The sequence below is a fragment of the uncultured Williamsia sp. genome, assembly GCF_947494875.1.
GTDB lineage: Bacteria > Actinomycetota > Actinomycetes > Mycobacteriales > Mycobacteriaceae > Williamsia_A.
This window is the reverse complement of record NZ_CANLWM010000011.1, coordinates 1-55,243: the sequence shown is the minus strand read 5'-3', so window position 1 is coordinate 55,243 and position 55,243 is coordinate 1. Positions and strand designations below refer to the sequence as shown.

The 55,243-nt window shown below is 68.0% G+C and carries 65 protein-coding genes (1 of these 65 cut by a window edge); 38 read left to right on the top strand and 27 right to left on the bottom strand.

Annotated elements, in window-relative coordinates; genetic code table 11:
• From Q1A98_RS22075 to Q1A98_RS22045, 7 genes are all read left to right on the top strand, one after another.
• A protein-coding gene (locus Q1A98_RS22075) for a hypothetical protein (RefSeq protein WP_299577543.1) crosses the window boundary here: on the top strand, positions 1-115 show its 3' end. 122 nt of this gene lie to the left of the window's left edge; 115 of the gene's 237 nt are visible here — the last part of the coding sequence; the start codon falls outside the window, past its left edge; its stop codon occupies positions 113-115.
• Positions 116-542: 427 nt separating this feature from the next.
• Positions 543-716 carry a hypothetical protein gene (locus Q1A98_RS22070; protein WP_299577541.1) on the top strand — a complete coding sequence of 58 codons (174 nt, stop codon included), beginning with the start codon at positions 543-545 and terminating at the stop codon, positions 714-716.
• 12 nt (positions 717-728) lie between these two features.
• Complete coding sequence (locus Q1A98_RS22065) at positions 729-1,097, top strand: hypothetical protein (protein WP_299577539.1); 369 nt, start codon at positions 729-731, stop codon at positions 1,095-1,097.
• 114 nt (positions 1,098-1,211) lie between these two features.
• Positions 1,212-2,861 carry a ParB N-terminal domain-containing protein gene (locus Q1A98_RS22060; RefSeq protein WP_299577537.1) on the top strand — a complete coding sequence of 550 codons (1,650 nt, stop codon included), beginning with the start codon at positions 1,212-1,214 and terminating at the stop codon, positions 2,859-2,861.
• A 76-nt stretch (positions 2,862-2,937) separates the two neighbouring features.
• The gene (locus Q1A98_RS22055; protein ID WP_299577536.1) at positions 2,938-3,291 is read left to right on the top strand and encodes a hypothetical protein; all 354 of its coding nucleotides are present in this window, start codon (positions 2,938-2,940) and stop codon (positions 3,289-3,291) included.
• 422 nt (positions 3,292-3,713) lie between these two features.
• Positions 3,714-4,676 (top strand): DUF4192 domain-containing protein, encoded by a 963-nt coding sequence (locus Q1A98_RS22050; protein ID WP_299577534.1) that lies wholly within the window; start codon positions 3,714-3,716, stop codon positions 4,674-4,676.
• A gap of 325 nt (positions 4,677-5,001) precedes the next feature.
• Positions 5,002-5,298, top strand: a complete 297-nt coding sequence (locus Q1A98_RS22045) for a hypothetical protein (protein WP_299577532.1) — start codon at positions 5,002-5,004, stop codon at positions 5,296-5,298.
• Between the two features lies 1 nt (position 5,299).
• Here the strand turns inward: Q1A98_RS22045 and Q1A98_RS22040 are convergent, their stop codons facing one another.
• On the bottom strand, positions 5,300-5,833 hold the full coding sequence (locus Q1A98_RS22040; protein WP_299577530.1) for a hypothetical protein: 534 nt from the start codon (positions 5,831-5,833) through the stop codon (positions 5,300-5,302).
• Positions 5,834-6,315: 482 nt separating this feature from the next.
• Between Q1A98_RS22040 and Q1A98_RS22035 the strand changes: the two genes are divergently transcribed.
• The 4 genes from Q1A98_RS22035 to Q1A98_RS22020 all read left to right on the top strand — a co-directional run bounded on the left by Q1A98_RS22035 (position 6,316) and on the right by Q1A98_RS22020 (position 8,477).
• Positions 6,316-7,260, top strand: a complete 945-nt coding sequence (locus Q1A98_RS22035) for an ArdC-like ssDNA-binding domain-containing protein (protein WP_299577528.1) — start codon at positions 6,316-6,318, stop codon at positions 7,258-7,260.
• A 36-nt stretch (positions 7,261-7,296) separates the two neighbouring features.
• Complete coding sequence (locus Q1A98_RS22030; protein ID WP_299577526.1) at positions 7,297-7,791, top strand: LPD29 domain-containing protein; 495 nt, start codon at positions 7,297-7,299, stop codon at positions 7,789-7,791.
• A complete protein-coding gene (locus tag Q1A98_RS22025) occupies positions 7,788-8,003 on the top strand; it encodes a hypothetical protein (protein WP_299577524.1) in 216 nt (71 codons plus the stop codon). The genes Q1A98_RS22030 and Q1A98_RS22025 overlap by 4 nt, the downstream gene beginning before the upstream one ends.
• A 303-nt stretch (positions 8,004-8,306) precedes the next feature.
• Positions 8,307-8,477, top strand: coding sequence for a hypothetical protein (locus Q1A98_RS22020; protein WP_299577522.1), 171 nt, complete (start codon positions 8,307-8,309; stop codon positions 8,475-8,477).
• Between the two features lie 73 nt (positions 8,478-8,550).
• Here Q1A98_RS22020 and Q1A98_RS22015 read toward each other — a convergent pair whose 3' ends face one another.
• Both Q1A98_RS22015 and Q1A98_RS22010 read right to left on the bottom strand, forming a co-directional pair.
• Positions 8,551-8,739, bottom strand: a complete 189-nt coding sequence (locus Q1A98_RS22015) for a hypothetical protein (protein ID WP_299577520.1) — start codon at positions 8,737-8,739, stop codon at positions 8,551-8,553.
• Positions 8,740-8,752: 13 nt separating this feature from the next.
• Positions 8,753-8,986, bottom strand: a complete 234-nt coding sequence (locus Q1A98_RS22010; protein WP_299577518.1) for a hypothetical protein — start codon at positions 8,984-8,986, stop codon at positions 8,753-8,755.
• Positions 8,987-9,344: 358 nt separating this feature from the next.
• Between Q1A98_RS22010 and nrdH the strand changes: the two genes are divergently transcribed.
• The 10 genes from nrdH to Q1A98_RS21960 are packed head-to-tail and all read left to right on the top strand — an operon-like array spanning position 9,345 to position 13,752.
• Positions 9,345-9,578 (top strand): glutaredoxin-like protein NrdH, encoded by a 234-nt coding sequence (gene nrdH, locus Q1A98_RS22005; RefSeq protein WP_299577516.1) that lies wholly within the window; start codon positions 9,345-9,347, stop codon positions 9,576-9,578.
• 19 nt (positions 9,579-9,597) lie between these two features.
• Positions 9,598-10,248, top strand: a complete 651-nt coding sequence (locus Q1A98_RS22000; RefSeq protein WP_299577514.1) for a hypothetical protein — start codon at positions 9,598-9,600, stop codon at positions 10,246-10,248.
• Complete coding sequence (locus Q1A98_RS21995) at positions 10,245-10,409, top strand: hypothetical protein (protein ID WP_299577512.1); 165 nt, start codon at positions 10,245-10,247, stop codon at positions 10,407-10,409. The genes Q1A98_RS22000 and Q1A98_RS21995 overlap by 4 nt, the downstream gene beginning before the upstream one ends.
• A 2-nt stretch (positions 10,410-10,411) precedes the next feature.
• Positions 10,412-10,999, top strand: a complete 588-nt coding sequence (locus tag Q1A98_RS21990) for a hypothetical protein (protein WP_299577510.1) — start codon at positions 10,412-10,414, stop codon at positions 10,997-10,999.
• Positions 11,000-11,034: 35 nt separating this feature from the next.
• Complete coding sequence (locus tag Q1A98_RS21985) at positions 11,035-11,280, top strand: WhiB family transcriptional regulator (RefSeq protein ID WP_299577508.1); 246 nt, start codon at positions 11,035-11,037, stop codon at positions 11,278-11,280.
• A complete protein-coding gene (locus tag Q1A98_RS21980; protein ID WP_299577506.1) occupies positions 11,277-11,483 on the top strand; it encodes a hypothetical protein in 207 nt (68 codons plus the stop codon). The genes Q1A98_RS21985 and Q1A98_RS21980 overlap by 4 nt, the downstream gene beginning before the upstream one ends.
• 19 nt (positions 11,484-11,502) lie before the next feature.
• Positions 11,503-11,802, top strand: coding sequence for a hypothetical protein (locus Q1A98_RS21975; RefSeq protein WP_299577504.1), 300 nt, complete (start codon positions 11,503-11,505; stop codon positions 11,800-11,802).
• Positions 11,803-11,857: 55 nt separating this feature from the next.
• Positions 11,858-12,097 carry a hypothetical protein gene (locus tag Q1A98_RS21970; protein ID WP_299577502.1) on the top strand — a complete coding sequence of 80 codons (240 nt, stop codon included), beginning with the start codon at positions 11,858-11,860 and terminating at the stop codon, positions 12,095-12,097.
• Positions 12,098-12,110: 13 nt separating this feature from the next.
• Entirely contained in the window at positions 12,111-12,914 is an 804-nt protein-coding gene (locus Q1A98_RS21965; RefSeq protein ID WP_299577500.1) for a Fic family protein, read from the top strand.
• 10 nt (positions 12,915-12,924) lie between these two features.
• Positions 12,925-13,752: a restriction endonuclease gene (locus tag Q1A98_RS21960; RefSeq protein WP_299577498.1), complete on the top strand. Its 828-nt coding sequence runs from the start codon at positions 12,925-12,927 to the stop codon at positions 13,750-13,752.
• Between the two features lie 64 nt (positions 13,753-13,816).
• Here Q1A98_RS21960 and Q1A98_RS21955 read toward each other — a convergent pair whose 3' ends face one another.
• Entirely contained in the window at positions 13,817-14,188 is a 372-nt protein-coding gene (locus tag Q1A98_RS21955; protein WP_299577496.1) for a hypothetical protein, read from the bottom strand.
• 141 nt (positions 14,189-14,329) lie between these two features.
• On the bottom strand, positions 14,330-16,237 hold the full coding sequence (locus tag Q1A98_RS21950) for an SIR2 family protein (RefSeq protein ID WP_299577494.1): 1,908 nt from the start codon (positions 16,235-16,237) through the stop codon (positions 14,330-14,332).
• Positions 16,238-16,634: 397 nt separating this feature from the next.
• Here Q1A98_RS21950 and Q1A98_RS21945 point away from each other — a divergent pair, with 397 nt between their 5' ends.
• The 4 genes from Q1A98_RS21945 to Q1A98_RS21930 all read left to right on the top strand — a co-directional run bounded on the left by Q1A98_RS21945 (position 16,635) and on the right by Q1A98_RS21930 (position 21,782).
• Positions 16,635-17,006 carry a MobC family plasmid mobilization relaxosome protein gene (locus Q1A98_RS21945; protein ID WP_299577492.1) on the top strand — a complete coding sequence of 124 codons (372 nt, stop codon included), beginning with the start codon at positions 16,635-16,637 and terminating at the stop codon, positions 17,004-17,006.
• Entirely contained in the window at positions 17,003-18,952 is a 1,950-nt protein-coding gene (locus tag Q1A98_RS21940; protein WP_299577490.1) for a relaxase, read from the top strand. Before Q1A98_RS21945 ends, Q1A98_RS21940 begins: the two co-directional genes overlap by 4 nt.
• 409 nt (positions 18,953-19,361) lie before the next feature.
• Entirely contained in the window at positions 19,362-19,892 is a 531-nt protein-coding gene (locus Q1A98_RS21935) for a hypothetical protein (protein ID WP_299577488.1), read from the top strand.
• A gap of 837 nt (positions 19,893-20,729) precedes the next feature.
• Positions 20,730-21,782 carry a hypothetical protein gene (locus Q1A98_RS21930; RefSeq protein WP_299577486.1) on the top strand — a complete coding sequence of 351 codons (1,053 nt, stop codon included), beginning with the start codon at positions 20,730-20,732 and terminating at the stop codon, positions 21,780-21,782.
• A 1,082-nt stretch (positions 21,783-22,864) separates the two neighbouring features.
• On the opposite strand, the gene Q1A98_RS21925 is transcribed toward Q1A98_RS21930, so the two are convergent.
• From Q1A98_RS21925 to Q1A98_RS21825, 21 genes are all read right to left on the bottom strand, one after another.
• Positions 22,865-23,776, bottom strand: coding sequence for a hypothetical protein (locus Q1A98_RS21925; RefSeq protein ID WP_299577484.1), 912 nt, complete (start codon positions 23,774-23,776; stop codon positions 22,865-22,867).
• 27 nt (positions 23,777-23,803) lie between these two features.
• Positions 23,804-24,298 (bottom strand): DUF4913 domain-containing protein, encoded by a 495-nt coding sequence (locus Q1A98_RS21920; RefSeq protein WP_299577482.1) that lies wholly within the window; start codon positions 24,296-24,298, stop codon positions 23,804-23,806.
• A gap of 5 nt (positions 24,299-24,303) precedes the next feature.
• Positions 24,304-26,043, bottom strand: coding sequence for a TraM recognition domain-containing protein (locus tag Q1A98_RS21915; protein ID WP_299577480.1), 1,740 nt, complete (start codon positions 26,041-26,043; stop codon positions 24,304-24,306).
• A 9-nt stretch (positions 26,044-26,052) separates the two neighbouring features.
• Positions 26,053-26,643: a hypothetical protein gene (locus Q1A98_RS21910; RefSeq protein ID WP_299577478.1), complete on the bottom strand. Its 591-nt coding sequence runs from the start codon at positions 26,641-26,643 to the stop codon at positions 26,053-26,055.
• Positions 26,640-27,293 carry a hypothetical protein gene (locus Q1A98_RS21905; RefSeq protein ID WP_299577476.1) on the bottom strand — a complete coding sequence of 218 codons (654 nt, stop codon included), beginning with the start codon at positions 27,291-27,293 and terminating at the stop codon, positions 26,640-26,642. Before Q1A98_RS21905 ends, Q1A98_RS21910 begins: the two co-directional genes overlap by 4 nt.
• A 44-nt stretch (positions 27,294-27,337) precedes the next feature.
• Positions 27,338-28,540, bottom strand: coding sequence for a C40 family peptidase (locus Q1A98_RS21900; RefSeq protein ID WP_299577474.1), 1,203 nt, complete (start codon positions 28,538-28,540; stop codon positions 27,338-27,340).
• A gap of 3 nt (positions 28,541-28,543) precedes the next feature.
• The gene (locus Q1A98_RS21895) at positions 28,544-28,840 is read right to left on the bottom strand and encodes a hypothetical protein (RefSeq protein ID WP_299577472.1); all 297 of its coding nucleotides are present in this window, start codon (positions 28,838-28,840) and stop codon (positions 28,544-28,546) included.
• Positions 28,840-30,606: a hypothetical protein gene (locus Q1A98_RS21890; protein WP_299577470.1), complete on the bottom strand. Its 1,767-nt coding sequence runs from the start codon at positions 30,604-30,606 to the stop codon at positions 28,840-28,842. The genes Q1A98_RS21895 and Q1A98_RS21890 overlap by 1 nt, the downstream gene beginning before the upstream one ends.
• Complete coding sequence (locus Q1A98_RS21885; protein ID WP_366943493.1) at positions 30,603-32,096, bottom strand: SCO6880 family protein; 1,494 nt, start codon at positions 32,094-32,096, stop codon at positions 30,603-30,605. Before Q1A98_RS21885 ends, Q1A98_RS21890 begins: the two co-directional genes overlap by 4 nt.
• Positions 32,093-33,397 (bottom strand): hypothetical protein, encoded by a 1,305-nt coding sequence (locus tag Q1A98_RS21880; protein WP_299577466.1) that lies wholly within the window; start codon positions 33,395-33,397, stop codon positions 32,093-32,095. Before Q1A98_RS21880 ends, Q1A98_RS21885 begins: the two co-directional genes overlap by 4 nt.
• A 191-nt stretch (positions 33,398-33,588) precedes the next feature.
• On the bottom strand, positions 33,589-34,431 hold the full coding sequence (locus Q1A98_RS21875) for a hypothetical protein (RefSeq protein WP_299577464.1): 843 nt from the start codon (positions 34,429-34,431) through the stop codon (positions 33,589-33,591).
• A complete protein-coding gene (locus Q1A98_RS21870; protein WP_299577462.1) occupies positions 34,431-35,036 on the bottom strand; it encodes a hypothetical protein in 606 nt (201 codons plus the stop codon). The genes Q1A98_RS21875 and Q1A98_RS21870 overlap by 1 nt, the downstream gene beginning before the upstream one ends.
• Positions 35,037-35,041: 5 nt before the next feature.
• Positions 35,042-35,269 (bottom strand): hypothetical protein, encoded by a 228-nt coding sequence (locus Q1A98_RS21865; protein WP_299577460.1) that lies wholly within the window; start codon positions 35,267-35,269, stop codon positions 35,042-35,044.
• A 66-nt stretch (positions 35,270-35,335) separates the two neighbouring features.
• Positions 35,336-35,611: a hypothetical protein gene (locus tag Q1A98_RS21860; RefSeq protein WP_299577458.1), complete on the bottom strand. Its 276-nt coding sequence runs from the start codon at positions 35,609-35,611 to the stop codon at positions 35,336-35,338.
• A 45-nt stretch (positions 35,612-35,656) separates the two neighbouring features.
• Positions 35,657-35,971 carry a hypothetical protein gene (locus Q1A98_RS21855; RefSeq protein ID WP_299577456.1) on the bottom strand — a complete coding sequence of 105 codons (315 nt, stop codon included), beginning with the start codon at positions 35,969-35,971 and terminating at the stop codon, positions 35,657-35,659.
• Positions 35,968-36,561, bottom strand: coding sequence for a DUF6668 family protein (locus Q1A98_RS21850; RefSeq protein ID WP_299577454.1), 594 nt, complete (start codon positions 36,559-36,561; stop codon positions 35,968-35,970). Before Q1A98_RS21850 ends, Q1A98_RS21855 begins: the two co-directional genes overlap by 4 nt.
• Entirely contained in the window at positions 36,561-37,517 is a 957-nt protein-coding gene (locus Q1A98_RS21845) for a hypothetical protein (protein ID WP_299577452.1), read from the bottom strand. Before Q1A98_RS21845 ends, Q1A98_RS21850 begins: the two co-directional genes overlap by 1 nt.
• The gene (locus tag Q1A98_RS21840; RefSeq protein ID WP_299577450.1) at positions 37,514-38,080 is read right to left on the bottom strand and encodes a hypothetical protein; all 567 of its coding nucleotides are present in this window, start codon (positions 38,078-38,080) and stop codon (positions 37,514-37,516) included. The genes Q1A98_RS21845 and Q1A98_RS21840 overlap by 4 nt, the downstream gene beginning before the upstream one ends.
• An 11-nt stretch (positions 38,081-38,091) precedes the next feature.
• On the bottom strand, positions 38,092-38,295 hold the full coding sequence (locus Q1A98_RS21835) for a hypothetical protein (protein ID WP_299577448.1): 204 nt from the start codon (positions 38,293-38,295) through the stop codon (positions 38,092-38,094).
• 11 nt (positions 38,296-38,306) lie between these two features.
• On the bottom strand, positions 38,307-39,521 hold the full coding sequence (locus Q1A98_RS21830) for a hypothetical protein (protein WP_299577446.1): 1,215 nt from the start codon (positions 39,519-39,521) through the stop codon (positions 38,307-38,309).
• 44 nt (positions 39,522-39,565) lie between these two features.
• Positions 39,566-41,200 (bottom strand): cutinase family protein, encoded by a 1,635-nt coding sequence (locus Q1A98_RS21825; RefSeq protein ID WP_299577444.1) that lies wholly within the window; start codon positions 41,198-41,200, stop codon positions 39,566-39,568.
• A gap of 656 nt (positions 41,201-41,856) precedes the next feature.
• Between Q1A98_RS21825 and Q1A98_RS21820 the strand changes: the two genes are divergently transcribed.
• From Q1A98_RS21820 to Q1A98_RS21770, 11 genes are all read left to right on the top strand, one after another.
• A complete protein-coding gene (locus Q1A98_RS21820; protein ID WP_299577442.1) occupies positions 41,857-42,303 on the top strand; it encodes a helix-turn-helix transcriptional regulator in 447 nt (148 codons plus the stop codon).
• Between the two features lie 196 nt (positions 42,304-42,499).
• Complete coding sequence (locus tag Q1A98_RS21815; protein WP_299577440.1) at positions 42,500-43,036, top strand: hypothetical protein; 537 nt, start codon at positions 42,500-42,502, stop codon at positions 43,034-43,036.
• Between the two features lie 418 nt (positions 43,037-43,454).
• The gene (locus tag Q1A98_RS21810; RefSeq protein WP_299577438.1) at positions 43,455-45,068 is read left to right on the top strand and encodes a hypothetical protein; all 1,614 of its coding nucleotides are present in this window, start codon (positions 43,455-43,457) and stop codon (positions 45,066-45,068) included.
• A 334-nt stretch (positions 45,069-45,402) separates the two neighbouring features.
• Positions 45,403-46,230: an MBL fold metallo-hydrolase gene (locus tag Q1A98_RS21805; RefSeq protein ID WP_299577436.1), complete on the top strand. Its 828-nt coding sequence runs from the start codon at positions 45,403-45,405 to the stop codon at positions 46,228-46,230.
• Positions 46,231-46,393: 163 nt separating this feature from the next.
• Positions 46,394-47,491 (top strand): GAF domain-containing protein, encoded by a 1,098-nt coding sequence (locus tag Q1A98_RS21800; RefSeq protein ID WP_299577434.1) that lies wholly within the window; start codon positions 46,394-46,396, stop codon positions 47,489-47,491.
• A 38-nt stretch (positions 47,492-47,529) separates the two neighbouring features.
• Positions 47,530-47,694, top strand: coding sequence for a hypothetical protein (locus tag Q1A98_RS21795; protein ID WP_299577432.1), 165 nt, complete (start codon positions 47,530-47,532; stop codon positions 47,692-47,694).
• 11 nt (positions 47,695-47,705) lie between these two features.
• A complete protein-coding gene (locus tag Q1A98_RS21790) occupies positions 47,706-48,116 on the top strand; it encodes a hypothetical protein (RefSeq protein ID WP_299577430.1) in 411 nt (136 codons plus the stop codon).
• A 473-nt stretch (positions 48,117-48,589) separates the two neighbouring features.
• On the top strand, positions 48,590-49,375 hold the full coding sequence (locus Q1A98_RS21785) for an AAA family ATPase (protein ID WP_299577428.1): 786 nt from the start codon (positions 48,590-48,592) through the stop codon (positions 49,373-49,375).
• The gene (locus Q1A98_RS21780) at positions 49,372-49,668 is read left to right on the top strand and encodes a hypothetical protein (protein WP_299577426.1); all 297 of its coding nucleotides are present in this window, start codon (positions 49,372-49,374) and stop codon (positions 49,666-49,668) included. Before Q1A98_RS21785 ends, Q1A98_RS21780 begins: the two co-directional genes overlap by 4 nt.
• 619 nt (positions 49,669-50,287) lie before the next feature.
• Positions 50,288-50,686: a hypothetical protein gene (locus tag Q1A98_RS21775; RefSeq protein WP_299577424.1), complete on the top strand. Its 399-nt coding sequence runs from the start codon at positions 50,288-50,290 to the stop codon at positions 50,684-50,686.
• A gap of 74 nt (positions 50,687-50,760) precedes the next feature.
• Complete coding sequence (locus Q1A98_RS21770; RefSeq protein WP_299577422.1) at positions 50,761-51,072, top strand: hypothetical protein; 312 nt, start codon at positions 50,761-50,763, stop codon at positions 51,070-51,072.
• A gap of 57 nt (positions 51,073-51,129) precedes the next feature.
• Here Q1A98_RS21770 and Q1A98_RS21765 read toward each other — a convergent pair whose 3' ends face one another.
• Positions 51,130-52,344, bottom strand: a complete 1,215-nt coding sequence (locus tag Q1A98_RS21765; RefSeq protein ID WP_299577420.1) for a hypothetical protein — start codon at positions 52,342-52,344, stop codon at positions 51,130-51,132.
• Between the two features lie 211 nt (positions 52,345-52,555).
• Between Q1A98_RS21765 and Q1A98_RS21760 the strand changes: the two genes are divergently transcribed.
• Positions 52,556-53,338, top strand: coding sequence for a hypothetical protein (locus Q1A98_RS21760; protein ID WP_299577418.1), 783 nt, complete (start codon positions 52,556-52,558; stop codon positions 53,336-53,338).
• Between the two features lie 228 nt (positions 53,339-53,566).
• Positions 53,567-55,243 (top strand): dynamin family protein (locus Q1A98_RS21755; RefSeq protein WP_299577416.1); only part of this gene is annotated, 1,677 nt, incomplete at its 3' end.

Sequence of the window (55,243 nt, the reverse complement as noted above, 5' to 3'; positions counted from 1 at the left end):
CCTCGAGTCCGTAGCCGAGCGGCCCCGCACCTGCACCGTGCTCCCCCTGTTCTCCGACGACGAATGTCTCGTCGTCAACGACTACGGACGCACCACACAACGCTCGCTCTACTGACCCCAGAGCAGAGCTACCGCGGCCCCGGCAACCTCCCGGACCCGCGCCGCTCCCGCACAATCACCCCGAGCCGGTGGTGCGGTCGAGCCACTCACCCACCGCCGCCACTCGCCGACGCCCGCCGACGGTCCTTCGCAACTGCGGCGGTGCTGCGCACCGAATCGGAGCGACCCTGCGGGCCGCACAGTGACCCCGGCCTAGCGGCCGGGGCGTTTTTGTTTTGCCTTCTGGCCGTCCGATTTTGACCGGCGTCGTCCGCCGCACAACCCCTGACGTTCCGCCCCTGCGGGGTCGAGAAACTTCTCTCCCCCACTCGCTGCGCTCGCAGAGAACTTTCCCGATCAGGGGTTGTGCTCTGTCCTCCTGAGCCGGTCTTTATCTCCCTTGCCAGAAGGGCAAAAAGATTGGCGGACAACGGGAGGCAGTCATGCAGGGTATCGACGTCGTCTTTGCTGCGCGTATTGCGTGGCGACGAATCGCAATCACCACCGACGGGCCGTTTCACGAGCTCGACGACACCACGAAGGCCGCTCTGATGGAGCTGGGCCTGGAGGACCCCGCGATCCGCGAGGCCGCAACCGTCACCGTCGAGATCGCCTGAGAGGGGTAGGACGTGAGCACCAACCACATTCATCTCGACCCCGACGCCCTGACCGTGGAGGGCCCCAACCTGACCGGCGTCGCTGTGGTCGCCGCAACCCGAGGGATCAGCAAGAACCAGGCCCGTGATCAGCTCCTCGCCGAATGGGACGAGCGGCTGGTGTCGGGGATCAACTCCGAGGCGCAGATGGCCACCGACTGGCTCGCCAAGGCCCGCGACAACACCATCGCCGGGGATCTCGCGACCGCCGCCCTCGACGTGATCGCCGCCCAGGAATGCCACGCCGTGATGCAGGTCTACCGCGAGCAGCGTGAGCACTGCGCAGCGATGCGGCGCATGAACCGCGAGCACTCCGACCTCGGGGACCAGAACTACCGCTGACCCGACCAGGGCTCGCGGGACGCGGACAGCCCGACCGGGTTGCCGCACAACGAAAAACAACCAGCCGACTGGTACTCGGCTGGTTGCTTCATCACCAGATTAGAGGAGACACCAGTGGGAAACAACCAGAACACCACCCCCGCCGCCGCGACCACCGAGGCGGTCATCGAGCACGTCGACCCGGCCACGCTCGTGGTCGACGCGAACGTGCGGACCGAGGCCAGCGTCGACCGGGCGTTCGTGACCTCGATCAAGGAGCGCGGGGTGATCCAGCCGGTCCTCGCCACCCGCGACAGCGCCGGAACCCTGCACGTACGCGACGGGCAGCGCCGCACCCTCGCCGCACGAGAGGCCGAGCTGGTGAGCATCCCGGTGTACGTGATCGCCACCGACGCCGCCGGGGACGACGCCGAGGTCGAGCGGATCACCGACCAGCTAATCGCCAACGAGCACCGCGCCGACCTCACCGCCACCCAGCGGGCGGCAGCAGCGCAGCAGCTCATCGAGCTGGGCGTCTCACGCACCAAGATCGGCAAGGTGACCCGCCTGGGGTCGACCAAGGCCGTCGACGCCGCCGTCGCCGTCGCGGGCAGCGAGGCCGGGATCAACGGTCTGGCGTGGGGCCTGACCATCGAACAAGCCGCGCTCCTCGCGCAGTTCGAGGACGCCGGCGACACCGAGGCCGTCGAGGCGCTGACCGCAGCCGCGAGTGAGGGCCGGTTCGACCACAAGGCCAAGCAGCTCGCCGACACCGCCGCCGAGCGCGCCGCCTACCGCCAAGCCGCTGCCCCGCTCATCGAGGCCGGGGTGACGGTCCTGGACCGCCGCCCCTGGTACGGGCAGGGCTACGCCCCGATCTCGGAGCTGGTGCACATCGAGACCGGCGAGCCGGTCGAGGACACCGACACCGCTCGCGCAGAGCTGACGAGCGAGCACCTCGCCGCCTACGTCGGCGTCGACGTCGAAGAGGTGTGGCACGACGCCGCCGGTGAGCAGGTCGACGAGACCCTCATCGACTGGTCACTCACCGAGGACGACGACCCGACCACCGCGCCCGAGGACGGTCTGCTCGACCCGCGAGTCCTGGTCGAGAGCGAGACCATCACCACCAGCGTTGAGTGGTTCCACTCCTCCCCCGCCGACGACGGCCTGGAAACGACCCGCCAGCGGGCGCAGCGCGAACGCGACGCCGACTCGGTCCTCGCCGCCGCAACCGAGGCCGGGGCGGTCACCGAGACCGGCGAGGTCGACCACGCCGCGCTCGCGGCCGCGCAGAAGGCCAAGGAGTCCGCCGAGCGGCGTCAGGTGAAGGCGCTGAACAAGCTCGCGGTCGCCGCGCAGGAGGTCCGCCGCGACCATCTGCGGACCGTCCTGGCCCGCAAGACGTTGCCGAAGGGCAGCGGAGCGGTCGTGGCCCGGTTCGTGGCGTCCACGATGTGGTCGCGGCACGGCCTGTTCGGATTGAATCGCGCCGACAGCGACACCCGCGTCATCGCGGCCGAGTTGCTCGGTGGCAACCCGGTCGAGCTGCTCGCCGAGGCCAGCGCCGAACGCGCCCAGGTCATCACCGCCGCGATCGTGTGCGCTGCACACGAGGCCGACCTGCCCAAGGACGCCTGGCGAGGCAGCGACTACAGCATCGCCAAGGACGCCCGCGCGCTCTACCTCGCATGGCTGGTCGAGGTGTTCGGCTACACCCTCGCCGACGTCGAACGCGTCGTCACCGGTGACCTGACCGCCGACCAGGTCGACCTCACGGCCTGACCCCCGCCCGGTGACGGCGGGACCGACCCCGGTCCCGCCGCCACCGGTGCCCTCGCTCTGCCCAGGAGGACCACCCATGCTCCCCGAACCCGAGCTGTTCGCCCGCTGCCCGCTACCGGGCTGCTCGAGATTCACCGACGTCCAGGGCCAGCCGTGCGACGACTGCCGGAAAGCGTTCGGCGAGATGATCGCCCACACCCCCGGCGGTGCCCCGCTCACCGCGGCCGACCAGGCCGCCCGGGACGCCGAGACGTTGGCCGCTTACAGCGGCCACACCGCGATCATCGCCGCCGCCGTCGACCAGACGGGCGACGACGCCGACGAGGGCGTCACCCGGTCGAACCAGCTGTGCTGGCTGTGCGATCAGCGCCGCCGCTGCACCCGCGTCGACGGTCGGTGGGAGTGCCGCGACTGCGCCACCGTCGTCTGAGCGGTGCGGCCTGGCGGCCGCGACCGGGGTGGCCCCAGGATCGACCGGGGCCACCCCACCGCCCGATCGTGTCGGTGGGCTGCCCGCGTCGGCGGCCGGCGGTGCCGTGGCGGGGGTGCCAGGCACCCCCGGAATCGGAGCGGCCCTGCGGGCCGCACTGTAGGCCCCGGCCCTAGCGGGCCGGGACGTGAGCTGTTTTGCCCTGGCTGGCCATCCGATTGTGACCGGCGTCGTCCGCCACGCAACCCCGCGACACTGACGTGCCCTGGCGGGTCGGAAACTTCTCAACCCGGCTGCGCCTGAGAACTTTCCGCTCGCGGGGTGGCGCTCTGTCCTCCTATGCCGGTCTCGAATCTCCCTGCCAGCAGGGCAAAAAATTGCCGGACCGCTCCGGTCGGCACCCTGACTGTTTGGAGGCACCCGTGAGCATCCCGCGCATCACTTTCCGCACCCTCACCGACCTCGTGTCGGCGATCCCGGCGCTCGTGGGATTCATCCCGCGAGAGTCCGTCGTGGCCGTGCTGTTCGACGATGACCGGATGTTCTGCACCGCGCGAGTAGATCTCCGCGTCGGGCGACGGTTCATCACCGACGAACTCATCGCCCTGGTCGGCAAGCACGGCATCACCAGGGTCGCGATTGTGGTCGTCGCCGCCGAGAACAACCCCGCCGTCACCCGGGCTGTCACCGAGGACCTCGCCCGCGCCGTCGAGGTGGCCGCGCTGATCCACCTCACCTCGTTCGACACCGGGACCAGCTTCCACGACAGCATCACCGGGCAGGTCGGCACAGTCACCGACGTGCGCAACACCGCCGTCGCCGTCGCCCAGGCGGTCCACGGGGCCGCACCAATCGCCGAGTCCCGCGAGGCCCGCGAGGACATGTTCGCGATGACCACCCCGGTGGCCACCGACTTCACCCAGGAGCACTACCTCACCGAGGGCAACCGGTTCGCCGGGGCGGTCGCCGCCGACCTGCTCGACGTCATCACCGGCGCCACCGCCCCGACGCCGCTGCTCGCCGCCCGCATCGGTGTCCTCACCAGCAAGGAGTCCCGCGCCCGCGACGCGCTGATGTGGATCGTGCGCAAGGACTTCGGCCGCGCGGCCGACACGTTCCGCATCCTCGCCGGGCACCTACGCGGGGACCACCGCGCCCAGCTGCTCACCCTGGCCGCCGCCTGCTACGCCTACGACGGCGACTCACTGGCCGGGCAGACCCTCGAAGCGATGCAGCGAGAGAAGCTCACCACCCCGCTCGCCGAGCTACTCGACGTCGCGATCCAGAACGGGATGAGCCCGATGACGCTGTTCCTCGGGACGCTCGCCAAGGTCGACACCGACTACATCCGCAACGCCCTGCACGGCTGGACCCCACCGAGCTAGCCCCACCGGGCAGGCCCGCACCCCTCGCGGTGCGGGTCACCACCCCGAATCGACGCCTTCCGGCGGCCACCCCATATCGGCCGCCGGCCCGCTGCGCGGACCGACGGCGGTCGGACCATTCACGACCCGCTCCACATCGTCCGCCGACACCGGCAGCACTGCCCGCAACTCACGCTCAATCCGAGACCACATGCCCACCACGCTAGAACCGCCGGCGGCCACGTGGTCGAAACCCGCGACCCGCGTCCGCCCACAGCGAAGAACGACAGGCCCCCACCCCATCCGCCATCCTGGACACCAGGACCACCACCTCGAGGAGCCCACCATGATCTGCTGGACCGTGACCGTCTTCACCGACGACCCCGACACCCACCCGATCATCGACGCCAACGCCGTCCCCAGCCTCACCGAAGCCCGCCTCGCCGCCGGCGATGCCGCCATCGCCACCCTCACCTACTTCGCCGCCAACACCAGCGGCGCACTGTTCCTGTCGATCACCATCGACGACCACACCGCCCTAGCGGGCGGCGTCATCGCCGACGGCTCCACGGCCGGCGTCGACCGGCTGACGGACGAGATCCAACTACTCCAGCGCAACGTTGGCGCCGCCGGGCAGGCCTAGATCACTCTGAATCCAAGTCAGCCTTCGCTTCCGCTGCAAACTTGTTGTCCGCCTTGGCCAGGTCGTCATCAATGCCGGTCTCCGATTCGGGAAGGGCAGGGGCGGAGCCTTGCGCAATTTGCCGAGCCATTCCAGCGTTCTTATTTATTGCGTTCGACAGCTCTATCGCGGCCAGAAACGCGGAGCGGCTTCCTATTAGTTGAATTGCGGCAAGTCGCTGTCCGACATCTGTGATCGCAGAATCCAGCACGTCCACACTGGATGTGGTTAGGCCCGGGTAGTTTTTGGTGTGCGACAGGGAAATTATCGACTGCTGGCAGCGGTTTGCTGCAGTAATCATGTCGACATACGCCGTCTGGCGAGCATCCAGTCGATCGAGCACCCGATTATTCTCCGCGTTTACATCGGCAACTTTGTAAGACGAAAATCCGCCCACCGCGGCGCCGGCAAGAGCGGCTATAACTCCAATCAGCGCGACACGAAATTGCATACCGCGGTCAATCTTGTGGGAAGGTGGAGACGTCGGGTCGGTCATCGGATGATTCTCTAACGACGACGGTTGTGGCCGCCAGTGACGTGGGAAAGCGGACCACAACACGCAGAGCTGCCGCGGCTCCGGTGGGCTACCGGGCAAACGCCGCTCCCGCACAGTTGGCCTGGTCTTGTGATGCGGTGGAGCCACTCCCCTGATCCGTGAGGCCGGCGGTGTCGCTGGTGGTTGGGGAGTGCGGGCGTGCTGCGCACGCGTGGAGCGGCCTCCGGCCGCACAAGCTGATCCCCTGAGGGGTCGGTATTGCCCTTCTGGCCGTCCGATCATGACCGGCGTCGTCCGCCGCACAAGAGCCTGACCCTCGGTCGGGCCCCTGCGGGGTCGGACCACTTTTCCCACCCACACTCGGCTGCGCCTCGCGGGAAAACTGTCCCGCTCAGTTCTTGCGCTCTGTCCTCCTCTGCCGGTCTTTATCTCCCTTGCCAGAAGGGCAAAAGAATTGGCGGACATGGGAGGTCGCACCGGTTATGGGTACACGTCGAGCACGCACAGGCAAGACCGCCGAGCAGGCAGCCGCCGCGCGCCGTGAGCGGGCCGAGGCGATGCAGGCCCAGATCGCCGAGCAGGTCGAGGCGATGGCCGAGTCGACCGGGTGGCGTGAATGGCTCGACTACCTCGCAAACTTCCACAGCTACAGCCTGCGCAACATCCTGCTGATCGCCGCCCAGCGCCCCGACGCGACCCAGGTCGCCGGGTTCCGGAAGTGGCAGGAACTCGGGCGGCAGGTCCGCAAGGGCGAGGGGGCGATCCGCATCTTCGGGTTCTCCTCGAAGAAGGTCACCGAGACCGACCCCGCCACCGGCGAGGAATCGGAGACCCGTATCCCCCGGTTCCCAGTCCTGAGCGTGTTCGACATCGCCCAGACCGACCCCATCGACGGAACCGAGGACCGCACCATCACTGAGCCCGGCGACATCGTCGCCCACGTCGAGGGCGAGGACGAGACCTGCATCTACGACCGGGTCGCCGCCTACATCACCGCCCAGGGATGGACCATCACCCGCGAGCAGATCCCCGGCACGACGAACGGCTACACCCGCGTCGACGGCACCAAGCGCATCGTCGTCGACGCCGACCTCGCGCCCGCCCAGGCGGCCAAGACGATGATCCACGAGACCGCCCACGCCCTGCTGCACGCCGACCCCGACGGCCAGCGCATCGACGCCCCCGACGTCGAGCAGCACCGAGGCATCCGCGAGGTCGAAGCCGAATCCGTCGCCTACGTCGTCGCCGCCCTCTGCGGCCTGGACACCAGCGCCTACAGCGTCGGCTACATCACCGGATGGGCCGACGGCGACCCCGAAATCGTCACCGCCACCGCAACCCGCGTCCTGACCTGCGTGCACACCATCGCCGACGCCCTGCACCCCCAGGACGAGGACGACAGCACCGCGGCCGCCGACGCCGCCTGACCACCCACCACCACACCCCAGAAAGGGGGCCCACCCTTGATCACCGTCACCGACTCCACCCGCCTCATGCGCGGAACTGTCCGCGCCACCTGGCCCGACGTCCGGTTCTCCATCCGCGCCGGCCGCGGCGCGAGCACCTACGCCGCCGTCGCCTGGATCGACGGACCCACCGTCCCCCAGGTGTACGACCGGCTACGCCCCTACACCCACTCCCCCGACAACGGCGCGCGCCGGAACTACCTGTGCGCCAACGTCCTACCCGACCGCCGCTACAGCGACGCCGCCGTCACCGCCATGATCCGCCGCCTACAGCACCGCAACCCCGGCCACCCGCAGCTCGCCGACCTCGACCCCGTCGAGATCACCGCAACCGACATCCACTACGGCCGCCTGCACACCCCCGCCGACCCCGACCACAACGTGCACCTCGACGACCACCTCGTCACCACCGGCAGCCAGACCACCGTCGGCCGCATCGTCGAGTCCGCGCTACGGATGTCCGACCTCACCCCCGGAAGGAACGACCGATGAGAACGCACAACGAATGGGGCTCCGCCACCACCGCCGGCGTCGCGGCCGTGGCCCGCCGTCAGATGTGGGAGGACTACGACGAACGCATCGACGCCGGGCACGCCCTGATGATCTCCACTGAGAACGGCGACGGCGTCGTCCTGGAAGGAACCCCCGACGAGCTCGCCGCCCTGGCCCAGCGGATAACCCGCGCCGTCGCCCGGCTCACCTAGAGCGGGGTGCCGGCGGGGAAGGCATCGAGCCTCCCCCGCCGGCAGCTGTCGCTCCTGTGGTCACCACGGGGGCGCGCGCCTTCTCATCGTGGCTGGCCGGGGCCCCGACCGGTCAACCCACACTCCGGGACACTCGCGTGTTCTCCGCTGCGCTGCGCCCACGCGCTCCACCGACCACGGCCACCCGCACTCGCTACGCTCGCAGCCGAAGTCGGTTCCGGTCCCTGCGCTCTACGGGGTTGACCGGCCACCCCGGCCAGCCCCACTCGGCGGCGTCAACGCCCACCGAACAAGGAGCACCTCATGCCTAGCAACCGATTCCACTCCGGCACCTACTCGATCTACCGCTACAAGGTCCCCTACGACGGCACCTTCACCGTCGAGGTCGGAGTCCAGGCACCGGACGCCTACGTCACGACGGACGTCTGGGCCGGACCGAACGACTTCGATCCCCTCAACCCTCACAGCCGGTGAACGCCAGCGGCCCCACCCCGAGACTCGGGTGGGGCCGCTACCGGCATGTGAAACTCACGCGCAGATCGAGGATCTACCTGCCGCGGTGCAGTGCCCAGTAGACGTAACCGAGCCAGGCGAGAACCGCGGCCACGATCACTGCGAGCGCGATCCGCGCGTAGAGCTGCGCGGCACCGCCGAACCCGTCGCCGAACGCCAGAGCCAGCAAGAACGCGAGCACAATGCCGACCGGCAGCGCCCGCAATGCATCACGTCGATTCATTCCCACGATCCTTTCAGTCATTGCCGGGGGGGTGTCGCCACATCTTCCACATATCCCGTCCGATGTAGGCCATGAAAATCGCCCCGGCGAGCGCGAGGACAACGAGCGCAACGATCGCGACCACACGCCACGGCTCACCGACACCGACCACCCCCGTCGCGACACACAACAGGGCGACCACCAATAAGCCCCCCACCGTCCCGACGATGTCCGGGTGCTTCAGCCGGCCTTCACTGTCAATCAGCATGCGAGACAGGCTAGCGACCCCCACCGACAATCGGTCTCATCCCTGATCGGCCGATCATCACCCACGGCCACGGTCCGGCGTCAAGCAGACGCGGCACGACAAATGCCCACGCGGTCGCATCCGCTCCCTCATTTCGCGGCCATTTCTCGCACCCGCGCAACTGGACCCCTCCCCGCGCCCGCACGTGCATCGCCGAATATCAGGAAATGAGGCAAAGAATGCCTGCCAACAATGCTCCGAGAGCTGTCCGTAACAATGCGGTAAATAGGCTAGAAGTATTGCGGCGCAACGCTTTACATGCGACAATAGAAGGCAAGAGGAAATGCAGTCGAACCCAACGAACAAAGGACCCGACACCATGACTGTCACCGTTTACACCAAGCCGGCCTGCGTGCAGTGCAACGCGACGAAGAAGGCACTCGACAAGCAGGGAATCGCCTACGACACCGTCGATGTCAGCGAGAACACCGACGCACGGGAGTACGTGATGGCCCTGGGCTACCTGTCCGCCCCGGTCGTGGTGGCCGGCGCCGACCACTGGTCCGGCTTCCGGCCCGACCGCATCAAGGCACTCACGAGCGCCGCCGCATGACCAGCACCCGGGAGGGCCGATGCCCGACAACGACACCAACCAGCCAGAGCTCGAAGGAGGTGACGACGACATGACCGCCGCCCTGCTCGAAGAACCCACCGGGCTCGACGACACCCGCGTCACCGACCCCACCGAGGCCGGCGCCCTGGGAGATGACCTCGACACCGAGATCTCCGTGGCCACCGACGTCGAGGAAACCCTGCTGACCGCGTTGATGTGGACCAGCTCTGAGACCGCCGGCCGGATCCTGTCCGCGATCGAGGCGAAGCATTTCTGGCGACCCGTGCACGCGCTCATCGCAACCGCGATCGCCGACGTCGCCGCCACCACTGCCCCGTCCCCAGCATTGGTCAACGTCCGCCTCATGGACACCGGCGCCTACCGCGGTCCGATGGCACAGCAACTCCGGTCGTTGATGGTGTCGCTGGCCGCACCCACCAACCGGCCCGTCACCCACGAGCACGCGATCACCCCGCTCGCCGTTGCCCTACTCGACGCCTGGTACCGCCGCGGCTACACCGCACTGCTGCGCCGCATGGAACAACACCGCCTCGAGGCGAGCGTCGAGGAACTCGGCGACTGCTGGGCCCAACTCACCCGCTTCCAGCAACGCGCCGAAGCCGACTGGATGGCCCGCCGGCAAACCCTCACGAAAGGACACGACGAATGACGATCGCCATCAACGACACCTTCTGGCAATGGGTCTGGTGGATCACCACCACCGTCATGATCATCGGGATCAGCGCAGGCGCGATCGTGGTCGGTGCGCGATCGTTGCCGCCCAACGCGACCGCGCGGGTCGTCGAGACCGACGACAACGAGAAGGGCTGAAGGTGTCTGATTCGACGTGGATCTTGATCGCGTGCGTCGCGTTCGCTGTCGCGGTAGGAGTGGGGCAATACCTGCTGGACCGTCACCGCCGCCGGGCGGCGATCGCGGCCGGCGAGCTTCCCGCGGACGACGACTGGGGTGGCCTGGGTAGCCCCGAGGCCGCGGCCCGAGTGGTGCTGCGCGAGGCCGACGACATCGTCACCACACCCCGCGGAGATCACCGTGACGCGCTCTACAAGTCGAACGTCGTTGCTGACCTGTTCACCCACGTGTGGACACAAGAACTCCCGCTACCCAGTCACATCGACCGCCCCAGCACGCTCGCGGCAGCGGTACCCGCCACCCTGCGCGACCGGGTGACGTCGAAGCTGTACGGCGTCCCCGGCCCGGTGACGATCTCCGCGCTCGTGCTCACCGGTGACTGGTTCTACCCGCCCACCGAACCTGGACAGCCCGAGACGCCGTCCAACCGTGAGCTCCGCACGAGGCTGACGAAATTCGCGCACACCCTCGACCTGCCGGCCGACGCCGTCACCGCCGCCTACCAGTCCGCTCGCGCGCGACGCCTCGCCCGTCACGAACTCCACTAGCCACCGCACCGGCGCAAACCGGGAAAGGACCCGCCATGTTCATGCCGATCAACGAACCCGCCGACTGGGAAGCCGACGCCATCTGCGGTGAGGTCGACCCCGAGCTGTGGTTCCCCGACCGAGGTGAGCACTCCAAGGCCGCGGCACGGCTCTGTGGGCAGTGCCCGGTGCAGGGTGAGTGCCTCGACGCCGCCCTCGAACGCGACGAACGGTTCGGGATCTGGGGAGGCCTGAACACCCGCCAACGCGACCGGCTTGCCCGCCGCCGGCGGTCGGCATGAGTACCGACACCCACCCCGCCGACGTCGACGCTGAGGACCTCGACCTCGGCCGGGCCGCCGAGGAGCTCCGCGTGACCGGCCTGTCCTGGCCGGCGATCGCCGACAAACTCGCCGAGACCACGGTCTACGTCCAGCGGGCGCACACCGCCTACCTCGCCCACATCCACGAACTCGCTCACCGCGACCAGATGGAATTGTTCTGACATTGGGAGCAGGTGAGCCATGAACGTCACGATCGTTGACCCCCACACTCGCGATTACCGGTGCGCCCGCGGCCCGTTCACCGAACTACCCGTGCAGATCCCGGCCGGGCCGCCGCCGGCCCTGTTCGCGCTTCCGCGTTGGAGTGGACACCCGCAGGTGAGTGTCCGCGGTGCCGGCGACCAGCGGTTCGCCGACGTCACCCACGAAGGATGCATCTGGACCTACAGGCTGTCCCAAGCAGCCACCGCGCGGCCCTCCCCTAGCGGTGGGATCGGGCAGCAACTCGAATCCTTCGACGTCGCTGCGCGCGTCGACTGACAGACAAGCCCGGCGCCGCCGTCATATACCCGAGGAGACTTCTACGATGACCGCCATGACCCTCTCGCCCGACGTCGCTGTCCTTGGTTGGGTACGCGAGTTCCCCGACCTGTTCGGCGAACTCGACGACCGGCAGGCTCGTGCGCTGCACACCGCGATCGCCAACAACGTCCTCGAGGGATACCGGCCGACCCGCGCCGACGTCGCTGACCAGGTCGACGTCATCCTCGGCCGCATCACCCACGACGAACTCATCGCGCGCACCCTGGCCCGTACCCCGACCGACAACAGCTGACAGGACGTTCTCGGTGGCGCAAGCGGAGTGGGAGGCCACGTTCTGGCCCGGCGAGACGGTGCTGCGTAACAAGCACGGCATCCACGACCGCAACCAGCTCGCCGCGGTCGAATATCAGACCGCGATCCGCAACGAAGTCGCGATTGAGCTCGGCTCCATCCAGATCGACCGCACCTACGATGCCGCGCACCTACAAGCGATCCACCGCGCACTCCTGGGCGAGGTCTACGACTGGGCCGGCGAGATCCGCACCTACGGAATGGGCGTCACCCTTGACAACGGTGACCGCGTGCAATTCGCCGACCCCACCCGCATCCACGCCTACCTCGACGACGCCGCCCGCGTCATCCGTGACACCCCCTGGCGGCAACTCGACGCCGAGGCCGTCGTCGACACCGCCGCCCGCATCTACTCTTTGACCAACACCGCGCACCCGTTCCGTGAAGGCAACGGTCGGGCGATGAAAGTGTTCGTCAACCACGCCGCCGCCCAGGCCGGCTACACGTTCGACTTCCACCTCGTCAGCAGCCGAGTGTGGGACGACCGGTCCCAGGACGCCATGCCTGCACCTGGCGACCACAGCCCCCGCCCCGAAGCGCTGCGACCGGTATTCGCATCCATCGTGCGCGGCATCCCGGCCGCGGCCGCGCCGTCTGATGACCTGTTCGAGCAAGCGAAAGCCGCTGCCCGCGCCGCCGGCATCGACCACCCCACCGCCGCCGGTTACCGCGGCGCCGCATACCAATCCCCCGCGCCGAGCACGTCGACGACGCGGACGCCACCGAACCGGTACCGCGGCAGCGACTACGGCCGGTAGAAACACACCCGTGTACATCCGAGACGCCGCCACCGCCGAGCAGAACGCCGCGGCACGAATGCGCGATCTCGGCTTCACCGACGCCCGCACAACCCCGCCAGGCGCCGACAACGGCATCGACGTCGTCTCCCGGTCCGCGCTGGCTCAGGTCAAGTGGCGCGGCGCCCAAGTGCCGCGGTCTGACATCCAACGTCTCTTCGGCGCGCGAGGAACCCGCACACGCCTCGCCCTGTTGTTCTTCTCCGCCAGCGGCTACAGCAAGGCGGCCGTCGAGTGCGCGAACGACCTCGGGGTCATGCTTTTCGAGTACGACCCCGACGGCTCCATCACGCCACGAGGGCACGCCGCGCATCACCACGTGCAAGCACTCGAGGCGCAGCGGCGCAGACATGAACAAGCCGAGCGGGAGCGCCAGCGCCAGATGCGCGAAGCGCGCGACCGTGAAGCCCGCGACCGTGCCGCTCGCGCGCAACCCGCGGCGGCTCCACCGCCCTGGCTGTCGCCGGGCGAGCAACTCATGTGGCAACACCGGCAAGCCCAAGCGTCGCCACACTGGACCCCGCCACCACAGGACCCCACCAAGCGCCGGCCCCCATCCGCGCGACCAACCGTCCGCAGCGTCGGGTGTGGCCTCACTCTGCTGGCCGTCGTGGGTTCCCTCGCCGGACTCCTTTTCGCGGCGGTCGCTATCAGCATCCTGTTCGACGACGAACCGATCGTTGATCGAATCGGTAGCGCGGGCGTCGGGATGGTGGTCGCGAGCGCGTGCTTTCTCCCGCTCGTGTTCCTGGTTCGCAAGACACGGCGTCAGAACTCACACCAGAACGGCAGCGGATAGACGAGGCCGCCGGCACCTCACGGTGGCGGCGGCCTCGCGGTCGCGCAGTGCGTGGCGGCGGTGGCTATCCGGTGGGGGCCAACGCCTCCGACGAACCACTCGTGTTCGGATCCTCGACGCTCGCCGGCGTCGCGGCCGGTGTCGGCGCCGATGCTGCGCGCGGCCGCCGCGGGCGCCCAGGACCACGCTTACGCGCCGTCCCGGTGAGCGGTTCGACTTCGAACTGGCGCAGCGTTTTGGCGTCGACGCCAGCACGTTGCGCCTCACCGATGAGATCCGCCAGGGCGGACGCGTCGGCAGCGTCAGCGGCGAGAAATTCCTCGCGCCGCTCGGTTACCACCTGGTGGCGGTCAACTATCTGGTGCAGCACACCGATCTTGCGTTCTGCTTCCTCACGCACGGCCTGCGCGATGGACTCGATGTCGAGTTCGGGCATAACTAGGTACCTCGTTTCGGAGACGGCAAGCACGAAACAAACTCCCCACCCTCGGTGGTGCGCGGCGGCCACCGTGCGCGGTAGAGGGTGAGAACCGTTGCGTGTGCGGCGGCCACCGCACACGGTCTGGTGGGTGCAAGGTTAGCCGTTGGTGTCTGTCTTGTCGTCGAGCCAGACGGCGTCGGCGTTGGTCATGAAAAAGCGGCGGTTGGTTTCCATCTGGACGAATGCGTGGCTCGCTTCGACGGCGACTTCGACCGCGTACTGACGTGATTGCTCGCTGATCTGTGGGCACAAGCTGCGGAACGGAGCGAGCGCGGAGGTCTGGGTATTGAGTCGCAGAGCGGCCGGGCTTACCCATCGTTCGCTACCGAGGCGCTCCCAGCTGTCGACCATCTCCACCCGGGGGTGATAGTTGGTGGCCGTGCGGGCGAAGCTGCCCCGTTTGCTGTCGACGTCTCGCCACGCTTGTGCCCGCTCTGGCGATGCTTCGTCGGGAAACGATGAAAGGTGTTGGGCGGCGTCCTGATAGTCCTGGATGTTGGTGTCAGTGAACTCCGGCCCGGTGCAGATCGCTGCGGTCATTTGGAGCAGTTCGAACTCTTGCCAGGCCGCGGACACCCGATCGGCGCTCAGCGTCAGCGCCTCCCGGATGGTGGTTTCGAGGTCTAGCCGCGTTGGTGCGTGTACTGAGGGGTAGTCCATTCGGCACCAGTTCAGCAGCCGACAGGCCGGGGTGGACCGGCGTCGGTGTTGGACCGTGCGCACGGAGAGCAGCTTCGCGAGGAGGTCGTAACGATGGGCCGCGGTAGCTGCGACTCCGGCGGCGTAGTACAGCCGCGTAGCGACGGTAAGGGGGAGTTCGACGTAGGCGGTCAATCCACTCATGTTGAGTGTTCTGGCCCAGTGCTCGATTGTGGGTAGCCACCAGTCGTCGGTGACGGGGTTGCCCCAGTAGGCGAGTGCGGCTATGGCGGCGGCGGGTACCTCACACGCCGCCGCGATGTCGGCGACATGGTCTGGGTACTGCTCGGTCGTCGCTTTACTCGCGACCGCGAGTGACATGACTGGGAGATCGTCGAGCCGGGCTAGTGCCGCGGTCGCGGTGTCGTGTGCGGTGATGGCGGGGTGCTCGCCGGTGAGGTCCCGTTTGATCCGATCAACGGCCACAGCGGCAGTCAGCGGGTGGCGTGTTCCGTGACGTCGACGGAGTGTGGTCACTGCGTCGGCAAGCCTGCCGAACAATTCGTCGGCGGTCGCGGCGAAATGGTGCGCGTCGAGCTGGTTGATGACGTCGCGGCCGGTATCTGATGGTTTGTGCGGTGTGATCCACGCGGCGCGGTAGTAGCCGCGGTGCTCGCGCGTGACGATGTCGCGCAGCGCCGTGTCGTGGTCGGCCGACCATCCGGCGATGAGCAAACCGTGGTCGGCGACGATGCGGGAGATAAGTCGGTGCATCGCATCGGCGTAGCTGCCGAGTTCTTGTTCAGTGTTGAGCATGGAGTCCGCGTCGAGGTAGTCGCCGTGGAGATGCACAACCACCGCTCCCCCGTCGTGGAGTGGCCGCGCGGAGTCGGCGGCGGCGACAGTTGAGATCACGCGCGGCTCGATCCCGAGCTCGCGCAGCGCCGTCTCGAACAGCCGGTCGAAGTTGAGAGTGACGATGATCTGGATGACCCCGAGCTGCACCAGGCGCGCGATAGCCCGATGCGCCTGCCCCGGCCCGTCCCCGGTTTCGATGTGCTCGCGCAGCAGCGCCTCGCGTTCGACCTTCGTGTTGCTCAGCCGCGCGAACACCCCGCTGTAGGACACGTCATCGCAGAACCGCTCGCGCCACCACGCCTCGACGGTGTCGCCGGCGAGCGGGGGCGCGTCCGGGTCCTCAACAACCCGGACCTGATCGGCGAGTGCGGTGAGGACTCCCCACGCCGACGGCAGGCCGGCGCCCACCGACACCCCGGCGCCCGCCAGTACCGCGTACCCGCCTGGACTTGCGTGCACCGCTAGCGCGAGCGGCAGCAGAGCGTCATCAAGCGAGCGATCGTCCACGCGGCAAGTCAATCACCGCACCCCGACACGGCGGCGCGTCCACCCGGCAACGGGACCCGGCCCCACTGCGAAGCCGCTCCGTTGTCCTAAGCCCTGTCGTTTCTCGGCCAGTGCGGTTCGCGCGCCGCAGTGGCAGCGCGACCAGAATCGCCGTGCCGGCGATGCTGTTTGACCCGCGCCCGAAGGGCGCGGATGTGGCTGCACGACGCAGGCGCTGCGCAGCAGGTCAGACGAGCACCGGCGGAGCAAGCTAAGGCTTAGGACGCCTAATGCGGCGTTTCGGCTTGACTGGCGTGCGCCGGGTCCCCGAAGATTCGGGGTGTCCCCACGGGGTGGGTTCGCTGCGCTGAGCCGATACCCGCCGTGCGGCGGGGCCACGAGAAGGGAGCGGGTGGTGATGGCGTTTCGTCGCGAACGGCAGACGAACGTCGTTGGCGGCCGCACCGGACGCTTCAACGTGAAGACCTCCCCGGAGCAGACAGCGGCGCTCATGGCGTTGGCTGCCGAGCGCGGAATGACGGTGCCGCGCCTCTTGGTGTCGTCGACACTGCGGCCGTCAGTCATGTCGGGTCTGCGGCGCGACGACGTGACCGATCTGCTTGGCGTGATGACTTACCTCGGCGCGATCAGCAACAACGTCAACCAGCTCGCGAAGGTCGCGAACGCCACCAACGAGTTGCCGGCGGAAACCGCGCAGACACTCGCCCGAGTGCGCGAGGTCGCGGGCCGGTTGCAGCTCGCGCTCGACCGGTTGGAGGGGTCGGCATGATGCCGAACGTGACCAAGGGCGCCAAGCCCGTTGGTCTCATGGCGTACCTGTTCGGACCGGGCCGCAACAACGAGCACACCAACCAGCACGCCATCGCCGGTAGCCCGTCCATGATGCTGTTCGCCCCCGAAGGTGTCGCCGATCCCGAGCAGGCCAAGATGCTCGGCCGCGAGCTGGACCGTGCCCGTCGCGCGCACGATGTCGACACCACCGTGGTGCGGCACAACAAGGCCCGTGAGTCGCTGCGGTCCGGGTCGGTGGCCACCGCGACCGCCGCGGTCGACACCGCCACCGTGGAGCACAACGTGTGGCACTGCTCGCTGTCGCTGCACCCCGACGAAGCGCCGCTGTCGGATGAGAAGTGGGCCGCGATCAGCCACCGCTTCATGGAGCTGATGGACTACCACTCCCCCGCCGGCGAGCAGCCCGAGACGCGGTGGCTCGCGGTGCGCCACGGACTGTCCGGCGCCGCGGACGCACCCACCCGCAACGACCACATCCACATCGCGGCATCGACGGTGCGCGCCGACGGTTCACGCCTGGACACCCACCGGGACTACCCGCGGGCGCAGTCCGCGGCGATGACCATCGAGCGTGAGTTCGAGTTGCGGATCACCACCGGCCGCGCCGAACGCCACACCACCAAGGGCACCGCGCCCGCACAAGAACAGCGTCGTGCACGTGTCGGCCGCGCCGAACCAGTCCGCGACGAGCTCGCGCGCACGGTGCGCGCCACCGCCGGCGCCGCCGAGTCCGAAGCGGAGTTCGTTCGGCTGGCCCGCGCGCACGGTCTGCTTATCCGGCCGCGCTACGCCACCGGTTCCCGCAAGGTCGTCACTGGCTACTCCGTCGCGCTCCCGACCGACCGGTACGCCACGAAGAACGGTGCACCGGTGTGGCACGGCGGTGGGAAACTCGGTAACGACCTGACCCTCCCCCGACTGCGGGAGACATGGATCGCCGGTGACGCTGCCGACGCCGATGCGATGAGCGCATGGGCGCACAACCATAGCGAACGGATCGACCCCAGTCAGCCCGCGCCGACGCCGCGGCGCGCGCAGATCCCTCAGTCGATGACGTTCGAGCAGGCCCGCGACCGACTGCGCGACACCCTCACGCGAATCGCGAGCACCGCGCGCACCGAGGCGGCGTTCGTCGGCGACGTGTTCAGCCACCCCGACCTGTTGATCCGGCCGCGCTTCGCCCAGGGGTCCACAACCGAGGTGACCGGCTACTCGGTCGCGCTGCGGCCGCACATCTACGCCCGCGTCGACGGTGCACCGCAGTGGCACGGCGCCGGGAAGCTCGACAACGCGCTCACATTGCCGAGCCTGCGCGAACAGTGGGAACCGACCGAGCCGCTCTTCATTCGCCAGGAGTGGGCGCGTGCAGCTGGTCGCGGCGAGCCGCGCATCGACACATGGCGCTACGCCGCCGGTGACGCCCAGCGATGGCGCGAACGAATCGAGAAGTCACCACCGTCGAACACCACGACATGGTCGGTGGTCGGCGGCGACACCGCAGCGACGGTAAGCGCGTGGGCGCTACGCACCGAGCGTGGCCGCCCGGCAGAACTGTCACGTCTCGCCGACGCGCTCGCGGCCACCGCCGGACAACAACGCAGCCCGGCCCAGGCCGCCCGCCGCAGCGGGTCAGCGGCACGCCGCGCCGCCGCGATGATCCTGGCCGCCAGCCAGGACGATCCCACGCAGGCCTACATGGTGATGTTCGCCCAAATCGCCGCGACCGCCCGCGCGATCGCCGACGCCGCCGAAGCCCGAGGCAACGCCGCCCGCGCAGTCGAGATTCGCGTCGCCCTCGACGCCGCACAAGCACGCTACGCACCGCCAGCGACCACACAGACCACACAACGCGGCGCCGATGCGACGGTGACCGCGCAACCGGTCCGCACACGTCCAGACCGCCGCACCGACTACGAGCGGTAAGCCAAACTGGCGCAACTGTCGTCAGTTATGGGTGCGAGGACTGGCTACCCATCGTGTTCGCGGGGATTGGTAGGAGGTAGGAAGCGCTGCCCCCACCGCCGCTTGTCCGACCTTCGCTCTCACGACGGGCCGGCGCAGTCGGTGCCGTGTACGACGGATAGGGCCGTGACGGCGCGGATCCGTACCCACTACCGCGCCCGTGGACCGGGCAGTCAGCACCGCCGCCCCTGATGTGACCTCGTACAGGTGCGGTGCATCGCGACATAGAGCAATGGTAGTGACACCCCCCGACACGACACGGAATTCTTGCGGACCAGTGTCAGCGCATACGTGCGTACGGTGCCGGACGACTGCCGGTGGGCGCCTCCGTGAATGTGTCACTGTGGGCGGTGTGTCGGAGGAGATGTCGGTGTCGCTGGTCGATCTGTTGACCGCTGCCGGTGTCGATCTTGAGGAGCGATTCGGTACGAGAACCGCCGAACGACTTCGCCACGTCTGCGACCCCGCTGCGGGCCCAGTATTTTTGCCTTACGGGTGGATCGATCTGTTTCCCGCTGACAACCCTGGTGCATCACCCCGGGCGGTCATCCGAACCGACACCGCCGCCGGCGTCTCGCCGCACCCATCAAACCCCGACCAGCTGCTCATGGTGTCGATCATCATCGACGGCGAGGAGCCGATCGGTGCCGCGCAATGGGTCTCGATCGCACACCTCGCCCACCGCGACTGCCCCCTTTGCGCCACCGTGTGGGCCGACCGCGCCGCTGAACACGCTGCTGTCCAGCACGCACTCCAGAACCACGACGGCGGCCAGGACCACTCACATACAGATCCCTACGAGCGCTGGTCGTTGTTCGTACGCACCCCCACCGAAGACAGCAGCGCAGTGGCCCTGGTCCACATCGGCGACACCGCACCCTGGCGCGAGCCTGACCAGTGAATTACATCAGGGTGGTTTTGGCGCAACGACACCAGCGGTGATGTCGGTTTCGTATGAATGAGCGGATCTGCCTGGTTTGGTCCCGTTTCCCGTGCTAATTGTGAACCTGTCAACGTGCTGGCAAGTTCACGTATAGGGAGGTGGTCGATCGCATGGATAACGACGATCCGCGTTTGAAGCCGTTCGGAACTCGACTCGATCAGGATCTGATAGATCAGATAAAGCTGCTAGCGGTGCAACGTCGAAAGACGCTGCAGGACTGCAGTGCCGAGGCATTCCGCGCATGGATCGCGGCAGCGTCAGGACGCCCGAGCTAACTCAGCTCGGTGGTGCTTACATCCGTAAGTACCAACCGTGCAAATGTTAACAATTCAGCATTCTAGGAATCTAGAATGTTTTTTTATTTACATTTTCGAATCTATTGCATATTTCTTTCCTTGGCTCGAACAATGAGTGAGTTCGACTCCTCATCCCTTTCGATTCCGAGGCAGGAAATCCATGCGAACCCGCAATCGTGCCCACGCGCTGACGTTGTCGGTGGCGTCGATGGCCGCGGTGCTTAGCTTGACGCTGGCGACCCCCAACGCCGGCGCGGCACCCACTGAGCCCGACCCATCGACCCCAACGACATCGGCCCAGCCCGCCCCCGAAACAACCCAACCCGCACCGACCGCCGCAGACCCCTCTACCGGTGAGAGCTCCGCACCCACATCGGATGCGCCGTCGAGCCCCCCTACCGCGCCGACCACCAGCGAGCCCTCGAACTCCGCGCCGTCAACCTCGGCCACCCCGAGCACGGACGCCCCGAAATCTACAACGGCCGCACCCAAGCCCCAGGTGCGGGCCGCGGTCGCCGCGGGCTGCCAGACCTACCCACCCACCAGCTACCAGGTCTGCGGGCGCATCCGAGACAAGTACAACCAGACCGGTGGACCCAACGGGTTCCTACTGTTCCCCAAGTCCAACGAGCTCACTAACCCCAACAACACCGGCAAGCGCTCGGAGTTCCTCGGCGGCAACATCTACTGGTCCACCGCCACCGACGCCCACCCCGTCGCCCACGAATTCCTCACCAAGTGGGGCGAGAAAGGATACGAGTCGGGGTACATGAAGTACCCGACCACAGATGAGATTGTTCTCGGCGATGGACTTAGTCGCCGACAGGAATACCAGGGTGCGTCGATTTACTTTAACTTTTCGACGGGCGCGCATATAATCCAAGGGAACATTCGTGAGTACTGGCGGGGACTAGGTGCTGAAACAAGCGACCTGGGTTTCCCCACCTCCGACGAGCAGCAGATCGGAGACAAGTACTACAACACCTTCCAAGGCGGAACTATCTACTGGTCACCTTCGGCCGGATACGAAGTATTCAATGCACTGAAAAGCTATCGGCATGAAGCCGGCAGCAATGGCGATGGCGACTGTGACATTGTCACAGAAGATCCGGACTGCCACCCTGAAAACCAACAGGACAAAATCCGCGAGACGATTAGTCGCTGCGTCGCTGTAGGGAGCACCATGAGCCCTAACACAGTCGTCTTTGTTCTGACCGGAAGTTCGAAGTGGCCCAGCCCGCTGAAGGTTCCGTGTGGCCAGTACCGCCATATCAACGATGACCACAAGATCGAGCTCGACCGGGAGCGGGGACTGCAGTGCATTCTCATGACGTATGCAAAGGGCGTGAAGAAGCGGCAGGAGGAAATCTCGACACCTCAGTATAGGGGAATTGACTACTTCAACCCGAACCGCAACATGCTTCGCAGCACGATAATTTACGATCCCACCGCCACGAACACATACGGCAAGCCCGACGTCATGATCACCGCTTACGCCGGCACAGGAGAAGGACGCGACTGGGGAGGCTGCGTGTCCGGCTATATGAATTAGTTCCGCGGGGCCGCCCGCCCCTCAGGCAGGCCGGGATTGACGAGCTTAAACCTCTCAATCCCGGCCTGTCTTTGGGTATATTGGAAGACGTGCTGATAACAGAGATGCAGGACCGAGTTATAGAGGGGCTAGTGCGGGAGGGTGGACTGAGTCCCCTCGAAGCAGATTCGCTGCGGCGAGGAGCGTCTTTCAGTCGCGATTCGTTTGACGAATTCCTACTTTTATCGACGCGCTTCTGTTTCGACGAAGGGGACGCGGATAATTTTCGTAACGCTACGACGTCGTACGCTTCCTTCCGCGCCGCGTTTGAAAAGGCTGACAATAGCCCCCCTCTCATCCCCGAGTGGGTATTTCTTCGAATTATAAGGTATTTGAACGAGTACGGTCCTGGGAGTAAATTTCCGTATAAACACGCGGACGCGTCGTCTTCCCTTTTCGAGGGTCTCCTTTTCGCCCTTGGTGGCGGCGACGACCGCCGGGCACTGGCCGGGCAGCGAACGTTCAGCCGGATGATGGCGGCGCGACTCAGCGATGGACTACTACATCCGGCTGTAGGCGGGCACATGTGGGGGAAATATCTTGCAATCCAAACCGGCCCACTGCCCGGCGGTCCTGAAGTCGAAATAATGCGGGAGGTAGGGCGTGCCGCGCAGCTCTGGGCCACAGATCGGCCTGAACGACCGCGCATCGAACGACTTATACTTGACCACGCCCACGTTTATCGCTGGCCCCAGACTCCCTAAGGCCGGTTTTGCTCGAACGGCCGAGGCGCCGCCCCGCGTGGGGTATGGCGCCTTCGTCGGTTCCTGAAGGTGTTCGCAAAAGAGTTGTCCCACGGAGGCCCCCTCCCAGAGCCACCTAACACGACCCATAAACGGTCGGACTCACGACAGCCCCTTCTCCTCTAGGCAAGCGTTCGCTCTGTCTGGGCGGAGCGGCCCATAACCGAACGGTTTTGAGAACCACATCGGCTGAGGCATCGCGACAGGCCGAAGCCATCTCATAACTCGTGTTTGAATCCGAACGTCGCTTCTTGAGGCCGTCGATAAAGCAACCGCCTCCTGGGCATGCCAGGGGAAGGGCTACATCCCGTGGCCGCGCTGCGGCCCGGTACCGCGGCCACGGCCACGCGCCGGACGGGCCTTCACGGCTCCGTTCTTCGGTGCGTTGGACACCGCGGCTGACGGTCGGGTGGGGTGGTCGTTGATGGCGACCGCGGCGGCGTGCAGTGCCTCGGACTGGGGGATCTCGCGGGCGACGTCGACGAGTTCGGTGTCGCGGGTCATCGCGTCGCTGAGCTCGTCGAGGTGGTCGGCTTGGGCGCTGTCGCGGGCGGCGATGTCGAGCGCGGTGTCGCGGTCGGCGACGAGGTGGGCGATGGTGTCGGCGTCGCGTTCGTCTTCGGCGTCGGGGCGGGCGTGGTGGCCGGCGCGGGCTGTGGCGAGCAGTTCGGCGCCTTCCTCGCGGGGCAGTGATGCGACGTGGTCGACGTCGACGCCGTACTCCCCGAGTAGCTCGCTGATGTTGTCGGCCATCATCTCCGTGGCGAGCGAGGAATGCTGCCAGCGGCGGGCGCTGCCGTAGACGTCGAGGACCTCGCCGGCGTCGGCGCGGGTGGCCCAGTGCCGGTCGTGGTCGCGGTCGCCGATCCTCGACGGGTCGGCGCCGTAGTCGGTGCGGATTTTCTCCGCGATCGCTGTCTCCGAGGCGGTGTGCCAGAACGATGGGTCACTCGCGCCGACACCGAGAGCATGTCGTGCCTCGGCGTTGACGATGGCGGCGCGGTTCGCGGCGATGCCGTGTGACTCGGCGGCGGCGTTGGCGTCGTCGGCAGCTGGCCGTGTTGCGGCCTCGCGTGCGCGGCGGTCGGCGTCGCGTTGCTGGCGGCGCATGAACGCCTCGATCAGCGCGGTGCCGGTGGCCACGGCGCTGGCGAGGGCGCGTTCCATGTGGGAGACCAGCTCGCGGTCGTCGTGCTCGTGGGGACTGCTCATCGTGGGTGCCTTTCGATTCGATCGGGATCAGTGGGCGGCGGCGGGTTCGGGGCGGCGGCTGGGGTCGCTCATCAGCCACTCGACGACGTAGTCGGGCATCGGTTCGACCGGTAGTGGCGCAAGTCGCGGTTTGTGTCCGCGGTCTGCGCTGCAGCCGGCGAACGGACCCTGCGGGTCGAACAGGACCGCCATCGTGGGGTCGGCGTAGTCCTTCCACCACACGGCCATCCCGGTGCCGCCGTCGAGGCGCAGGTGCTCCCACGCCCGCCACAGCGCCTCGAGCCGGGAGACCGCTTCGCCGTGGGCCCACCAGCGCGGACACCAGATCAGCCGCTGCCCGGTCACGTCGCGGCGGTACTGGTCGACCAGGTGGTCGTTGACGAATCGGTACACCGAGGCGAATTTGGGCTCGGCGGGCAGCGGGGTGGGCGCCGGAGTGTCGGCGCCGCCGGTGTTGGCGTCAGCGATCGCGGGCGGCTGGTCGTCGTCGTCGAAATCGGGGTCGAGGTCGTCGTCGAGCATCGGGGTCAGGCCGCCTTTCCGGGATTGTCGGGTGTCGGTGAGTACCGGGCGAGTGAGTCCCGGACGGCGGCGGCGTAGCGCTTGTTCATCCATGGCACCGAGCGGGCGATGGTGGGCCGGTTGCCGGCGGAGAGCACCAGGAGGCGGCCGCGGGGCCAGGCTTGGAGGTCGGCGACGCTCAGGGTGCGTTGCAGCACCGTGGACTCGCTGGTGGAGGCGCGGCGGTCGCCGCTGCGGGAGACGTTGATGGCGCGGCGTTCGTAGTCGCCTACCAGTTTCGACAGCAGTTCGAGGAAGTCGTCCTCTTTCACGTTGCCGCCGTAGACGAACACGTTCGCTGCGCCCATGAGCTGCTTCATGCCGTCAGCGCCCCAGACCCGTACGCCCTGGGACCAGGACTGCAAGACGGTCATGATGTTGATCCCGCGGGAGCCGTAGTGGGAGTACAGGTCTGGCAGGCGGCGCCACCGCACGACGTTGGCGGCCTCGTCGAGCGCGCACAGCATCGGGGTCGGTAGCCGTCCGCCGGGTGATGCGGTGGCGATCTTCTCTGCGGCCTCGCAGGTGGCGACGGTGAGTGCGGCGATGATTGGGCCCGCGGACCCGACGCCTTCGCGGGAGAGGCAGTACAGGGTTTCTCCGCCGGCGACGAGCTGGTGCAGATCGAGATGCGGGCGGGTGTCGCCGAAGCTGGTGGTGATCCAGTCCTGGATCCGCCGGGACCGCAGGCAGTGCACCTGCTTCAACGCGGTGCCGAAGATGCCGTCCTGCTGCTTGTCGGCCAGGCCGAGGCGGGTGGTGAGCGCGTCGGCGATGAGTCGGTAGCCGTGGTCGTGCAGGATCGTCACGGCCTCGCGGCACAGGTCGCGGCGGGAGAGCCGTTCGTAGACAGTCGTGATCGGCTCGCGGGCGAGCGCGGATGCCAGGAGCAGGTTGGCGACGAGGTCCTGGCCCTCGGGGTCGAAGTAGGGGTCCTTCTTGGCGGCCTGGCCGTCGTCTCCGGCGGCGAACTGCTCGGCCAGCGATTCGGCGGTGTCCTCGTCGACGACGTAGGACAGCGGGTTCCAGTAGAACGACGCGGTCTCGTTCGCAACGCCTTGGGGGTCGAACACCCACACCCGGCGGCCGAGCGACTCGCGCACACCACGGGTGTGGTCGAGGTTGCCGCGCTTGTTCTCCGTGGCCAGCACCGCGCCGGGGGCCTCGCAGATGGCGGGGATGATCCGCGAGGTCGACTTGCCCATGCGGGGGCCGTGGATGTCGAGGTGCATGTCCTCGAACGAGCCGTAGAGCTTGGTGCCGGTGAACGTCTCCCCGATCGGCACACCAGGACTCGCGTGCGGCTGGTCGGTGGGGAACACCACCCCGAGGCTCTTGGCCTTGGCCTTGATCTGCGGTTCGGTGATCGAGGCGATGTCCTTGCCGTGTCCGAGGTGACGTTGGGCGTCGTCGACGCGCAACCTCCCGGCCGATCGGCGCAGCGCCCACATCAGCGCGGTGCAGCCGGCGATGATGACCAGGCCGCCGAACACGATCGCCCAGGCGGTCGCTCCGCCGGACCAGGTCAGTTTTCCCGCGCCGAGCTCGAGCACAGCGGCGAACGGGTTGCCGGGGACGGGTTGTCCGCCGGCGAGCTGCAACGCCCCCCAGATGGCGAGCACGGCCGCGATCACGACGCCGAGACCGCCGAAGATCAGTCGCGCGTCACCGGTTCCGGGTTCGCGGGTACGTCCGGGATTGCTCATCGGGTGCTCCTACTGCTGGGTGGTGATGGTGTCGAGTTGCCAGCCGGCGGGCCCGCCGGCCTTGGCGACGACCCACACGGTGAGCGGGTCGAGCTTCTGACCGCCGGGGGTGACGGTCTGGCTGATGCGCGCGACCCGGGCGGCGCTGGTCGCGGTGTCGGGGGGGTGCTCATCGGAGAGCACCCGGGCGGAGGCGACCACGGTGGAGCCGGTCGCTTTCCACTGAGCCCACTGGTTTCCCGTGACCGGGGCGAGCATCGAGAATGATCCCGCTGCCGACGCGCGGTAGGTCGGGGTGAGCAGATCCGCGGCCCGGTCGGCGGCGGCCTGGGCGGGGTCGGTGTCGGCGCCGCGGTAGGTGAACACCTCATCGAGGGCGGCGACCATGACCTGATCCGGGGTACAGATGCGACCATCCCGGCACGGCCGCGGCTGCGCGGTCGGGCCCGGCTGCATCCCGGTCGGAGACGACGGCACCATCGTCGACCCGGTCGGCGCGGTGCTCGAGCTGGTGGTCTCCGACGAGCTCGACGAGCACCCGGCGACCACCGCCACCGCGGCGAGGGCGGCGACCGCGGTCGCGATCCGGGTGGGCGTCACGAGGCCACCTCGGCGGGCTCGACCAGCTTCTGCAGCGGGATCTCGCGCCAGGTCCGGTATCCCGGCGCCCGGCACAGCGCCACCGCCGGGTTGGTCTCGACGTGCTCGACGCGGACCTGCACCTGGTGGCGGTTGCCCGAGAGGGTGAACATGTCGGCGCTGATGTCGGGGTGGCTGGACTCGATCACCAGCCGTAGCGCCGGGACCCCGAGGTGCTCGCGGACCTTGCCGGCGAGGAACACCGCCTTGTCCGCGGCCGAGCGCTCCGCGGACTCATCGGAGCCGTCGAAGATCCGGTCGTCGTCGAAGAACGTCCCGTACCAGGACTGCCGGTCATCAGCCGCGGCGCAGATCGCGTAGGTCGACACCTCGGCGTCCCCGGCGACACACAACCGCACCAGCGGCGCGTCCGCGGCGGCCGCGTCGAGGCGGGCGGCCTCAGCCGCGACGGTCGCGGCCGCGAGCTCGTCGTAGTCGAGGTCGAGCTGCTTGCGCATCTCGGTCTTCACCTTCGGCCACATGGCCTTGGTCTGAACGTTCTCCCGCTTGGCCCACGCCCGGATCTCCCGATGCGTCGGGGCGCCGCGCAGCTCGTCGGCGCCGGCGGCGACGACCTCGGCGGCGCGGTCCCAATCCTGCGATGTGCTCATGGTGGGTTCCTTCCTGTCGGGCGCAGACGGTCTGCGCCGCTGCCCTATTGGTTGGTCGGGGCGGGTGCCGGGGCGGCGGTGTCGATTCCGGCGCCGAATCGGCGGACGTACATGCCTTCGCCGTTCCACCCCGACAGCGGCATGATCGACACGGTTTTCCCGGACTCGGGGGCGTTGAGGAGCATGTCCTGGCCGTTCTGTTTGCCGTAGTAGATGCCGACGTGATGGCTGCCCTCGGCGGATGAGCCGAAGTAGATGAGGTCGCCGGGCTGCTTCTGATCGAGCGGGATGACCTGGCCGCGTGGGTCACTGGCCTGGTTGCCGGTGTAGTGACCGAGCGCGATCTTCCCGCCCGATGCCTGGTAGACGGCGTAGAGCGTGAGCCCGGAGCAGTCGAACCCGACCTTGTTGTAGTCGCCGAAGCTGTCGGCAGTTCCTCCGTCAGTGATGCCCTTTGTGGGTCCGTTCTTGTCCCCGCCGCCCCAGGCGTACGGGGTGCCGATCCAGCGCATCGCGGCCTGAATCACCCGCTGCCCGAACGACCCGTCGAGCGGGCCAGTGTTCCCACCGCCCGGGGTCTGACATGCCTGTCCCCCACCGTCGGAGGACGTCGACGACCCCGCGGTGGCGAGCTCGCCGAGCCGTGGGGTGACGGTGGCCACGACCTTTTCCGCCAGCGAGCGGGTCGAGGCGTAGGCGTTCGGGCCGGACTTCTCGACGGCCTGGGCCAGGGCGGCGGCGTCCATCGTCTGATAGCCCGGCACCTTCCGGGCGGTGTCGTAAAACCAGTTGATCTGCCACACCGGGTCCATCAGCTTGGTCAGATCCCCGCCACCGTGCATCGACACCCGCACCTGATGCGGGCCGACCGAGTCGTGATCGGAGCCGTCGCCGTCGTGCGGAAACTTCACCGACTCCGGCACATTCGTGGCGTTGGACAGGTTGCGGTAGGTCGACTCCGTCGCCATGGCCATCGACTCGGCCAGGATCGCCGAATCCGGTTCCCCGCGCTGCTTGCCGATCGCGACACCGTTCGCGGCGAGCGCGAGCTGCTTGTCGTTGAGCCCGGCCAGGGTGGCGCCGTTGGCGCCGGCCACGCCCATCCCGTACGGGTTGGTGGTGGTGCCGGTGCCGCAGTCGGTGACCCCGGACCCGGAGATGACAGCCACCAGGGCGAGCAGGGCAACGATGACCGAGCCCACCGCGATCGCGATGGTCTTGCCGGCCGCCCCTGTTGACTCGTCCACAGATCAGGACCCCGAGGGTTGGCTGCGCCGCAGCAACCGGGCGGTCAGTTCTTGGTTGAGTGCGGTGACCCGGGCGAGCTTGATCTGTAGTTCGGCCAGCGTGACCCGGTCGGCGTCGGTCAGGGTCAGCTCGGGATGCGCTGCACGCCACCAGTTGCGGATGGTGTGCGGATGCACGCCGAAGTTCGCGGCCACGGTCTCGAACGCTTGGTGGCGGGTGATGCCCTTACCGATCAGCTCATCGGCGGTGTCGACGGCGAGCTCCTTGACCGCGTCGTCGGCGGCCTCGCCCTTGCGCATCAGCGGTCTCCGCTCTGCTTGCGCAGCGAGAACCGCTGGTTGGTGTCGTGGACACCGGAGGTGGCCTCCGACGGGGTGAAGTTCAACCGGAACGGGATACCGGGCCGGTCGTCCTCACCGACCTTGAGCATGAAACAGCCCGTGCCCGGCGGCGACTGTCGCTGACCGGCGGTGATCTTTTTGATCGTCGCCGCAGTCGGTGGCGGGGTGGTCGACCAGGAGGTGATGAGACGTTTCTCGGTGTTGGTGAACGACATGACCCCACCGAGGCGTTCGAGCTCGTCGGGCCCGACCGGGCCGATGATCTTCGCCCTGGCGCGCTCGATGAACCCCAGCGCCTTGTTCACATCGGCTTGGGACTCGAAGCTCGCGAGGTCCTTGATCGTGTGGGTGATCAGGATCAGCGCCGTGCCGATCTGCCGGTTCAACCGGGTGAGCGCGTTGACCTTGTCGACCATGCCCGGCTCCGAGAGCACCTGCCACAGCTCGTCCATCACCACCAGGAACTGCCGCGGCTGGCCGTGGCCGGCGTCGGCGAGGGTGTGGGCGGCCTCGACCGCTCCGAACCCGTCCGACCAGCAGGTCAGCAGGATCGCCGCTTTCAACTTGGACTGACCGTCGGGGATCTTGGAGACGTCGATGCACACCGCGGGGGCGTCGACGTTGATGGGCACGGTCGACTGGTGGTTGAACACCTCGCCAAGGGGGCCGTCGACGATCGCTTTCAACGCCTGCCGCAGGCGGCGGGTGATGTCGCGGAACTGGACCCGGTCATCGGCACCGGCGGCTGCCCACAACTCTTCCGGGGAGTGGTCGAGCGCGGCGTACATGTCGGTGAGCAGCGGCGGTTTGGTGTGGGTGAACCCTCCTCCGCCCTCGAGCGACGGGCGGTAGAGGTGGGTGAGGATCGCCGAGATCAGCGTCTCCTCGTAGTCGTCGACCACCGACCCGCGGCCGAGCTGGATCAGCGCGGTCACCGCCTGCACCTGCCGGGAGTGGACCTGGTCGCGTACGTAGCGGGCGAGGTCCTCGCGACCGGCGTCGACCAGGGTCGGGATGATCGAACCCAGCGCGCCGACGGCGAGTGGGTTGATCTTTGCCGCACCCGGTCCGGCGTCGATGACCTGGCCGTCCACGGCGCGGGTGAGACCGACGTAGTCGGGTTTCACATCACCCATGAACAGCACCGTGTGGCCCTGGGCCATCGTGCCGGTCGCGATCCGGCGCACCAGCGACGACTTGCCGAACCCGTTGAGCGCGAGCACGAACAGGATCGGGGCGGTGATCATGCCCGCGTTCATCCAGGACAGCGGGTCGAACCCGACGTCCTCGCCGGTGAACAGGTGCGCCCCGACCGGGGTGCCCAGCATCGGCGCCGCGGCCCCGATGCAGTACGGGCTCAACCCCGCGGTCTGGGTGGTGGTGGCCCGCCACTCGGGCAGGCGGGCAACGGAGGCCATGCGACCGCCGCCGGCGCCGCTGAACCCGCGCATGGTGCGCAGCGGCATCGGCTTGTCCCAGCCCTCAGACTCGATGAGTCGGTCGATCGCGTTACGACGCCGGTTCTCCTCGCGGCGCATCTCCCGATGGGCCTTCTTGCCCTTGCGGCCGGGGATGGCCATCTGCTCGCGCAGCTGCTCCATCCCAGCGACCGAACGGATACGGATGCCGGCGACGCGGACGAACCGTTCGGTGACGGCCTCGTCGACGGTGAGGTCCTCGACGTCTTTCGTGGCGCGGTGCCGCGCCCCCAGCGGGGCGGTCATCCGCCGAGCTTTCCGCTGATCGAGGCGTACTCCGGCAGGATCGTGCCCATGCCCAGAGACCCGGCGAACGCGGCGGCCTGATAGCCCCAGCAGCGGCGCAACCCGATGCGCGCGGAGTCGCCCATCGCCTCGATCTCCGAGCGCACCGTGGGGATGTCCGAGCCGGCGGGAACGGTCGCGGTGACCAGCATCGCGAACCGGGTCAGCCCCGCACCGCGGGCCTGCTCGGAGCGGGCGTTGTTGGTGTTCTGCACCCGCAGCGACGCCGCCGCCGACACCACACCCTTCTTGGACTGCTCCGCGGCCAGCGCCTCACGGAAGTCGTTGTCGACGAGCTTGACCGCATCGGCGGTCGAGTGGACGCGGTAGACGATCGTCACCCGCTTACGGGTGAGGTCCGCGCGCGGTGCGAGCAGCGGCAGCAGCGTGTCCGAGGGCACCTGGCCCGCAGGCGGGGCACCCATCTCCCACGACACTGACACGAACCCGTTGTGCCGGTAGCAGTCCCAGTCCTCCTGCGCGCTGATCGGACCGGCGCCGGTCCAGCGCAGATCGTCGGCGGCCTCGGTGCCCGAGATCCGCTCGAGGTCGGCGGTCAGCTCCGGGTTGTAGGCCCGCGTCGGGTAGATCGCCAACTCGCCCGGCGACAACGGGGTCGCGGCGATCCCCGCCTGCGCGGCGGCCACGATCAGCGTCGACAGGCGCCGCCCGATCTCGGCGGCCTGATCGGCCACCTCACGAGACGATGCCTCCCGCAATGGCGAGAACGTCAGTGTCAGGCGCACATCGGAGCGCACCCGCGCCGACCCGCGGGTCAGCACGGTCTCGGCCATCACCTGACGGGCGAACTCCGGGGCATTGGGCTCGGTGATCCGCCGGACCTCCGCACCGATCCGGGCGCCCGCGTCGGGAACGGACTCGACGACGACCTCCGCGCCGACCGCACCGCGCGAGGAGCCCAGGCGGGCGAGGAAATCACCCTGGCCCGCGACCCAGTCGTTGATCTGCCACTGATCGACCCGCTCCTGGCCCTGGGGCTGCACCGCGAGGCTGACGGTGAAGTGGTTCTTGTTCGGGTAGTGGATCAACCCGAAGCGCTGTCCGTCGCGCAGCTCGTAGCCATACAGGTGTGAACTGGCGGCGATCCCCGGCAGCCGAGCGTTGCCCGGGACCTGACCGAACACCCCGCCGCGGTACACCGTCTGCTTACGCAGCCGCGCCCAGTTGAATTGCACTCGCAAGACCGTCATCTCCCATCCGGTGCGGCCGTCCCGGGAGTAGACCAATGGGGCCATCCCGATCGTGGAGACCGCGAGAAAAACACCCACCACAGCCAGGGATTGGGTGAACACGTAACTGAAAATCGTTGCGATGACCAAGACGCCAGCCAGAATCGTGACGCCCCAGGTCATCCCGAACAGGCCCGTGGAGCGCGGGCGCTCCCACCGGCCATACAGCAGCAGCGCGTTGCGCTCGGCAGGCGCGCTCATCGCATACCCCCGTCGGTGGCCATCCCGTCATCGCCGCCGTCGAAGAAGTTCTCCGCCGCCTGACTCATGACGTTTGTGGCACCCATCGCATCCATAGCGGACGAGAAGCGGTTCGATCCCCCACCACCCGACGACGACCCGCCGGAGTCGGGCATCGACGACGTCGACGGAACCGTCGACGTCGCGGCCATCGAGCCACCACCCGAGCGACCACCGCCGCTCGAGGAACCGCCTCCGCCGCCTCCGCCTCCGCCTCCGCCGCCGCCACTGTCCCCACCGCCGGAGGAGGCTGCCGACATGCGCGATACGCCCCCGCCGCCGCTGTCGCCGCCGGACATGCCGCCGCCCGACGAACTAAGACCGGTTGTCGCGGCCCCGGACGTACCCGCGGTTGATGCCGCTCCGCCTGCCCCGGCCCCGCCCGCGGCCAGAGCACCGCCGGCGGCCACGACGCCGGCGGCCATCATCCCGGCCTGCAATCCCGATCCGCCCGACATCGACAGGCCACCGGAGACGAGCTTCATCAGCATCGGCAGCATCAGCGCCGAGAGGAATAGCAGGATGAACCCGTAAAACACCTGCTCGGTCGAGGGCTTGTCCGAGTCGCCGGCGAGAGTGAACGCCACCACAAAGCAGCCCGCAGCCACCAGCTTCCACAGCAGCAGTGCGATCACCCACCGCACCGTCTTGGAGTAGGCGGCCTTGCCGAGTTCCGTTCCCGATGCGGCGCCGATGATCGGGATGTAGGCCACGACGAGGATCAGCATCGCTTGTCGCACCACCAGGACAACGGCCTGGAACACCGCGCCGAGCGCGCCCAGGACGCCGACGATCAGCAGGAACCCTGCGGACATGCCGTTGCCGCCCATCAACACCTCGACGTTGACGATCCGTTCGACGACCTTGCTCGCATCGCCCTTGGTGACGCTGTCGAGCCACGCCACCGACAGGGCGTCGGTGGCCTGCGACAACGCGGTGAGGAACCCGCCGAACACCCACGCCCCGATCACCGCCCGCGACAGGGCGTGGAACTGTTCCTCGCCGGCGGCGTACACGGCGTGCCGTTTGGCCATCATCAGCCGGATACCGCCGACCACTATCGACAGGGCCATGAAAATCAGCTGCAACCGCAGCGTCAGATCCTTCACCTTCTGGATCGCGTTCCACTGCGCCGCTTCCGGTGTCGGGATCCGCACAAACCAGGTCAGCACCAGCGTCATCGCCGACCCCGTGCCTTGCAGGATCGACTTCACGATCCCCTTGAACCCGTCGCTGGCGGCGTCTTTGATGCTGTCCTTCACTGCTCCACCGGCCGCCTGGGCGACACTGCACCCTGCGCCAGGCAGCGCGGCATTGGCAGCTGCGCAGGCGACGTCGGTGAGTGGGTTGGCCGCTGCCACCGGAGTGGCTGTCGGAGTAATCAGCCCGCCGCCGCCGACCGCCAGGACACCAGCGGTGAGCACCACGACCAAGGCCCGACGCAGAGCTCGAGCTACTCGGTCCACGACGTCATCCCAGCGATCGCGGTCTGATGCTGCCCTCGGTCGGGAGTGGTCGGGGTGACGATCAGCTTCCAGGTTCCGTCGGACCAGCTCAGCGACAGGGTCTGCACGATGTAGTAGCCGCTCGGGTCGGAATCATCAGTGACAGGGCCCGATCCGTAATCGATGGTCGCGAAGTTCCCGTTGAAGGACCGAACCTGCACCCCGGCTACCGCACCGGGTGCGAGCTGCGGTTCTGCGAGCATTGATTGCCGGGCGGGGCGGTTCTGCGCCGTGCGCTGCGCGATCACTGTCGAGTCACCGGAGAGCAGGGTGCGTTGGACCGTGGCCGATTCGGTGTCGGGGCCGCCGAGCCACATCGAGAGGATCGATACCCCGGCGAGGGCGGCACCCTGCGGCGTTCGCGACCAGCCCTGGGCGATGCCGTCCTTGATGGTGGTAGGTCCGTCGCTGGTGGAGAACGGGACGATCGGGAGATCGTAGAGCTTCTCCCATGTCAGACCGGCTGGCGCATCGTTCTGCCCCTGAGGGGTTTTCGCTGTTTGCGGGAGCAGTTGCCCGGCAGGGTTTGCGGGCAGCTGGACGGGCTTGTTGAACTTGTCGACGGTCGTGCCGGTGAACCCGGACCCGCCGGTCGAAGCCGAGGTCGGTGGCGCAGACGTGGTGGGAGTGGTGGCGATCGGCCGGTTCGTCGTCGTGCCGCTGTGGTTGAGGCCGATCACCAGGACAGTGGCGACCACCACGATCACGACGACCACCGCGACGACGATCCACAGGGTGCGCCGCGACGTCGGCTTCGGAGGCGTCGTGGGGAAGACGGTCTTCTGGCTCATCAGCACTGGCCTTTCAGCGCGATCATCGACGCAGGCAGGGCTCCGATGGCGGTGACCGGGGATGCGGTGGAAGAGGCGTCGGGCAGTTGCAGTTGCCAGTCCCCCTCGGCCGACCACACGACGGTCGCGGCGTTCGCGGTCAGTGAGTTGTCGGCCTGGCGGCTGATGATCGACACCCGCGCCTTCTGCGGGGTGTAGTCGTCCATCTGGTAGCCGCACACCTTGGGTGCGTCGGTGGCGATCGGGGTGGTGATCGACAGCCGAACCCGGGTGATCGTCCAGTTGTCGCGGGCCGGGCCGGGCGCGAGGAGTTGGTCACCGACGGTGGCCCACTGGTCGTCGGCGGCCACGCTCATCCGCACGGTGGCGTTGATCGCGGCCAGGGCCGCACCGGGCCCGTTGTGGTCGAAGCCGTGCGGGGCCGCAACCGGGGTGGTGATGTGTGGTCCCTGATCGGCGGTGGGGATCTTCATGCCCTGGAACGAGGTCCACGCGACACCGCTCGGCGGGGCGGTCGGTGCGACCTGGGTGACTGACGAGGCGGTATCGCCGGTGGGGGTGTTGTCCGAGCCGCACCCGGCCAGGAGCGCGGTGGCCGCGAGCAAGCCGGTCAGGACAGCAGCGCCCCGGCGATCGCACCGGCCGAGCCGACCAGGACGGTGCCTGCCAGCTGCGCCACGAGTGTCTCGATTCCCATGTCGCCGTGCTCGCCGCGCTTGGCCTGCCAGAACAGTCCGCCGAGCCAGATCAGTCGGCCTACGGCGATCAGACACGCGATCCAGGCCACCCACCCCAGCACTTGCTCGAGCCGGGCGTAGGCGTAGTCCGCTCCCTGCATTGTCAGTTCCGTTCCGTGTCATGGGTATTGCCTTCTGGGGAGAGTGGTGTTCTGGGGGTGTGGGGGTCAGACGAGTGCGCCGACTAGGCCGCCGGCGGTGGCGATGATGACGCAGCCGATGAGGGTGTAGCCGACCTTGGTGGCCGATTCCGGTGTGGTGCCGCCGTGGTTGCGGTCCCAGCCGAACTTCGCGCCCGCGGCGATGAGTGCTCCGACGGCGAGGATCATGGCGATCCAGCCGCCCCAGGACAGAACGGTGAGCAGCTTGTCCGACCCGGGAGGGGCGGTCGGGTTGACGTTGATGCCGGCGTCGGCGAGGACGGTGATGGTGCTGGTGATCATGGGGTTTCCTTTTCTCGGTGGGGAGATGTGAGCGGCAGGTGCCGTTCAAGTGGCTTCACGGAGCTGGGTCGGGCGGGCGATGCGGGCGTTGATGGCGTCGTTGGCGACGCGGGCGAGGCCGACGATGTCGCCACAGGTGCGGCGACGGGCGTTGCGCAGCAGCTCGGCCACGTCGGGGTAGCGGCAGTCGGCGATGACGGTGTCGATCGCCGCGATCAGCGCCGCGGTCGATCCCGCCTGCAGGGCCGGGGCCAGTGCGGCGGCCGCGGCCTCGAAGTGCTCGCCGTCGAACTCGGCGGCGCGGTGGTAGTCGGAGATCACCGCGCGCAGGCGGGTGCGGGCGGTGGTGCGGGCGGTCATCGGCGGTACCTCGTGACGACAGTGGTGACGATGTCCGCGCCGGTGGTGCAGATCGACAGCGGCGGTCCGACAGCGAGGTCGTTGTGCTTCTTGTCCGGCAGCGGGGTACTGGGCAGCCACGCGGCGATGCCGCCGCGGCGGGCGAGCATCAGTTCCTCGATCCAGGGCACCGTCCAGGTGTGGTCGACGAGCTCGCCGACCGTCTGGGCGTAGCGGTTGACTTCCTTGGGGATCCGGCCGGGCCGAGGCAGGGTCCAGACGATCCCGAACACGTCGACACCGTCGGGGATCTCGTCGTCACGTAGCCGGGCTGCGGCGTCGTCGATACCGGCCATCGACATCCGCGCCACCAGTACGCACCACTGGGTGGTCTCGGGGTGCGCGGGCCAGCAGGTGTCGGAATCGGCTGCGGGTCCCCACATCTGGGCCAGGGTTGTGGTGCCCACTCCCCCGCTCGCGCCGACGAGCGCGAACAGCGGCGGCTTGGAGTGACCGGAGGTCACGGTGTCCAGACGCCAGTAGTGCGGCGGCCGCCACCCCTGCGCGTCGGGATGCACCTCGGCGGCGACGGTCTCGTCGTGATCGGTCATCACGGCTGCGTTCCTTCCTGGGCGACGATCGCGTCGATGACCCAGCTCGTGGGACTCGTCGCGGAGACATAGACGGTGTCGGTCGACACCGGTTGTGGACGTGCGTCACCAGCACGCCCGGACACCGAGACCTGCCAGCGGACCGGGGAGTCCGTGGCGGTGATCCGGGCGCACCACTGGATCTGCCCCTCCGGGAGACGGGCGATCCAGCCGCGCAGCTCGTCAACGCTCGGTGTGGTGGCCGCCTCGGCGACCACTGCGCGCGCAGCGGCCGGCGAGCGCTGGTCGAACAGGGCCGAGACGAAGGCCGCCACCGCTGCTTGCGGTGAGCGGCCGTCGCCGCCGGCCGCGACCGTCGTGGTGTCGCCGGCGGTGCCGACCGGACACCACGACGTCACCGGAGCAGGCGCCGCCACGGCGTGCGGTGCCGGTCCGCTGTGCTGGTCGGGCAGCACCAGGACGACCACCGTGGCCACAACCGCGACTGCCGCGGCGAGGAACCCCGCGGCGATGCCGGCTCGGTGCAGCGTGCGGCGGCGTGCTTGACGTGCCCGCCCGGTGGTGACGAGCTCATCGAGACCGTCCCCGGCAGGGTCGGGGGTCTCGGCCCACGCCTGGCCGAGATCCGCCAGCGGCGGGTCGGTGCCTTGGGCGCCCCGGCTATAGCCGAGCGCGGTGAACTGTTCAGTGGGGGCATCCGCGCCGCCGCGCACCGGGTCCGCGACCGGGGCTGTCGGCGCAGGCGCCGACGTGGCCATGGCGACGTCGGCGTCGACCGGAAGGGGCGGGTCGTCGACCGGTGCCCAGAGTTCGAGGGCGACGTGCGCGGCGTCGCTGTTGATGTGTTGCTTCTGCTGGTGCGCAGTGTCGGGGTCGATAACGGCGGGCGCATCGCCCTGCGGTGCAGTGGGATCGGGGCCGGTATCGGTGACCCAGCCCCATCGGTCGTCGGTCACTGGTCGATCTCCCCCGCGATGCGGATCTGACCGGGAGGGCCTGTCGTGGTGGCGCGCAGCTTGTATTGCGCGGCCGGGGCACCCGGTGGCTGGTAGTCGAGGGTGGCCAGGACTGTGGTGGGGTCGGTCTGGCGCATCCGCAGGCAGTACGTGGTGCCGGGCGGGAAGCCGTCGAGCGCGGCCTGGATGAGCTGTGGTTTGCCCATGTCCTGTTTCGGGGCGACAGTCGCCGCGACCTGGGAGGCGTCGCGATCGGTGATGACCGCGTAGTGATACGCCGCGACCGCGGCGATCGGTGAGTCCTGGCTACCGGGGCCGCGGGTGACGGTCTCTCCCGGTGCGGCCGAGGAGGTGTGGCAGGCGATCGGGGTCAGCGCCGGGAGCGCAGGCAGCGCCGCGGAGGGCGACGGTTCGGGAGCGAATTGGTCGATCGAGGGGGCGGGCTGATCTGAGCAGCCGGCGATGAATGCCGTTGCGACGGCGAGGGTGCCAGCGCACACCACCAGCACCCGGCGTCGCGCCGGGCGGCGGGTGCAGGTGCTGGCGGTGTGCGTCTCAGACACGGGTTACTGCCTCACTTCCAGTAGAAGGGGTGCTCGCCCGGCAGGTATGGGCCGAGGATGATCGGGCCGGGCAGCGGCGGGGCGCAGCCGGGGCAGGCACCGGCGCTGGCGGTACCGGCGCCCGCGCCGAGCAGACCGGCGGTGCCCAGTGACAGGGCGCCCGCGACGAGCGCCGAGGCCACGACCTTCCTCTGTCGGGTGTTGCGTTGTGCCATCGGTGGTTTCCTCACTTTCTCGGTGTCCCGGCCGCCGGAGTGGCGGCCAGCTGGGGGAAATCGATGCGCAGGCCGGGGATGGCCTTGCGGGCCTGATCGGAGAGGTTCCTGACCGCGTCGTCGATGGTGTTGCGGGCGGTCTGGGCGAACGCTCCGGCCGCCTGGAACGGGGCGTCGGCCTGGGCGTGGGAGATCGCGATCGGCGCCTTCACGGGGCCGAGCTGGACCGAGCCGCTGACGTCGCCGGTCTTGTTGACGACGTAGTCGACCTTCCCGTTGCCGGGCAGGTTCGTGCGGTCCAGGTGCAGCTCGTACTGGTTGGCCTCGGGGTGCGGCGGTGCGGGCCGGGACTTCGACGGGTCCTCGTTCGTCGCGCCGCCGAGCGGGGCGTTGGGGTTGCCGCCGGGATCGCCTGCGCCGACGGCGTATCCGATGACGCCACCGAGGGCGGCGCCACCGAGCGCGCCGAGGGCTGCTCCCCCGGCACCGCCGGCGAGCGCGCCGACGACCGGGCCCGCGGCCAGACCGATCAACGCACCCGGGCCGGCGAGTGCGGCGGCACCTGCGGCGGTACCGGGTCCGGGGGCCAGCGGCGTACCGCCGATCCCGCCGATGATCGCGCCGGTCGCCGCGCCGACCCCCGCACCGACCGGTAGGCCGATGATGCCGCCGGCGATGGCGGCCGGGATGCCGAGCGCCACGGCACCGGCGGCGCCGCCGACGAGGATGCCGACGGTGGTCGAGGCGGCGTTGCGGGCGGCCTGGTCCTTCGGGAAGCCGATCGACTCGTAGTAGGTGGCGGTGCGCGCCTCGATCGTCGCGGCCTGCCCGTTGAGGTTGCGGGCATCAGCATCCGACAGCCAGGCCGGTTGCGCGACATGGATGTTGCCGAACTTCAACGTCCCCGGCCGCGGGAGGATCGGGTTCACCGGCTTCACCGGTCGCGGCGCGGTCAGCCGCGGCGGGGCGGGGTTGTAGACACCGGAGTACACCGGCGGTGTGTAGTCGCTGGTGCCCTCGTAGACCGGCGGGGCGTCGTAGGTCGGAGCCGGGATGATCGACGGTCCGGTCGCCTGCGGCGGCACCGGTGCCGGGGTGGAGGGGGCGGTGCCGGGGGCGACGTCGGTCGACGGCGGCGCCGACCCGGGCGGTGCGGCGAGTGCCTGTCCGGCGGCGCCGGTGGCGATCGCGGCCACGGCCAGGGCGGCGACCGCGGTCGTGCTCACCCGGTGAGTGGTGCTGTGGTGCAGAGACACAGGGGTTTCCTCTTTCAGTTGGACGCAGCCGACGACGCCGGTGCGGTGGTGGTGGGTGTGCTGGTGGTCCCGGCGGAGTAGCCGCCCTCGGGCATCCAGGTGGAGCCGTCACCGACCGACCCCAGGTCCGGGGTCGAGGTGGTCGTCGACGCCGTGGACAGCGGCGGCAGTGACGGGGTGAACACCGACGACGCCGACGCGTCGGAGCTGGTGTCGTAGTTGAGGACACCGTCGGAGCGGTACGGGGTGAACGAGTGCTGCCCCGCCGCGTCGTGGGCCAGGGCGGCGAACCACTGCGCGATGTAGAGCGCCGGGGACGGCGTCGACGGCGACGCCGAGGCTTTGCCGTAGGAGGTGTGGGTCTGCCCGGCGTTCCAGTAGGAGACGAGGTTGGTCAGGTTCAGCAGATCGGAGTTGGTGGTCACCTCGGTCTGCACGGCCTGGAATGCCTCGTCGGCCCACCGCGACACCGTCGACGGCGGTACGAGCTGCACCAGGGCGCCGGGGATCTTCGCCCCGAGAACACCGAGCGCGGCGATCGGGTTCGCCAGCCCGACCGCTGCGACCTGGGCGATGGTGTCGGGGGTGAACACGGTCTGCACGACCGTCTTCACGGCGTTGAACCCGATCGTGCCGACCTTGATCAGCGCGTTGACGGTGTCGTTGATCCCCGGCATCGGGGTCCGCGGATCCGATGCGGTCGCCAGGCGCTGCGACAGCGGCTCGGACGGGGTGTAGGACAGCGAGTCCAGGGTGTCGCCGGAGACGTCCTGGTTGACGACGTCGACACCGGCCTTGATCGCCGTGGACCCCAGTGCGGTGGCGACCGAGGCCAGCGTGCCGACCGGGTCCTGCTGGTCGAGCTTGCTCTGGCCGGCGAGGTTGGTGACCACGTGCACGATCGGCGAGTTCGACGGGGCGTCGCACGCGAGATCGCCGGGGGCGCAAAAGTCGCCGACCCGTCCCTCGAGCTGCCCGTAGTCCCCGGCGCTGTCGGCGGTCGGGCCGATCCCGCCGCCCGTCGGGGTCGGGGCCTGATACGGCGGGATGTTGTTCACCGCGCTCGACCCGGAATCGGCGAGTGCCTGCGGGCGGGTGCCCGAGCCGGGGAACGTCGGTGACCCGGCTTGGCGTGCCGGGTTACCCAGCAGTGCGACACCGGCGACCTTGTCGGCGCTGATCGGGCCCGAGCCCTGACCGATCTGCTTGGCGATCTTGTTGACGATCTGCGCGCCCTGGCTGTAACCGGCGAGGGTGAACTGTGTGTTGTCGCAACGGTTCGCGATCTGCGTGAGCGCGGTCTTGAGGCGGGTCTCGCCCTGGGTGACCGACTGCGCATAGGGCATGTCGCCGCCCTTGACCGCGCCGCCGAACCCGGCGTCGTAGGGCACCGCAACGTCTTTGGTCAACGACCCGGCCAGCGATGCGAGCGGTCGCACGATGGAGCCGAGCATCCCCGACGACAGATCCGTTGAACCGGTATCCGACGTCTCCCCCGTGCCCGGCACCCCCACCACATACAGCGGGGCGCACCCCGCGGCCGGGGCCGCCGAGGCGTTCCCCGGCGCCACCACAGTCCCCGCGGCGACTACCGCCGGGACCGTGACGGCGACGAACGCGGTCGACAACCGCACCCGCAAACTGGCCATGTCAGCGACTTCCTTCTGCTGATGACCGCCCCGCGCAGCTACATTTGCAGCTGTTCAGGGCAGTCGAAACGGACTCCTGGACACCCACCGGTCGGGCGAGAGACGGCAAATCAGACCGCCCGACCGGGAGTTGCAGCACGAGGCGAACGCGGACGGCCATCCGCTACGCCGACGACTGCGCCGGCCCCTGGGTGGCCGCAACCGGTCACCCAGGGGACGGACGAGTTGCCCGCGTGCGCGGGCACGATGTGATGGCCCAGCGGGCAGGTCTCGCGCTGGCCGTCGTGGCCAGCAGAACAGCGAAAGCCGGGTGGAGTCGCAGGGCACCGCTCACTCGGGTACGCGGATCGCGCGATGAGAGACATAGAGGCTCCATGCGGGTCATCGACCGGCTGAGCCGCCTACGCTGAGACGGTCAGCCGCTCGCGGCTGGCTTCGCCGATCCGGGTGCCCCAGGGACGCCAATCACTCAGGCGCCCGGATCGGTCTCTTTCACCCTCTTCGTGACCACTAGCAACTTCGCGGCACTTCCGCTGCCGTCACTCACGCCACGTCGAGGTCTGTACTATAACACTGCGCTATAACTTTCGGCAGTAAGACTTAGGAGCGGTGAAGGCAAGGTGTGCAGACATGAGGGGTATCGGCGCGGAGCCGGCGTGAGTCGCCGTGTGATGCGCGGCTTCTCCCCCGCGGCGCTGCGCGAGGCTCGCGAGGCCGCAAACATTTCGCAGGCCGACCTGGCGCGGTTGGCTGGGGTGGGTCGCGCGACCCTGTATCACTGGGAGGCGGGTAAGGCGACCCCGCAGGTCGACGTCCTGGTGAAAGTGGTTGCTCGGCTCGGGATCTCGATCGCAGACATTGTGCGGGTGCCCGTCGACGAACGCTTCCCGGGTGATCTGCGAGTGCTGCGTGGGATGACCCAGCCGCAGCTTGGCAAAGCGGCCGGTGTCAGTACGGCGATGGTCGGCGCCATCGAGCGCGGCGAGGTCGACCCGACCGATGCTGTCGCTCAGGCAATTGCGCGCGAACTCGGAGTCACCACAGCCGAGCTCGCAGCCGCTCATGCGCGCGCCAAGGCGCGCCCACCGGGCACGAGTGCCTGAAGAACACGTCGGGAGCTGCATCGCACTGTCCTCTCGGAGACGGGTAGCAGCAGCTGGGATACAGCCACTGCCGGACCTTCGCCATCCGAGAGCGAATCGACAGCTCTGCGGGCGTGAACCGAGCTGATCGAGATCGCTCGGTGACCTCAGTAGACCACATGGCCGACGACGGCATCAACCGTCGAAGCGAGAGGACATGCCGATCACTGAAACTGAAACGCCGACCGGCGTGTCGTCCCCGCTGGAGTTGCAGTTTCACGCAAGATGGCACTCGGCGTCCCTGGATCGTTGTCGAAAAGTCGGAGGAGGACTGGTCGTGCCACAACACAATCTTGGCGACCGCGACACGTACATGATCCGGGCCGCGAAGGAGATCAACGTCAAAGAGCTTGCTGCGCAGGCTGGTTACTCCAACGTCAGCCGGTACGGGGCAGATATGTTCGCCAGCATCGCCGACCGCCTGGACCTGTTGGTGGGGCCGCGGACAGCGTGGCGGACGCTGCCGTCACTTGACGGATTCGACGGACCTCCGCAGGTCCAACGCGGAGAGTGCGAGCGCTACATGGTCCGCGTGGCAGCCGAAGTCAACACCAAGGGTCTGGCTACCGCGGCGGGCTACTCGAACGTCAGCCGGTACGGAGCGGACTTGTTCGCCATCGCGGCCGGTCGCCCGGACCTGGTGCTCGGCGCCGATCTGATCCAGGAGGAGGACATGCTGCCGATCAGCGCATAGACCTCAGAAATGACGAACGGCCCCTCTGGCTGACGCCAGAAGAGCCGTATGAGGAGCGAGTTGCAGCTCGCTTCCCCCGCCACCCTCGAAAGGGACTGTCTTGGTGGACAGAGCCCAGGGTACAGCGCACTCCAAAGGCGCTGCAATCCTCGGAACAATCGTGTCGCATCACAAATCCGACACGGATGCGGTATCGCCGTACGCGGAGCTGTGCAGGCTCCTCGCCGCCGACGGCGCGCTGGCGTATGCGCTGGAGCCGACCGGCACGCCCAACAAGGCTCGCCGTGTCGCGACCGGCGATCCGGCTCAGCTCATCGCGGAGTCTGCTCATCGAGACCCGCGTCACCCGGCCTGGGCAGTTGTTGCCCCTGTCCGCCCGGACTTGCTTTTCGTCGACGTCGACCGATGTGCAGACCAGGTGCGCGAACACGTTCTCGCCGCCGCTGACGAGGCCGCCGCTCACTTCGCCTACGGGGCCGCGTCAGGGTCACCGGATTCCCAACACCTTGCGTTCGCCTGCCCCACCATCGCCAGCCGCGTGGCCCTGTCGACCAGCGTCGAGTCGATCCGCCGACACCACGACCTCGAGCGCACCGCTCTGGCTGTCATCGAGGCCGGCGGCTCCATTCGCCTACCGGGATCGGCCTCGCTCAAGGGTGGCCACCCCTGCACGCCCATCGACGAGGACGGTCGCCCGACCTCGGGCGTAGCCGCAGTCCGTCGGCTACAACAAGCACTCACCTCGACAGCGCTCGCCGGCTCCCCTCTGACGGCCAGCGCCGAGCTTGCCGCCGACCGAGCCGCGACCACCCGCAGGGGCGGGGTGGTGCGGCGAGGCGATGACGTCGTCATCAATGCCGACACACCGAGAGCATGGCGCCGCATCCCGGCGATGACACCGCGCCAGTTCAAGATCCTGACCACCGAGCCGAAAGCCGGCCAGCGATCTGACGCCGCCACCGCCGCCGCCTGGGTCCTGTGGGCCCGAGGCATCCGCTCCTGGTCGGCGGCGTCCGCGTCCTACCGGCGGTGGCCCGCCTTCGTGAAGTTCGTTGAACGCGATGACGAGGACCACCAGCACGGCCGTGACATTGCACCCGGATACCGCTCGAACTGCCAACGGCACTGGGAGTCCATCGTCACCCGTGCCCGCGCACTTCGCCCAAAAGAGGTCGACCCCGGTGATGCCGGCGTGATCGCGGCCGCTCTCGCCGAGGTCGCCTGCTGGGATGATCCGACGCTCGTCGCGGCCGCCGTGGCAGTCATCCACCGCCGGTTCAGCGACGGATACGGGATCACGAGTCGTCCGATCGCTGTCCGTGACCTGAGCGCCTGGCTGTCCTCGGCGTCGCTCGGCGGCGTGAACGCACTTCTGCACAGCCTGGTGCGGCGAGGACTCCTGGTCCTCACCATCGCCCACGACCGTCACACCGCACCCGGCGAGGCCAACCGCTACACCCTGGCGGTCCCATCGACCACTTACCGCACGGAATCGGTACATGAAGTCACAGACCCTGAGCGGATCCTGCACCCGCTGTGGTCCCTCCTAGGCCACGCTGCCCGCCAGGTCCTCCACCACACCCCCACCACCCCAACCCGACTCCCCGACGTCGCCGGCGCGTGCGGGCTGGCGCCTGGAACCCTCACCCACGGGGTGCGGCTACTGCTGGCGAAACTCGAGGCGGCAGGTCTGGTCCAACGGCACGGCAGCGGGCGCGGGACCCGCTGGTCCCGCACGGGAACTGCACTCGACGAGGCCGCTGCGACACTGGGCGTTCCCGCGTTGCGGTCGGCTCTGCTGACACGCATCAACCTGGAGCGGGAGGCCTGGCACCGGCTGTCTCGCCAGGCGGTCGAGCGGTTGCGCCGACGGCTCGCGGCGCGGCGCACGAAATCTGGGACGCAACTGGCGCTGATCTCGGGTGGTGGGTGGTCCCACCCCAAAGGTGGGTCTACGAACGCAGGTCGACAGGGGCGACGCCGACAGGCATGGCTCCTGCCACCGCCGTACCCATCCAATCCCCCGGGATGAGCTGACGGCTCTCCTCAGACCATCGCGGCAGCGACAAGAAGAGCCCCGCAGCGAGGCCGATGAAGATTGCCCAGGTCAAAGAAACAGTGATCGCAGCAGCGCACTGCAGCGCGGACATAGCTCCCCCTAGCGATCCCGCCAGCTCCCCGACGCGGCGGTCATGAGATACAGCCTAAGGCGTTTCCACGGCTAAGGAGAATATTTGCTATCTTTTCCACGCGCGTGCGCCTTTCTGCATGTGACCGCGCACAATCCCGCTGGCTGATCACGCGCCTGCGGACGCATCGAGGTTTCCGGCTGTCCTCTTGTGTCTTCTTTAGGCGGGTATTTATCAATGGCGATTGCGGATTTTGGTCGCATTCTTCACATCCACCATCTCGACGGCGCCACCTTTCGGCCGGCGCCGTTCGTCCGGCTCCCCACCCATGTCGTCGTGATGGAATGCGACCAGGGGATCGTGCTGGTCGACACCGGCCTGGGCGTCGCTGACATGCGCCACACGACCAGGCGTCTCGGGCCATTCGTGTATCCGCTGGCACCCGTGCTCGACGAGTCCCGCACTGTCCTGCGACAACTCGAAGCCCTCGGGTTTCGCGCGGAGGACGTCACCGACATCGTCGCCACCCACCTCGACTACGACCACATCGGCGGTGCCAGCGATTTCCCCACCGCTCGTGTACACGTCAGTGCGCCTGAACTCGAGGCAGCCTTCACCCGCGTCGGGCCGCGGGCCCGCATCCGATACCGCCGGGTTCACCTCGACGCACTGGGAGAGACCACCGCCTACGGCGAGACCGATACCCAGGTGCTGGGCCTTGCCGGACACTGCATCGACACACGTGAGCAGGTCTATCTGGTCCCCATGCCCGGACACACCCACGGCCACGCCGCGGTCGTGATCCAGGATCCGGCTCGCGGATGGCTCATCGCCGCCGGTGACGCAGCCATGCACCGCAATTCGATCACCCCCGGCCCCGCAGCGCCCTGGCCCGCGCGAGCCGCCGAACGAGCCCTAGCCATGAACACCGGTCGGGTCGCGGAAAACCATCACCTGCTCTCCGAACTCGCTGCGAAGGGGCACCGTGTCTTCTGCTCCCACGACTCGGTCCAGCTAGCCACACTAAGAGCAGAGTCCGCGCTAATCGCACCGTCCCCGCCGTGACAGAATCCGAGAATTCGACCGGGCTACGCCAGCAGACCTAGTCAGTGGTGACGCTGTAGACCGCCACCTCCACCTGCACCGCGCGGCGGGGAACTTCCCGGCGTGTGGATGCATCAGATGGTGGAGCTCGGGATACAGCCGGGCCGGACCCGAGGAGGACACCATGGCGGAGCAACCGACCACGTCGCGGACCGCGCTGGAGGCGACGCAACCCGAGGCGATCGACGCCGGCGACAGCTGGCTGCTCATTGAGACCATGGGCACCGGAACACCCACGGTTGTGTTCGACACGGACAAGCCCAAACGCTTCACATCCATCAGCCGTCGGCAACGCTTCACCGACTCCACCATCACCGTCGGATTGGTCGGCATCGTCGACGAAGTACGCCGTGACGGCCAACCAGCGCACCGCCGCTTCGCGACAAACACCAACGACACACTGAGCCTGTTCGCAGCGCCGATCCTCGGACCAGACAGCGTCGTATTCGCTGTTCAGGTGCTCATCACCGGCACCGACGATCCGGGAGCCTTCCTCGCCGGCCGCCGCAAGTGCGGAGCCTTCGTATGGGACCCCACCGACCAGGTCACCTACCACGGGCCGACCATGGAATCGGAGATCATGGGCGTCGACGAGAGCGTCCCTCATGCCCAGCGCGTCAGCCCCGAGGTGTTCTCGCTGTTCGACGAGTTCCCCCGGATCAACGAGCTCGGTGCGTGGACCAGTGAAGTCCTGGCCGACGAGGTCGAGGACGATTCGACCTTCTACAGCGATCTGTTGATGACTGGCGTCGACGGCGTACAGCGCAGCGCCTTCATGACGTTCAAGGCAGTCCGACCGGCGCCCGGCGAACGCTCGATCATGCGCGGCCTCGTTCACGACGTCACCGACATCCGACCGCCGATGCCGGCGGCGGGATTCAATGCCGCGCTGGTGCGGTCCGCGTTCGGAATGACCGAGGCGCCCACCGACGCCGGCATCGGACACCTGAACTTCCCCACACGCATCATCCTCGAGTGGTTTCACGCCCCTCCCGCACCGTTGGACCGCTGGACGCGCGAGAACGCTGAGATACATCCCGACGATCGGTCGGTCCTCGACAAGAACGTCGACGAGTTGGCGGCCGGCGCCGTCGACGAGGTCACCTTTGACCTGCGCGTACGCTTCGCCGATACCGACTGGATCCCGACTCAGGCCAACGTCCGGGCTGCCCTGCCCGGTGATCTCGGCCAGGGGCTGGTCAAGATCACACCGCTCACCTAGCGCGTCGCTCAGCTGCGCATCGTGGGAAGGTGGATTGCATGAGCACACACGGAGACAGGGACGCACTGTCGGCTCACCGGGACGTCGTCGACCGGATCACCGCCGACGGCTACTACCCCGACGGATCGGTGAAGATGTCGCACGCAGTGGTCCTGGCATTGCACGGCTGCCCCCCTCCCCCAATGCACAACGCCGACGAGTAGCCCATCACGTCATGACGCAGCTCAGTCCCGCCGCAGCCGCCATCACACGAACAGTGCTGCTGGCGCCGGGGATCAGAGGCGAGGACCTCGTCCACGATGCAGCGGTACAACTGCACCTACCCACCGAACCGACCGCAGCCCTCGAGGTGTTCAGCGTCGCAGCGTCCTACTGCCGAGTGGACCGAGACGGACGGTGGTGGCCCACCAAACCAGCGGCGCTGCTGCGGCCCCGCGACAAAGTGCAATCCAGCCCGCACACTAACGACCAGCCAGACCCCGGCGACTGGCGCGAAATCAGCGGCGTGTCCGGTGTACGCAGCGATGGCACCGTCGACGTCACTTTCGGCGTCGCCGACGGCTTCATCCTCGCCGGCTGGGACCACGTGTCCGGCGACACGGTCGTTCTGTACTTGCCAGGCTGAGTCATGCCGAGAGGCGCGCAGCGATTTCGGTACTCGCTTGCCGGGGCCATTCGCCACCGGTCCGTGAAACTTAGGCGTACAGAATAACGAATTGATCAGGCGGCCAGGGAGTCCAGCAAACTCGGACGTCACCGCGCTGGCGAGGACCGCTGTAGGCGAGGCGTGGCCGCATAGCGGTGCTAGCAATGCGAGCTGTGCTCGCTAGCGTCGCTTGCCCGGGCGTGTCGACGCGTTCGACAGCGGCTAATACCGCATACTTGCAGCGTAAAACCGGTTGAGCTGCGAGCTCGGTGAGCGGCGCTAGCTAGGCGTGCTAGGCGTACTTACAGAACTTCGCTATCCAGCCGTGCTTCGCAAGCGGGGCTAGCCCCACTAGCTAGGTGTGCACAGCGCGCACACCTAGCGTGACTAGCTCCGTGTGCAAAGCGTCCACACCTAGTTATCCGTGCGTCGATAGATAGGACAGGTAGAACATGCAGCCACGAAAGTTCGCCGTCGCGAACCAGAAGGGCGGGGTGGGCAAGACCGCCACCGTCCTCGGCCTGGCCTCCGCGGCCGCCCAGGCCGGACACCACGTACTTGTCGTCGACATGGATCCTCAAGGAAACGCGACGTCCGGGCTCGGTGTTCAGCTCGAGGAGGACACGGCCACCACTTACGACCTGATGGCACGGACCCAGGAGGGGACGGCGGCGGACGCGGTCATGGCCACTGAATGGGACCGCGTCGACCTGATCCCGGCGCACACCTCCTTAGCCAACATCGAGGCAGACGGTGCGAATGATCTGATCTTTCGCCTCGACGTCGCGTTCGAGGGGATTGACCTCTCGGATTACGCCATCGTCTTCTTCGACTGTCCGCCGAGCCTTGGCAAGCTGTTGTTCGCGGTTCTCTGCGCGGCGGACGGGGTCCTTGCGGTCACCGAACCCACGATCGACAGCGTTCGGGGCGTGTCCAATCTCGAAGAAACCATCCGAAACGTGCAGCGGCGGCCCAACCCAAAGCTCGTGCTGGACAAGGTCATCATCAGCAGAGCGCGCAGCCTCGGCGAACACAAGTTCCGCGAGCAGGAGCTTCGCGACGCATACGGCGACATCGTCGCGCGCACCGTTATCCGGGATCTCGGCGCCCGACAGGACGCCCACAGCTCGCAGACACCCATCCACAGCTTCCGAGGTGGGAAGGCGATCGCACTGCAGGTCGCCTACACCGATCTGCTCGCCGAACTGTCACTGATTGAGAACGGAGTCCCCGCATGAACGTCAACCGCGCGCCGGCGATCACCCGGCCGCCGCACCCTGCGGAGAACCTTCCGACCCGCGACGAGTCCCGGCCGGCCGCGCAGACGCCGGGGAGTCAACCGGCGACACCGGTGACGCCGGGGGAGGAGCGACTGACGGCTCAGCACAATGTGCGTATCCGCCCGAGTACGAAAGACCGCCTGGGTCGCGGCGTCGACAAGCTCCGGTACGACTCCGGTGATCGCAGCATCAGCATTGCCTCGGTCACCGACGTCGCCCTCGACGAATACCTCACCAGGCACGGTCTCTAGCACAGCTAGCACAGCTAGCTAGCAAGCTAAGAGGTGACGCCTGCGCCGTTCGTTCGAACACCTGTTCGTGGCGCTGGTAACCTCGTGGTCGACCTCGGGCCGCGCGGAGGGAAGCCGCAACGCCCGAGGTCAACAGCCCGACGGTAGTCGGTCACGCCCTGGTCAATTCTGTCGCGGAAGTCAGGACACACCTCACGGTGTCGACTCCCGATGGCCCCCTGCACACCTTTCAGGCCCGAATCTCACGATGCAGGGAAGGGGAGTGGCGCGAATCTGCCCCAACGGCCTGCCCGAACGGCTGCGACCTCACCCGACCACGCGCGATGTTGGTCGGCTGGAACAGCACGATCGAACCGCCACACCGAACCTGGACATGCCGACGCTGTGACGTCGTGATCCACAACCTCGAGCCGGATGAGCGCTACCTGCCGATGAGGCCGGTTCGGCTCGACCACCGTCCCCCTGACGAAATTGACCCCGGCGCGGGCGCCGGATAGCTCCAGGCTGCGAAGCTGCCGACCGCATGAGGCCAGTTGACGGCCAATCGGGCGAACGGCCAATTTGAGATCAACGCCCGGCCTGCAGCCGAGTCCACCTTCTCCGCATAATCTGCTGGGTCATGAGCAGCCCACGTCGCCCCCGGTTACCTCTGTGGAGGCGACGCGACCACATCGCTGACGCTGCTGACCACAAGATCGCCCCCGACCTGACAGCCGCGGTGCGGGTGCTGCAGCAGTTCCTGCGTCACCACAGTGAATTGGCGTCGTCCGCGGACGCGTCTCTGGATGTCGGCACCGCTCGCAGCCATCAACTGCTCGCTGATGTTGCTCGCGAAGCGATTCCGGCAGGCTGGTCGCCACCGGCGCCGCCTTGGGCTGAGCCAACAACGATCATCGAGGCTATCGACGACGGGATTGACCTCGCCGCACAGTTTGTGGACTCCGGTCGGGGGGAGGCCGAGGCGCTGGCAGGGCTGCGGCAGTCGATTCGTCGAGCTGCCAACCCGACGGAGGGGTGAGGAACTTTCACGTTCGTCGGCTGCATCGAATCGGTGCAGCCCGCTGAACCGCGGCGGGCGCTGAAAGGAACCCGATGTCCGACCAGCGCACCCTGGACACTAATTACGACGGACGCGCCGACGTGTGGCTCGCCGACGACACACCCGGCGACGACTTCGCGACCCGCGAGGTGATCGACCGCAACTGTGACGGCATCCCCGACCTGATCTACACCGACTCCGACGGCAACGGCTACGCAGACGGAGCGGTCGTCGACACCAACCTCGACGGAACCTTCGACCACATCGATGACGTCGCCGGTGACGGGATCAGCATGGACCGTATGGACACCGACGACCCGTGGGCGGTCGCCGAACACCAGGCCAACCAGCTGTTCCACGACTGACTGGAAGGATCAGTCCGCGGCCCGGCCTGGCCATGGCGGTAGGCCGGGCGAACTGCCTCAGTTGGGAGTGCTCTGGTCCGCGCCCAGCAGGATCTTGTATTGCGCCGAGATCTGTTGCTGCGCCTGCTTCAAATCGCCACCGATATTTGTCTGCCCGATGTAGCGGCCAACCTGCACATAGCAGGTGTTGGCCTCCCCGTCGCCGAGGCATTTCGCGGAGGTGAGGCCGGACGGGGAGGCAGCCGGTGAAGACCCGTCGGCGGCGACAAGCTGGTTGAACAGGGTGGTCGCCGCCGACTGTGTGGACGCCCGGAACACCGTGGTGCCCGCGACTGCGGTGTGCTCGGCGCCTGCTTCCTCGAGCTGCTGCATGGCCTGAACCTGATTGTTTCGCGTGAACGCGTAGCCGCGAGGGCCGTACACCCCATCGTTGAGGGCAGTCCGGGGATTGGGGTTCGTCAGGGCGTAGATCAAAATCTTGTTCTGGTCCTGCTGGATGCGTCCGCCCTTGAGTGGGGTGGCGGGGAAGCGGTCGATGAGCGGGATCTGGAGGTCGAGGCTGCGGCGCAGATCGCGCACGCCGTTGTTCTCCGTCGGCGGCCCCACGAACAGGTCAACGATCAGGTAGCTGCGGTGCGCGGTGAGTGCGGTGAGTCCCTTGAGTTTCCCGCCGCCCGCGCTGGCCGGGCTCTGAAGCACCAGCGAGTTTGGCAACGCCGGATCGCTGAACGGTTGGTAGCTCGTGGGGTCGCCGGTCTTGGTCTTCGCGGCGGTCCGGAGCGCGTCGTACATGCCCTGCGCAGCCTTGCTCGCGGCATCCGGGCTGGCGAATCGGATGACCCCGTGGGTGATCGAGGCGCCAGGTGCATCCGAGGTGCTGTTGAGATCTCCGGCGGACCCGTAGTAGCCGGAGGTGAGGCCGTTGTCGATCGCGACACCGGAGACTGACGTGTCGGCAGACGACAGGCCGAACATGTCGTTGACCGACGTGGAGTTGACCAGGGCGCCGATGGGGTAGGCGGGCTTGGAGAACCGGGAGTCGATCTCCTGGGGCAGGGTCGTGAACTCCGCCAGCCGCTGGCTCTCCAACGGCGGGATCTCACCGGCTTTGGCGACACCGAACGGTGCCCGAGCGGTGGTGGCGAATGTGCCGGTGTCCAGCTGCTGGCTGGACGACGATGACGCAGCCGCGGAGGACTGCGGGCTGTTGCTACCGCTCGAACCGCTGGTGCAGCCAGCGAGCAGTACAGCCGCCCCCACCACCCCGGACACCGCTACGACCGCTCTCCGCATCCCTGTACACCCTTCCTGTGATGAGCCGCGGTCAACATACAGGGCCGTACCCCGACGCGATCCGTAAGGATGTTCTACGGTCATTTACCAGCGCTTGAAACTCGGGCCAGATTGTCGGGAACTTTTGTAGGGCGGGGGCCCTCCAACTGTGTGACCGGCCGATAGCGGCCCCAACACCAGGAGGACCACCATGAGCGACGAGTACACGACCAACGCGGCCGGCCAGAACGTCTACCTCACCGACGTCGACAACGACGGAGTCACCGACTACGAGGAGGTCGACGTCGACGGCGACGGCACCGCCGATGTGAAGCTCGCCGACTACGACGGCGACGGCCGCGCCGACACCGCGAGGGTCGACACCGACCACGACGGCTACTACGACACCACCGTCTCCGGTCAGAACATCGCCCTCGACCAGATCAACGGCACCGGCAGCGCGGGCTCCTCGGCGGGCAGCGACTCCTCGAGCAGCGACCCCTCGGGCTACGGCTCGTCGGGCTACGGCTCGTCGGCGACGCAGGCCTCGGATCACTACTCCGCCAACCCGGGCGCCGGCAGCCCCGACACCGATCCCAGCACCACCCCCGATTCGTCGGGGTCGGGTTCCGACGGTGGCTACTGGACCGGGACGGTCGCCGGCATGGACGCCCGCGCCGAGGACCAGAACGGTGACGGCCGCATCGACACGGTGAAGTTCGACGACAACGGCGACGGCAAGGCCGACATCCAGGTGACCGACACCGACGGCGACGGCAACGTCGACGAGCGGTTGATCGACACCGACGGTGACGGGGTCGCCAACATCGAGACCCACGACACCAACGGCGACGGCGTGTTCGACACCCAGTACACCGACACCGACGGGGACGGGACCTACGACACCACCGGCGCGGTCACCGAGCACTACACCGACGCCCTGGACCATCAGACCGTCGACACCAACGACATGGACTACCACCCCGGCGTCTGATCGTCGCTATGGCGGCCAGCGACCCCATCCTGGCCGGCGGTGCCCCGAGGACCAGCGTTCTCGGGGCACCGTTGCGTCCTGGCGGAGGACAACCTGGACTCGGGTGAGGCGGGAACTATCGAAAGGCCCGCCGCATCTCATAAGTGGCAGGTGAGCCCGCCCGGGGCGACCTCGCTACCGTCAACCCTCGGCCGCATCCGGCGGCCCCGACCGACAAGGACGCGTCAGGTGAACACCCCGCAAGCGCCGGCCACGGCGAGCGCGACCTCCGGTCACGATGGCCAGTCCGCAGCCCGCGCCGCCGTCGGCGGTGGGGTCAAGCTGCTGCGGGCCTACCGCATGGACGACATCGCCGACCTGGCCGAGACCAAGGCCGACCGCGACCGTCAGGTGCGCTCAGTGGTGGTGGTCGGCGAGATCGAGCGCGGCAAGAGCTCACTGGTCAACGCTCTGGTCGGCCTCCGGGAGCTGTGCCCGACCGGGGTCGACGTCGCCACCACGGTGCCCATCAGCATCTGCCCGGCCACCGACCCACCGCTGGATGGGACCGCCGACCTGCTGTTCCCCGACCGCACCGAACAGGTGCCGCTGGCCTCCCTGCACGACTGGGTCACCACCGAAGGCCGCCACGTCCGCAACACCGCCCTGGACTCACTGCCCACCCGCGCCAACGTGCCCGTCACCACGACCGCACTGGGCGACGTCACGGTCATCGACACCCCCGGCGTCGGCGGCCTCGACCCGTCGATGGCCTCACTGGTGACCGCCTCGGCGCAGCAAGCCTGCGTCGTCGTGGTGGTCTGCGACGCATCGAGCCCGCTGACCGCCCCGGAGATGGCGTTCATCGAACAAGCCGGCGCCTCGGTCGACGGACTGATCGTCGCGGTCACCAAGATCGACAAGAACCTCCGGCGCTGGAAGGCGATCGTCGAGGACAACCGGCGGCTGCTGCGCACCCACCTCGGCCGGGAAGTGACCGTGTTGGGGGTCTCGAGCCTGCGGGCGGTCGCCGCCGCCGACCTGCCGGTGGGACCGGAGCGTTCCCGCCGCGAGGACCGCTCCGGCATCACCGCGCTACGCGCTGCGATCCACGAGCGCCTCGACTTCGCCGAAGAACTGCCCGTCCTCGACGGGCTGCGCACGGTGCGGGGCGGCCTGGTGCGGTTGCAGGACCGTATTGACCGCGAACTGCGCACCATCCGCGACGCCGAGGCCGCGTTACCCGACCTCGCCGACCAGCTCGCCCGGCTGGAGACGCTGCGCGAGCAGAGCCGTGAGTGGGAGCAGTACCTCGCCCGCGACCTGGCCGCGATGCGGCAACGCGCCATCGACGACAGCGACCGCCGCCTGGAGGAGATCCGCAGCCGCTGGACCGAACGCATCAACAAAAACGGTATGGAAGTGCTGCGGCGCTCCCCGCAGAAGTTCACCGCCGACATGCAGACCGAACTGCAGCAGGCGATGATGACCACCCTCACCGGCTTCCTCAACGAGCTCTACGTGCAGATCGTCGAGCCCCGTTTCGACGACCCCACGGTGTGGGAGAACATCTGCGCTCAGCTCGCCCAGGCCCTGGGCGGTCAGACCATCGAAGGACCCCAGATCGCCTCCAAACGCCACGGCATCTTCGACCCCACCATCGTCAGCATGGGTGTCATGGGCTCGACCTCGCTGGCCGGCGTGATCGGACTGTCCAGTGTGCTCGGCGTCGGCGCCGCGGTCGGCGCGGTGTGGGTCACGGTCAACCTCGGCTTCCGGGCGATGCGCACCGGAAAAACCAACCTGCTCAACTGGCTTCGCGAAACTGTCGGGGTCACCAAGACCGCCACCGCGCGCCTGCTCGAAGGCGCCATCGCCCAGGCCCGTCCCGACATCGTCGTGCGCTACCGCGAATACCTGCGCACC

Bases quoted from the DNA above. Each gene is read 5' to 3' on its own strand.
- Q1A98_RS22045 (WP_299577532.1), top strand. From the start codon at position 5,002: ATGATCTGCTGGACCGTGACCGTCTTCACCGACGACCCCGACACCCAC.
- Q1A98_RS21975 (WP_299577504.1), top strand. From the start codon at position 11,503: ATGAACGTCACGATCGTTGACCCCCACACTCGCGATTACCGGTGCGCC.
- Q1A98_RS21895 (WP_299577472.1), bottom strand. From the start codon at position 28,840: ATGCGCAAGGGCGAGGCCGCCGACGACGCGGTCAAGGAGCTCGCCGTC.
- Q1A98_RS21945 (WP_299577492.1), top strand. From the start codon at position 16,635: ATGGCGTTTCGTCGCGAACGGCAGACGAACGTCGTTGGCGGCCGCACC.
- Q1A98_RS22040 (WP_299577530.1), bottom strand. From the start codon at position 5,833: ATGACCGACCCGACGTCTCCACCTTCCCACAAGATTGACCGCGGTATG.
- Q1A98_RS21875 (WP_299577464.1), bottom strand. From the start codon at position 34,431: ATGAGCCAGAAGACCGTCTTCCCCACGACGCCTCCGAAGCCGACGTCG.
- Q1A98_RS22015 (WP_299577520.1), bottom strand. From the start codon at position 8,739: ATGAATCGACGTGATGCATTGCGGGCGCTGCCGGTCGGCATTGTGCTC.
- Q1A98_RS21835 (WP_299577448.1), bottom strand. From the start codon at position 38,295: ATGGCACAACGCAACACCCGACAGAGGAAGGTCGTGGCCTCGGCGCTC.
- Q1A98_RS22010 (WP_299577518.1), bottom strand. From the start codon at position 8,986: ATGCTGATTGACAGTGAAGGCCGGCTGAAGCACCCGGACATCGTCGGG.
- Q1A98_RS21890 (WP_299577470.1), bottom strand. From the start codon at position 30,606: ATGACCGCCCCGCTGGGGGCGCGGCACCGCGCCACGAAAGACGTCGAG.
- Q1A98_RS21925 (WP_299577484.1), bottom strand. From the start codon at position 23,776: ATGAGCAGTCCCCACGAGCACGACGACCGCGAGCTGGTCTCCCACATG.
- Q1A98_RS21860 (WP_299577458.1), bottom strand. From the start codon at position 35,611: ATGATCACCAGCACCATCACCGTCCTCGCCGACGCCGGCATCAACGTC.
- Q1A98_RS22070 (WP_299577541.1), top strand. From the start codon at position 543: ATGCAGGGTATCGACGTCGTCTTTGCTGCGCGTATTGCGTGGCGACGA.
- Q1A98_RS21815 (WP_299577440.1), top strand. From the start codon at position 42,500: ATGCCGATCACTGAAACTGAAACGCCGACCGGCGTGTCGTCCCCGCTG.
- Q1A98_RS22025 (WP_299577524.1), top strand. From the start codon at position 7,788: ATGAGAACGCACAACGAATGGGGCTCCGCCACCACCGCCGGCGTCGCG.
- Q1A98_RS21850 (WP_299577454.1), bottom strand. From the start codon at position 36,561: ATGACCGATCACGACGAGACCGTCGCCGCCGAGGTGCATCCCGACGCG.
- Q1A98_RS22055 (WP_299577536.1), top strand. From the start codon at position 2,938: ATGCTCCCCGAACCCGAGCTGTTCGCCCGCTGCCCGCTACCGGGCTGC.
- Q1A98_RS21790 (WP_299577430.1), top strand. From the start codon at position 47,706: ATGACGCAGCTCAGTCCCGCCGCAGCCGCCATCACACGAACAGTGCTG.
- Q1A98_RS21920 (WP_299577482.1), bottom strand. From the start codon at position 24,298: ATGCTCGACGACGACCTCGACCCCGATTTCGACGACGACGACCAGCCG.
- Q1A98_RS22035 (WP_299577528.1), top strand. From the start codon at position 6,316: ATGGGTACACGTCGAGCACGCACAGGCAAGACCGCCGAGCAGGCAGCC.
- Q1A98_RS21775 (WP_299577424.1), top strand. From the start codon at position 50,288: ATGAGCAGCCCACGTCGCCCCCGGTTACCTCTGTGGAGGCGACGCGAC.
- Q1A98_RS21760 (WP_299577418.1), top strand. From the start codon at position 52,556: ATGAGCGACGAGTACACGACCAACGCGGCCGGCCAGAACGTCTACCTC.
- Q1A98_RS21770 (WP_299577422.1), top strand. From the start codon at position 50,761: ATGTCCGACCAGCGCACCCTGGACACTAATTACGACGGACGCGCCGAC.
- Q1A98_RS21780 (WP_299577426.1), top strand. From the start codon at position 49,372: ATGAACGTCAACCGCGCGCCGGCGATCACCCGGCCGCCGCACCCTGCG.
- Q1A98_RS21905 (WP_299577476.1), bottom strand. From the start codon at position 27,293: ATGAGCACATCGCAGGATTGGGACCGCGCCGCCGAGGTCGTCGCCGCC.
- Q1A98_RS21915 (WP_299577480.1), bottom strand. From the start codon at position 26,043: ATGAGCAATCCCGGACGTACCCGCGAACCCGGAACCGGTGACGCGCGA.
- Q1A98_RS21885 (WP_366943493.1), bottom strand. From the start codon at position 32,096: ATGAGCGCGCCTGCCGAGCGCAACGCGCTGCTGCTGTATGGCCGGTGG.
- Q1A98_RS21985 (WP_299577508.1), top strand. From the start codon at position 11,035: ATGTTCATGCCGATCAACGAACCCGCCGACTGGGAAGCCGACGCCATC.
- Q1A98_RS21800 (WP_299577434.1), top strand. From the start codon at position 46,394: ATGGCGGAGCAACCGACCACGTCGCGGACCGCGCTGGAGGCGACGCAA.
- Q1A98_RS21995 (WP_299577512.1), top strand. From the start codon at position 10,245: ATGACGATCGCCATCAACGACACCTTCTGGCAATGGGTCTGGTGGATC.
- Q1A98_RS21795 (WP_299577432.1), top strand. From the start codon at position 47,530: ATGAGCACACACGGAGACAGGGACGCACTGTCGGCTCACCGGGACGTC.
- Q1A98_RS21855 (WP_299577456.1), bottom strand. From the start codon at position 35,971: ATGACCGCCCGCACCACCGCCCGCACCCGCCTGCGCGCGGTGATCTCC.
- Q1A98_RS22020 (WP_299577522.1), top strand. From the start codon at position 8,307: ATGCCTAGCAACCGATTCCACTCCGGCACCTACTCGATCTACCGCTAC.
- Q1A98_RS21970 (WP_299577502.1), top strand. From the start codon at position 11,858: ATGACCCTCTCGCCCGACGTCGCTGTCCTTGGTTGGGTACGCGAGTTC.
- Q1A98_RS21940 (WP_299577490.1), top strand. From the start codon at position 17,003: ATGATGCCGAACGTGACCAAGGGCGCCAAGCCCGTTGGTCTCATGGCG.
- Q1A98_RS21785 (WP_299577428.1), top strand. From the start codon at position 48,590: ATGCAGCCACGAAAGTTCGCCGTCGCGAACCAGAAGGGCGGGGTGGGC.
- Q1A98_RS21955 (WP_299577496.1), bottom strand. From the start codon at position 14,188: ATGCCCGAACTCGACATCGAGTCCATCGCGCAGGCCGTGCGTGAGGAA.
- nrdH (WP_299577516.1), top strand. From the start codon at position 9,345: ATGACTGTCACCGTTTACACCAAGCCGGCCTGCGTGCAGTGCAACGCG.
- Q1A98_RS21865 (WP_299577460.1), bottom strand. From the start codon at position 35,269: ATGCAGGGAGCGGACTACGCCTACGCCCGGCTCGAGCAAGTGCTGGGG.
- Q1A98_RS21805 (WP_299577436.1), top strand. From the start codon at position 45,403: ATGGCGATTGCGGATTTTGGTCGCATTCTTCACATCCACCATCTCGAC.
- Q1A98_RS21980 (WP_299577506.1), top strand. From the start codon at position 11,277: ATGAGTACCGACACCCACCCCGCCGACGTCGACGCTGAGGACCTCGAC.
- Q1A98_RS22000 (WP_299577514.1), top strand. From the start codon at position 9,598: ATGCCCGACAACGACACCAACCAGCCAGAGCTCGAAGGAGGTGACGAC.
- Q1A98_RS21825 (WP_299577444.1), bottom strand. From the start codon at position 41,200: ATGGCCAGTTTGCGGGTGCGGTTGTCGACCGCGTTCGTCGCCGTCACG.